41 protein-coding genes (1 of these 41 running past the window's edge) are annotated in these 57,671 nt (G+C 63.2%); 26 read left to right on the top strand and 15 right to left on the bottom strand.

Going from position 1 to position 57,671, the window contains the following annotated elements:
* The first annotated feature begins 154 nt into the window (after nucleotides 1-154).
* Nucleotides 155-757 (top strand): hypothetical protein, encoded by a 603-nt coding sequence (locus HB724_RS01915; protein ID WP_256731254.1) that lies wholly within the window; start codon nucleotides 155-157, stop codon nucleotides 755-757.
* 36 nt (nucleotides 758-793) lie between these two features.
* The gene (locus HB724_RS01920) at nucleotides 794-1,003 is read left to right on the top strand and encodes a hypothetical protein (RefSeq protein ID WP_213979219.1); all 210 of its coding nucleotides are present in this window, start codon (nucleotides 794-796) and stop codon (nucleotides 1,001-1,003) included.
* 217 nt (nucleotides 1,004-1,220) lie between these two features.
* Here the strand turns inward: HB724_RS01920 and HB724_RS01925 are convergent, their stop codons facing one another.
* Nucleotides 1,221-1,961 (bottom strand): A24 family peptidase, encoded by a 741-nt coding sequence (locus tag HB724_RS01925; protein WP_213979220.1) that lies wholly within the window; start codon nucleotides 1,959-1,961, stop codon nucleotides 1,221-1,223.
* A gap of 528 nt (nucleotides 1,962-2,489) precedes the next feature.
* Here HB724_RS01925 and HB724_RS01930 point away from each other — a divergent pair.
* From HB724_RS01930 to HB724_RS01940, 3 genes are read left to right on the top strand one after another with little or no spacing between them, the layout of a single operon-like run.
* Complete coding sequence (locus tag HB724_RS01930; protein WP_213979221.1) at nucleotides 2,490-3,479, top strand: hypothetical protein; 990 nt, start codon at nucleotides 2,490-2,492, stop codon at nucleotides 3,477-3,479.
* A 16-nt stretch (nucleotides 3,480-3,495) separates the two neighbouring features.
* Entirely contained in the window at nucleotides 3,496-4,356 is an 861-nt protein-coding gene (locus HB724_RS01935) for a hypothetical protein (RefSeq protein WP_213979222.1), read from the top strand.
* Nucleotides 4,353-6,710, top strand: coding sequence for a hypothetical protein (locus tag HB724_RS01940; RefSeq protein ID WP_213979223.1), 2,358 nt, complete (start codon nucleotides 4,353-4,355; stop codon nucleotides 6,708-6,710). The genes HB724_RS01935 and HB724_RS01940 overlap by 4 nt, the downstream gene beginning before the upstream one ends.
* Nucleotides 6,711-6,887: 177 nt before the next feature.
* On the opposite strand, the gene HB724_RS01945 is transcribed toward HB724_RS01940, so the two are convergent.
* The 5 genes from HB724_RS01945 to HB724_RS01965 form a co-directional block, all read right to left on the bottom strand.
* Complete coding sequence (locus tag HB724_RS01945; protein WP_213979224.1) at nucleotides 6,888-7,484, bottom strand: plasmid pRiA4b ORF-3 family protein; 597 nt, start codon at nucleotides 7,482-7,484, stop codon at nucleotides 6,888-6,890.
* Entirely contained in the window at nucleotides 7,481-8,971 is a 1,491-nt protein-coding gene (locus tag HB724_RS01950; protein WP_218625037.1) for an IS66 family transposase, read from the bottom strand. The genes HB724_RS01945 and HB724_RS01950 overlap by 4 nt, the downstream gene beginning before the upstream one ends.
* A 124-nt stretch (nucleotides 8,972-9,095) precedes the next feature.
* Nucleotides 9,096-9,443, bottom strand: coding sequence for an IS66 family insertion sequence element accessory protein TnpB (gene tnpB, locus HB724_RS01955; RefSeq protein ID WP_213979225.1), 348 nt, complete (start codon nucleotides 9,441-9,443; stop codon nucleotides 9,096-9,098).
* Complete coding sequence (locus HB724_RS01960; RefSeq protein ID WP_256731255.1) at nucleotides 9,440-9,874, bottom strand: transposase; 435 nt, start codon at nucleotides 9,872-9,874, stop codon at nucleotides 9,440-9,442. The genes tnpB and HB724_RS01960 overlap by 4 nt, the downstream gene beginning before the upstream one ends.
* A 289-nt stretch (nucleotides 9,875-10,163) precedes the next feature.
* Complete coding sequence (locus HB724_RS01965) at nucleotides 10,164-11,222, bottom strand: IS110 family transposase (protein WP_213979334.1); 1,059 nt, start codon at nucleotides 11,220-11,222, stop codon at nucleotides 10,164-10,166.
* A gap of 384 nt (nucleotides 11,223-11,606) precedes the next feature.
* Here HB724_RS01965 and HB724_RS01970 point away from each other — a divergent pair, with 384 nt between their 5' ends.
* The 10 genes from HB724_RS01970 (at nucleotide 11,607) to HB724_RS02015 (ending at nucleotide 23,327) form a co-directional block, all read left to right on the top strand.
* A complete protein-coding gene (locus tag HB724_RS01970) occupies nucleotides 11,607-12,410 on the top strand; it encodes an energy transducer TonB (protein WP_256731257.1) in 804 nt (267 codons plus the stop codon).
* 466 nt (nucleotides 12,411-12,876) lie between these two features.
* On the top strand, nucleotides 12,877-14,466 hold the full coding sequence (locus tag HB724_RS01975; protein WP_213979226.1) for a hypothetical protein: 1,590 nt from the start codon (nucleotides 12,877-12,879) through the stop codon (nucleotides 14,464-14,466).
* A gap of 389 nt (nucleotides 14,467-14,855) precedes the next feature.
* A complete protein-coding gene (locus HB724_RS01980; protein ID WP_256731258.1) occupies nucleotides 14,856-15,545 on the top strand; it encodes an energy transducer TonB in 690 nt (229 codons plus the stop codon).
* A 92-nt stretch (nucleotides 15,546-15,637) separates the two neighbouring features.
* Entirely contained in the window at nucleotides 15,638-16,150 is a 513-nt protein-coding gene (locus tag HB724_RS01985; protein ID WP_346344647.1) for an RNA polymerase sigma factor, read from the top strand.
* A 62-nt stretch (nucleotides 16,151-16,212) separates the two neighbouring features.
* Nucleotides 16,213-17,208: a FecR domain-containing protein gene (locus HB724_RS01990; protein ID WP_213979228.1), complete on the top strand. Its 996-nt coding sequence runs from the start codon at nucleotides 16,213-16,215 to the stop codon at nucleotides 17,206-17,208.
* A 117-nt stretch (nucleotides 17,209-17,325) separates the two neighbouring features.
* On the top strand, nucleotides 17,326-18,147 hold the full coding sequence (locus tag HB724_RS01995) for a LuxR C-terminal-related transcriptional regulator (protein ID WP_256731259.1): 822 nt from the start codon (nucleotides 17,326-17,328) through the stop codon (nucleotides 18,145-18,147).
* A 380-nt stretch (nucleotides 18,148-18,527) separates the two neighbouring features.
* A complete protein-coding gene (locus HB724_RS02000) occupies nucleotides 18,528-21,413 on the top strand; it encodes a hypothetical protein (protein WP_213979229.1) in 2,886 nt (961 codons plus the stop codon).
* Between the two features lie 170 nt (nucleotides 21,414-21,583).
* Nucleotides 21,584-21,868 carry an HU family DNA-binding protein gene (locus HB724_RS20675; RefSeq protein WP_346344651.1) on the top strand — a complete coding sequence of 95 codons (285 nt, stop codon included), beginning with the start codon at nucleotides 21,584-21,586 and terminating at the stop codon, nucleotides 21,866-21,868.
* Between the two features lie 84 nt (nucleotides 21,869-21,952).
* The gene (locus tag HB724_RS02010; RefSeq protein WP_213979230.1) at nucleotides 21,953-22,297 is read left to right on the top strand and encodes a hypothetical protein; all 345 of its coding nucleotides are present in this window, start codon (nucleotides 21,953-21,955) and stop codon (nucleotides 22,295-22,297) included.
* Nucleotides 22,298-22,625: 328 nt separating this feature from the next.
* Nucleotides 22,626-23,327: a hypothetical protein gene (locus HB724_RS02015; protein ID WP_213979231.1), complete on the top strand. Its 702-nt coding sequence runs from the start codon at nucleotides 22,626-22,628 to the stop codon at nucleotides 23,325-23,327.
* 317 nt (nucleotides 23,328-23,644) lie between these two features.
* On the opposite strand, the gene HB724_RS02020 is transcribed toward HB724_RS02015, so the two are convergent.
* From HB724_RS02020 to HB724_RS02055, 8 genes are all read right to left on the bottom strand, one after another.
* Nucleotides 23,645-24,901 (bottom strand): CHAT domain-containing protein, encoded by a 1,257-nt coding sequence (locus HB724_RS02020; protein WP_213979232.1) that lies wholly within the window; start codon nucleotides 24,899-24,901, stop codon nucleotides 23,645-23,647.
* 2 nt (nucleotides 24,902-24,903) lie between these two features.
* Nucleotides 24,904-25,848: a hypothetical protein gene (locus HB724_RS02025; RefSeq protein ID WP_213979233.1), complete on the bottom strand. Its 945-nt coding sequence runs from the start codon at nucleotides 25,846-25,848 to the stop codon at nucleotides 24,904-24,906.
* Between the two features lie 5 nt (nucleotides 25,849-25,853).
* Nucleotides 25,854-26,000, bottom strand: coding sequence for a hypothetical protein (locus tag HB724_RS02030; RefSeq protein ID WP_213979234.1), 147 nt, complete (start codon nucleotides 25,998-26,000; stop codon nucleotides 25,854-25,856).
* Nucleotides 25,994-26,263 (bottom strand): hypothetical protein, encoded by a 270-nt coding sequence (locus tag HB724_RS02035; RefSeq protein ID WP_213979235.1) that lies wholly within the window; start codon nucleotides 26,261-26,263, stop codon nucleotides 25,994-25,996. Before HB724_RS02035 ends, HB724_RS02030 begins: the two co-directional genes overlap by 7 nt.
* Before the next feature lie 244 nt (nucleotides 26,264-26,507).
* Nucleotides 26,508-27,362, bottom strand: coding sequence for a 3-deoxy-8-phosphooctulonate synthase (kdsA, locus tag HB724_RS02040; RefSeq protein ID WP_213979236.1), 855 nt, complete (start codon nucleotides 27,360-27,362; stop codon nucleotides 26,508-26,510).
* Between the two features lie 14 nt (nucleotides 27,363-27,376).
* Entirely contained in the window at nucleotides 27,377-28,210 is an 834-nt protein-coding gene (locus HB724_RS02045; RefSeq protein ID WP_213979237.1) for a 3-deoxy-manno-octulosonate cytidylyltransferase, read from the bottom strand.
* Complete coding sequence (locus HB724_RS02050) at nucleotides 28,210-29,199, bottom strand: KpsF/GutQ family sugar-phosphate isomerase (protein WP_256731261.1); 990 nt, start codon at nucleotides 29,197-29,199, stop codon at nucleotides 28,210-28,212. Before HB724_RS02050 ends, HB724_RS02045 begins: the two co-directional genes overlap by 1 nt.
* A gap of 124 nt (nucleotides 29,200-29,323) precedes the next feature.
* Entirely contained in the window at nucleotides 29,324-30,016 is a 693-nt protein-coding gene (locus HB724_RS02055) for a secretin and TonB N-terminal domain-containing protein (protein WP_213979238.1), read from the bottom strand.
* Nucleotides 30,017-30,458: 442 nt separating this feature from the next.
* On the opposite strand from HB724_RS02055, the gene HB724_RS02060 reads away from it, so the two are divergent.
* From HB724_RS02060 to HB724_RS02110, 11 genes are all read left to right on the top strand, one after another.
* Nucleotides 30,459-31,262 carry a LuxR C-terminal-related transcriptional regulator gene (locus tag HB724_RS02060; protein WP_213979239.1) on the top strand — a complete coding sequence of 268 codons (804 nt, stop codon included), beginning with the start codon at nucleotides 30,459-30,461 and terminating at the stop codon, nucleotides 31,260-31,262.
* A gap of 130 nt (nucleotides 31,263-31,392) precedes the next feature.
* A complete protein-coding gene (locus HB724_RS02065) occupies nucleotides 31,393-33,210 on the top strand; it encodes a ShlB/FhaC/HecB family hemolysin secretion/activation protein (RefSeq protein ID WP_256731262.1) in 1,818 nt (605 codons plus the stop codon).
* 26 nt (nucleotides 33,211-33,236) lie between these two features.
* A complete protein-coding gene (locus HB724_RS02070; protein ID WP_213979240.1) occupies nucleotides 33,237-35,009 on the top strand; it encodes a MotA/TolQ/ExbB proton channel family protein in 1,773 nt (590 codons plus the stop codon).
* Between the two features lie 22 nt (nucleotides 35,010-35,031).
* Complete coding sequence (locus tag HB724_RS02075) at nucleotides 35,032-35,442, top strand: biopolymer transporter ExbD (RefSeq protein WP_213979241.1); 411 nt, start codon at nucleotides 35,032-35,034, stop codon at nucleotides 35,440-35,442.
* Between the two features lies 1 nt (nucleotide 35,443).
* The gene (locus tag HB724_RS02080; protein WP_213979242.1) at nucleotides 35,444-35,641 is read left to right on the top strand and encodes a hypothetical protein; all 198 of its coding nucleotides are present in this window, start codon (nucleotides 35,444-35,446) and stop codon (nucleotides 35,639-35,641) included.
* Nucleotides 35,641-36,366 carry a TonB-dependent receptor gene (locus tag HB724_RS02085; protein WP_213979243.1) on the top strand — a complete coding sequence of 242 codons (726 nt, stop codon included), beginning with the start codon at nucleotides 35,641-35,643 and terminating at the stop codon, nucleotides 36,364-36,366. Before HB724_RS02080 ends, HB724_RS02085 begins: the two co-directional genes overlap by 1 nt.
* A 17-nt stretch (nucleotides 36,367-36,383) precedes the next feature.
* Complete coding sequence (locus tag HB724_RS02090) at nucleotides 36,384-36,977, top strand: hypothetical protein (protein WP_213979244.1); 594 nt, start codon at nucleotides 36,384-36,386, stop codon at nucleotides 36,975-36,977.
* Between the two features lie 26 nt (nucleotides 36,978-37,003).
* Nucleotides 37,004-38,818 carry a putative porin gene (locus tag HB724_RS02095; RefSeq protein WP_213979245.1) on the top strand — a complete coding sequence of 605 codons (1,815 nt, stop codon included), beginning with the start codon at nucleotides 37,004-37,006 and terminating at the stop codon, nucleotides 38,816-38,818.
* 181 nt (nucleotides 38,819-38,999) lie between these two features.
* Entirely contained in the window at nucleotides 39,000-52,223 is a 13,224-nt protein-coding gene (locus HB724_RS02100) for a filamentous haemagglutinin family protein (protein WP_213979246.1), read from the top strand.
* A 27-nt stretch (nucleotides 52,224-52,250) separates the two neighbouring features.
* Nucleotides 52,251-53,726 (top strand): Hint domain-containing protein, encoded by a 1,476-nt coding sequence (locus HB724_RS02105; RefSeq protein WP_213979247.1) that lies wholly within the window; start codon nucleotides 52,251-52,253, stop codon nucleotides 53,724-53,726.
* Nucleotides 53,727-53,789: 63 nt separating this feature from the next.
* On the top strand, nucleotides 53,790-55,631 hold the full coding sequence (locus tag HB724_RS02110) for a sulfotransferase (RefSeq protein WP_346344652.1): 1,842 nt from the start codon (nucleotides 53,790-53,792) through the stop codon (nucleotides 55,629-55,631).
* Nucleotides 55,632-55,918: 287 nt separating this feature from the next.
* Here HB724_RS02110 and HB724_RS02115 read toward each other — a convergent pair whose 3' ends face one another.
* On the bottom strand, nucleotides 55,919-57,671 hold the 3' portion of the coding sequence (locus HB724_RS02115) for a hypothetical protein (protein WP_213979249.1). The gene runs 293 nt beyond the window's last position; only the last 1,753 of its 2,046 coding nucleotides appear in the window; its start codon lies beyond the right edge, outside the window; the stop codon is at nucleotides 55,919-55,921.

Here is a 57,671-nt window from a genome sequence, read left to right on the forward strand (position 1 = left end):
CAGACCCTCAGCCACGAGATTATTTCGTCAAGATCGTGGTCGGCAATGACACGCTTCACTTCGACAAAGTGAGGCGCGATGAAAGCAAGGCCTACGGGGTCCAACTCGATGCCGGTTACACCTACTTCATTGATCGTATTGTGCCGCAGGCCCAATGATGCACGCCGATCAACTCCCTCGCGTGTTTCAGGCGAATGCCGACCGATTCTACCAGCGTGTGGTCCTCAAAACGCTCGGCGAACTCACCACCCATGACACGCTGGCAGTGGGGCCGACGGCCGACATCGCCGAGTTCCTAGACCGGTGCGCCGCTCAGGTAGACAACCACATTGCCAACGAAGCGGCGAAGGCCTTCGCGCTAACCCTGGATGGCATCTTTGAGCGCCAGCTCGCCCGTTGGACCGGCGTGCACGGCGTGAAGGCCCAGAAGCTCGAGGCAACGCTTGAGGCCGCCGATCGCATCACCGCCATCGATCTCGTGAGGGCCGGGATTGTCGGCGACCTCTCCGAATTGCACCTTGTCGCCAACGTGGCGCGCCACGGCGACGGAAGTTCATGCGACAAGCTGAAGGTCGCTGCGCCGCAGCTCTGGGACAGTCCCATGCTCGATTACTACGACCTTGCGCCCGATCCCGCTCCTGTCAGCGAAGAGCTGCGGGTCCGGCCCGATGATCTCAGGCGCTACGCACGCGCGATTGCGCGGTTCTGGGGCCATGTGGACCCGCTTCCGAATGCGGTGCGCGACCCGCTCTATTGATTGCTCTCGCGAACCGGGGACAACAAGCATGACGCGATGGGGCTGAAGCAAGATATTGACCTGCCCGTCCAGAAACTCGCCAAATTCCTGGAGATGAACCGTAGAGAGCTGATTTTAGACTACACCTGCGTCATAGTAGAAGCGGATGAAGTGCGTGCGTTACTTCAAGAAATAAGCGAAATCCATTCCGCAATTCCCTTTTGCGGCTCTGTTCGTCTTGGCGGTCGTCTTCTATTTGTCATATAGTCGGCCCGCGCCTACGCATGCCAAATGCTCCTCCACGCCCTGACTGCCCGGCTTCGTCCGGAGCGCGAACTTTCTTCGCGGTGGGGAATCTTCTGCGAGGCGCGAGAACAGTGGCTCGATGTGCACTTCGGGTCAAAGACCGAGGCTGAGTCCGCGATCGAGATTATCGCGAAAGCCCAGCAGCGGCATCAAAGATGAGGTAACTTCCCGCCGAGGTCTAGCGCCATGCGGAAGCAACGGAAGAAGAGGCCCCCCAAGCCAGGAAGCCGGCAGCTGCCAGAGCGGCCCCAAAGGGCAACCGATGATCGCCCGCTAATCTGTTTCCGCGCATGCGCTCAATCAACACGTAGCCGAGCCCCAACAGGCTCGCCCCAAGCAGCACTTGGGGCAGTGCGCGCCACCCCAGCCAGCACCCAATTGCTCCCAGAAGCTTAGGGTCGCCGGCTCCCAGGCCCTCCCTCCCGCGCAATGCGCGATAGAGCCCCTTCACGCCCCAGAGCACGACGAAACCGGCCAAACCCCCTATCAGCCGTTCTGAAAGCTGTGGCGTGAGACCGAGCCCGAGACCCGTGAGCGCGAGAGCCGCCGTCAGGGCATTTGGAAGCAGCAACGCGGTCAAATCTATAGCCGCGAGCGCTAGCAGGAGCCAACCGAAGACCGCGCCGGCGATTGCCTGAAAAAGAGGCGCGGAAATGCCGGCCAGCACTCCAATGACAGCGGCTGCGGTCTCAATCTGCCAATGAATCGACGGAATTCGCGCCGAACAGCTTCGACATCGATGCCGCTGCACCGCAGCACTCACGATCGGAATCAACTCGGCGGGCGAAAGCGTCCGGCCGCAACTGTCGCAGCAGGATCGGCCGAAGACACTGCCGCGGCCCTGTGGCCAGCGAATTACCAGGACCGCAATGAAACTGCCGACGATGAAGCCCAGAAAACCGAGCAGCAATACCAGCATTTTGGCTTCCCCGGCGGTTGTCGATCATGGTCCGACGCATCACGTGCCCCCGTGATCGACACGATCCAGTGCCGATCGGAGCGAGGCAAGGTTACGACGAACTGATGGATGTTGCCTCGCGCAAAGCAAAGTGAGATATTTTTTCTCAGTTCTTGCCAAATTGAGGCGCGCCAAGTGTCTATTGATATGCGGCGACTGTGAAATTGGAGTGACAAGCTCTCAGTTGCAGTACACGATCGCAATGATCTGGTCGGGGGGACCGCGCGCACGTGCCGAAACCGGGTTCGACAAGCCAGCCAAATCCTTCCTGCGCCAATAGTCGCGGGAGCCATTCCCGCTTTCGCCCAAGAACGATCGCGACACCCCGAACACGCGAGAGTTGGCGAAGGGCCGGTGCGGGCCGGTCTCCTTGAAAACCACAGCTTTGAGGCGGCAATGATCCGTCCAAAGCGCGGCACTCGAGAAGATGCACAAGCTTCCCGAGGAGCGTTGCCAGGGAATACGGTTGGCTAGGGGGCTACTTGAACAATGAGGAAGTTGCTGGAGGAGTTGAAACATACCGAAGGCGGCCGTCGGTTCCTTGTCAATCTGTTCGACGGAATGTGGCCCCTAGAAGACCTCCCGAGCGCCATCGCCCGTCAATTCCTGACTGATGTCGGCGACCTCGCTACCCATCCGTCGGGTCCGAAGTGGCATCGCTGGCAACCGCATTTTCTCTCGATCGCTTTCGGCACGCCGGAGACCTTTCAATATAAGGGGCCTGAACCCCTGACCACGGAAGGCCAATGGATGACGGTAAAGTCTGCTGCGGATATTGGGGAACTTATCCGGTCATCGCCGTGGATCGACCCAGTTGCAGCGGACCGGCGCTTCTCACCATACGATCTCAAGGCGATTCCGAACACGCTTCGCGATGCGGACTACGAGCAGTTAGCCGCGAACATCAACGATCCGCTGTCCCCGCTGCGGTTCCGACTTGCCAGGGCCTTCCGTCGAACGCCCCGCGCGCGCCCACGACCGGCGCCGGTCTGGGCGTCGCGCTGGGGTGAATTCGCGATGGCCAATCCTGGCCTGCCGTTCCCATCGACACAATCTGCCGGCCGCGTCCGAGATTGGCTGGGGCTACCCTATGACGATGGGACAGCGCTGTTCCTCATTCGAGCCAGGGCGATCTTCAACGCGAAGCGGCATATGATCCGCCGCCCGACTATCCTTGACGGCATAGCCAACCCGCTCTTCAAGCATCGCGTCGACGCACTTCGGCAAAAAGAAGGGTGCGGGAGCACCGCCGATCTCTATCGGCTCCGTTCCGCCCCGAGCACGCCGGACATGCTCGATGGCGGTCCCGAGGTCGTTGCGCGCAGGATGTGGTTTCATCCTCTGCGATTTGAATGCGTCTATATCGGCAAGGCGCCAGCGATCGACTACGATATTTTCGGCGACCATCTTCACGTTCGTCTGCTGGATGCGCGCGATCTATCGGCAATGGTAGATCACCTCGAGGTGGCGCTTACATGAGTTGGGAGACCTGGGCTTGTATAGTCTGAGCGGCATTCAGGAGCTCGAAATGCAATCATTGCGATGGGACGAGCGAGATTACATTGATTGGCTCCGCTCAAGCTTCGAAAGGCTCGAGGCTGAGGCGGGGACTCCCAACGAGCACCTCGCCTTCTATCCGCTGCGCTTGAATCTTGAACTCTCCGCGCGCGGGCAACTCTTCGGGGTGTTTCAAACGCTTCGGGGCCGGCACCCGAGACTCGCGGAGGCACTGCGGCACGCGATCGAGACGCAAATACGCGAGTGGGATCAGGTAGGATTGGACACCGACGAACTGGCTCTCGCCATAGAATTTTGGCGCAGCTTGCCGCCCCTTTGTCCGCCGGGCGATCTGGTGGCGCAGGTCCGCCTCTTTCTTCGCGCGCTGGGAAAACATGACTTGCCGAACACCGAGGAACTCGTTCGCGTGCTCGTTCAGGCGGTGAGCACGACACCCGTGAACCAAATGCACCTCAGCTTCTTTGAGGAACTCTTCGACGGAGGTGAATATTGGCAGGACGAGTTCATGCGCCTTCTCGTCGATCGCTATCTCTCCTGGCGGGAAGACGACTTATCTGGGGCCTGGTTTGAGTTGCGCATGCAGTTCTCCCAAGCTCTAGAGCGTGCCGCATCACCGACCGAGCCCGGTGGTCGGGCATTCATCTCCAACCTGGCGCGACGCTTGCTGCCTGAGGAACCGAAGGCGACGGTGCCGACTTCGGTAGAACAATGGGGAAATATCTGGGAAAGGCTGACATCGAGCGAATTCGAACTTGAAGAAGCGGATACCGTCTACGTGGTATTTCCGCCCGCCAAGAGTGTGGCCGAGTTCCCCAAGCTGGCACAACTTCTGTCATGAATTCCCCGTCACCGGCCTTTGACCAGTATCTGCAAGCTGCAGAGCACGTGCGAGAAGCGATCAGGCAGAACCGTGCCGATCAGATCGATGGAGAAGCTCAAGAGATCGTCTATATCTTCGACACAAACGTCATCGAACATTTTCTCCAGATTGGTGAAGGCGGCGGGTTAGGCGGCCTCACATTCGGAGAACTGCTAAGGGACTCCGTGGCGGTACGTGTGGGGCATCGCCTGACGACTGAGTATCTGCTCTCTGGAGGGCTGCCCGGCCAAAATAACGGGAAAAGCAAAGGCAACGGATATATCAGTCCGTTCCACTGGAACGAGACCCTTGCGCGTGTCGGTAAGCTTGAACGCCAAGTTGTCCGAACTGCGGAGGCGATCAAGATTGATCCGCTCGATGACCTCCAGGCGATCGAAGATCCACGCGAACTGCTCAAGAAAGCGTCGCTCGTGGTTCCTCGCGAGATCCTCGCGGTCCTCAAACGCGCGACTTCGGTCGAACGGCGCTTGGATCGGTGTTTCGGGCAGAGGCGAGCGATTGTTCCCTTTCAGGGAATGACATTTTGGGCGAACGCCGAAAGCAAAGTTCTTCATCGCGATCTAGCGAGATGGAGAACGAGCCTGCTTTTGCATCGGCGTAAGCTAGATGCGAACCGCAAGCGGCATGCGCCGATTTCAAATCGAAGCGAACAGGATCTGCGCCACCGTATCGAGCATGACGCGGCGACCCTCGCGGGGATAGAGGCGCTGTATCGATGCAATCCCGAAGCGTGCGGGGAGTCGAGGCGACTGCAGTTCCTGTTTATCACGGCGGACCAAGCAATCTTGGACGCTGTCTCGGAGCGACGCGATGCCCTCGAGGAACAAGGCATTCCGTTGTTCATACGTCATCCGCGGGTCTACTCGCCGCTGCTCAATTTCTCGAACATGCTCAGCACGCTCCAAGGGGTGGAGATCGAGGACGACGTTCGAACCGTGTTCCTAGCCGTCGAGCGAGCGGTGGAGCAGTTGTTTGAGCTGGACCAGGCGCCGTCGCCGTCAGCGGTGGAAGATGGGAGCGAAAAGCCCAAGGAATCTACGGGGCCGTTGTTCTCGCAGTGGGCAGAGGCTGCTCGACGCCTAGTCACCGTTAATTCGCGATATTTTTCCGAAGACAGCGAGTCCATTCAGCGGGTTGCCGAACGCCTGACGCAGCCGGACGCGTTGAAGACCGCCAGTCAGATGCTGGGCGAAACTCTCTCGCGAATCCGGGGACACCATTCGCGCATTCTTTCGATGCAGGCACTCGACCAACTCAGTCGCAATCTGACCGACTTAGCGGAAGGACGGGCTCAAAAGGGCCTTCGCCGCGCGCCAATGATCTATCTTGGCCCGCATCTGACTCCGAGCCGCTCCAACCTGGAGGCGAGCAGAGGCATCGACCAACTTCTTGACCGCCTTGTCACCGACGGCGGATTGCCAGAAATTCGAGAAGTCATCGAACAGCTGGGGCCACTGATTCAAGGCGCATGGACGAAGCCCGAGGGCCAGCTGCTCGCTGCCTGTATCTTCCTGGCTGTCGGAGCGTGGACCTCTGCTCTCGAATGCGCGCAGCGCTGCATCGAGCAATCAACGGGACGCGCCCACGCTGTCTTCGTTCGCGAGGCGAATTACACCAAAGCGCTCGCGCTGCGATTTGCCATTCGATCACGCTCCGACTTCGACGACGCGAAGGAGGTTCTCTCCGCCAATATTGTCCAGTGGGGCTTTCGACGCGATCACGCTGCTCCTCTTTCATCTCTTCGTGACACGGTTGAACTGGCTGCACTCTATCAGTCGGTCGCGGTACTTCAGGCGATCGAGAACAGCACACCGTATTCGGCATTCGGCCCTGGGGAGGTGCCACTGGACATCCTCCAAGCGGATGAGATCATCTCCTATTTCGACAAGGGCGTTTCGATGATGGAAAGCGCTCTCGAGACCCTTGATCTGAATTTCTCAGGTGACAGCGCGCACGGCTATGCGGCCGGTCAAATCGATCGTCAGCTTTCTGTGAATCTGGTGGGCGCGTATGTCTTCAAGAAGCTGTTCGGCCCGCTCATCTCGGCGGACGCCTATTCGGACAATGGGCTCGACGCGATGATGAAAAGGGTCTTGGAATTGATGAGCGATGAGCTCAGAACGGTGCCTCCCATCGCCCGCGTCTATGCCAATTGTGGTCGTGTTTTGATGTCGCCGAATGTCGAGGAGGCTCAGACTACGATATCGCTGGTCGATAGCGTGCTGGCCGATCTTCAGCTTCCCTATGCCGACCAGGTTGAGCTGAGATACCTTCGCGATTTCATGCTGGTCCCCATGTCCAGTGACACCTAACGAGATCGCGATCGACGTACGGACCTTTCGCCCTTGGTGAGATCCGCGAGAAGGGCTGCGCTTTCAAGAGCACGCTTCAGAAGGCAATGTTTTTGCTGCGCTGGCCGAACGTCCGCGCCGTTGACGATTTCCATTTCTTGGGGAAGCGTAAGCGTGGTCTGACGGCCGCCTTGACTATCAGGCTTTTGTGCTGGCGCGGGCGGCTTTGCCGGAAGCACGTTTGGCGAGCGTTGCCATTCGCGCGTTGATTTCGTTCGAGCTGATGTCGTTTGGATCAAAGACGCGCCCATACCATTCGAGCACGGATTTGTGCTCTGGATGGCGTGGCCTGGCCATGGCATCGAGAAATTCCTCGAACCCCGGTGGACCGCCGACGTCCTCGGGCGGCGCGCGACGGTCGCCATCGACGAACCGGGGATAAGCGGTCGTTGGATCGGCGGGCAGAACCTCTTCGATCACGATGCCGTGCCGCCAGTCATCGCCGAAATCATAGGTGTAGGCAAAGGCTGTGACGCCGCGTTCGATGAGCTTTGCAAGGCGGATGTTGCCTGCGTCGCGGGTCGGCGGGTCCATATAGTCGTCGTCGAAGCAGATTCCGTAGCTGGCCTCGTCAACATCGAAGCGGAACAGATGGTAGTTCTCGAACAGCATGACTGCCTGGATCGCGAGGTGCAGGGTCTTGAGGCTGTTGGAGAGCGGCAGTTCGACCCGCCGCCAGATGGCAGGCTCGATGTCGTCGAGTGTGATGCGAATCCGCGCGATCTGGTCGGTCATGCTGCCATGCTGACCGGGGCTTGGTCGGCTGTCCAGTTCCAGGGCATGAGCTCATCCCAACGCGATGCGGGCCAGTCGCCGGCGATCTTGGCGATGACGTCGGCGATGTACGCCTGCGGCTCGACAGTGTTGAGCTTGCAGGTCTCGATGACGGTGTAGATCGCGGCGGCGCGCTCGCCGCCGGCCTTGGATCCGGCGAACAGCCAGTTCTTCCGGCCGATCGCGATGCTGCGGATGGCTCGCTCGGCAATGTTGTTGTCGATCTCGAGCCGACTGTCCTCGACGAACCGGGTGAGCGCAATCCAGTGCTTGCGGCCATAGGCGATGGCCTTGGCGACTTCGGACTTTGGCGAGAGGCGTCGCAGCGCATCGTCGAGGGCGATGCAAAGCGCCTCGATCACGGGCGTTGCGCGCTCCAGGCGGGTTCTTCGTCGGACATCTGGTGGCGCCCCGCGGATCTCATCCTCGATTTTATAGAGGCTGGCGATCCGGGTCAGCAGGTCGGTGGTGAGCGGCGTCGGGCTGGTGGTGTGGATGTCGAAGATCTTGCGCCGGAAGTGCGCCCAGCAGGCGACTTCGGTGATGCGGTTGGTGGTGTAGAGCTGATCGTAGCCGGCATAGCCGTCGGCCTGAAGAAAGCCGGTGAAGCGGCCGAGCTGGGCTCTGGGATGGGCGCCGGTGCGATCCTGGGTGAAGTGATACCAGACCAGCGGTGGACTGGCGGCGCCGGAGCCGCGATCATCGACGACATAGGCCCATAGCCTGCCGGTCGCGGTCTTGCCGCGGCCCGGGTCGAGCATCGGCACCGGCGTGTCGTCGGTGTGGATCTTGGCGGCACCCAGCCCGACCTCGCGGATGCGGCTGACGATCGGATCGAGCAGCGCCGATGCCTGGCCGGCCCAGCCGGCGAGCGTCGAGCGATCCAGCTCGATGCCCTGCGCCGCCATCATCTCTGCCTGGCGATAGAGCGGCAGATGATGATCGAACTTGGCGACGACGACATGGGCCAGCGTTGCGAACGTCGCCTTGCCGCGCGCGATCGCCTTCACCGGGGCGGTGGCCTGCACGACCTTGTCGCAAACCCGGCAGCTATACTTGGGGCGGATGGTGCGCACGACGCGCCACTGGACGGGCACGGCGTCGAGCATCTCGTCGCTGTCCTGACCCAGCGGACGCAAGGCCCCACCGCACTCGGGGCAGGTGCAACTGCCTTGCTCTGGCTCGATCCGCAGCTCCTCGCGCGGTAGGTGTGCCGGGAGCGCGCGGATGGGCGTTGGTCGCTCTGCGCTGACGGGATCGGCGCGCTGTGTGCTGGCCGCGACGGCCTCGGCCTCAAGCTCCTCGAGTGCCAGCTCCAGTTGTGCGATCTCCTGGGACAGCTTCTCGGAGGAGGCGCCGAACTGCATCCGCCTGAGACGCGCGATCTGCACGCGCAGCGTGTCGATGAGGATGTCGCGCGCGGAAATATCGGCGCGAGCCGACGCCAATGCGGCTTCGATCTCGGCGATGCGAGCGTCTTTGTCAGGGAGGGAAAAGCCTGCGTCCGACACCGCGATTACATAACAGATCGGGCATCTTTGGGCCAGGAAAACCGCCTGAATCCGGGGGCTTTTAACCCGCCAGCGAAGGCGTGAAAGTGCGTTCCGGGCGTCGCCAATCGATACCTTCGAGGAGCATCGAAAGCTGGGCCGCGGTCATGGCGACCGAGCCGGTCGCGGTTGATGGCCAGACGAACCGGCCGCGGTCCAACCGCTTGGAGAACAGGCACAGTCCCTGGCCGTCGTACCAGAGCAGCTTGACCAGATCGCCGCGCTTGCCGCGAAACGCGAACAAAGCGCCGGAATGCGGGCTCTGCTGCAAGGCCTGCTGCACCAGCACCGCCAGGCCGTCGAACCCCTTGCGCATATCGGTCGCGCCGCATGCCAGGAATATCCGCGTCAAAGGGGGAAGCGGGATCATCGCGCCAGAACGCCGATCACTCGAGATAGCGCGTCGGCATCGACCGATGCATCAACAGTCAGCCGCACGCCGGTCGGCAGCTCGATCCTGATCCGGCCGAGGCCAGGCTGCGCGACGGCTGGCGCCGGCAAGGTCGTTGCAGGCCCGGCAATCTGCACCTCGGCGAAGCTTGGTTGCGACGGCACAGTCACGCCCGTCAGTGCGCCCGACATCGCCTGCCGACGCCAGGTATAGATCGCGCCGCTGCCGGCCTCGTGGCGCTCGACCGCCGCGCGAACCGACCCCTCGGGCCCGAATGCGTCGCGCAGGATCGCCAGCTTCTGCTCCACGGTCCAGTGCCGCCGACCTGAAACGCGCCCGACGATCTGGATCCGACCGCTCATACGACCACTCGCTCGTTCGCCCGCTGGCTCCACGATCTCGTCTGACATCAATGCTCCGCCCAAAGAGCGGCAATCAGCCCGCTGGCCAGCCATCCGGCAAGGCGGCCTTCAGGCCACGCTTACGGGGAAGCGGCGGCCCGCCAGCTCGCGCCGACGGACCACCGCATTGCAGAACGCAAGGCTCTCTGAGCACCTGATCGGGCGCAGAATCCAGTGCAACATCGAGTGCTAGTAGGTCCAACGCATGCGGATCCCTATCTTTTGCCGGGGCTTCGAGAGCCAAGAAATTTTCCAGGCTGATCCGCATTATTTCCCGGCCGGTTTGCTTTGTGGGCTGCTAGCAGGGGGCCGCAACATCGTTGGCAGCGCGGCGCGCTCTCTTCACGCTATACTCTGGATCGTAAGTGCCGCCGCGGGTCATCAGGGCCCAAGCAATGCGGGCGTTGCGATTGGCGGCGGCGACCGTCACCACCTTCACCGGCCGTCGCCTCAGCATCTCGACCGTGCGCGGATCTCCTTCGGCCGGCTTGCTGATCGCATAGCGCACCTTGGGGAGCGCGCTGGTCACGAGCAGCCTGCGGAGATAGCCATTCCCGCGCCGAGATATTCTCCCCATGCGGACATTGGGCCCGCTCGAGTTTTGGGATGGCGCGAGGCCTAGCCAAGACGCAAAGTGACGGCCGGTGGCAAACCGTGCCGGGTCTATGGTGAGAGCTGCGAGCGCGCTCGCCGTGATCAAGCCGACACCCGGGATTGTCGCCAGGCGCCGGGAGACGTCATCCTGCTTGTGCCAGCGATCAAGAGCTTCCTCAAGGATTTCGACCTGCTGTGCCAGCACCTTGTATTGATCGAGCAACACCAGTCCCACCATTCGCGCATGCGACGGGATGAAGGCAAGCTCGCTTGAACCAAGCTGTTCGGCCACGCGCACGACGTGCACGACTCCGACCTTGGTGACGACGCCGTACTCGGCGAAGAGAGATCGCAGCGTGTTCACGATCTGAGTCCGTTGCTTGATCAGCAGCACCCGCGACGAATGCAGGGCGACCACGCCCTGGTGGTCGGTGGACTTGGTCGGAATGAACCGCATCTGGGGGCGAACCAGGGCCTCGCAGATGGCCTTGGCATCGTTGGAATCGGTTTTCTCCCCGGTGCGGAACGGCTTCACGAACATGGCGGGCATGAGGCGTGCGTCGTGACCGAGCTTCGTAATTTCCCGAGCCCAATGATGGGCCGCTGGTCCCGTCTCCATTCCAACAAGGCAGGGCGGCAGATCGGCGAAAAATGGCAAAAGCTGTTCTCGTGCGAGCCGCTTCACCATGACGAGCGCACCGTTCGCATCATTGGCGTGAACTTGGAAGACGGACTTGCTGATATCGAGACCTATCGCCTTGATCTTCGCGAATTCTGCATTGCGGCTGGAGCGGCCCTTCCGCGCTCGCTTGTCCTCGGTTTGTGCGCTCAAGATGGGGACTCTCTTTGGAGACGACAGCCGGAGCCGTTCATGGCTCCGAAGCTGGAGCCACGAACGGCGCAAGCCGCTGCCGCGTGCGGTTGATGACCGAATGAGCCTGCGAGCAGGTCGGGCGTCCCGTGGGACGACCGCTGCGATGTTGCGGCCCGCACGCTGTCCCTATGTGCAGCGTGCCCTGTTCTCAACCATGCCGGTTTTCGCGCGGCACGCAAGTACCTACCTGCTACTCGGTCATTCGATCCAAAGGCGGCGAGTGAATTCCGGTAGAGGCGCCGCCCATCCGCAAAGCGCACCCTGTCTCCGGCCATGTCGGATGTGGAACGAGATGGATCGCCGCGCCGCTATGTGCAAACAGTCGAAGGCCCTGCGGGCGTTCAAATCCTGTCTTACACCGGTCACTGTGCCAAGCTACTAGCCGGCAGCGCCCGTCAGCGAGTCGCCATGTTAGGATCGAGCAAGATCAATGTCGTCGCCATGCTCTTGTCTTGCGGGGGCAACGCGCTGATTCTTGGCGGTATTATCTGGGGCCTCTCCGTATATCCGCAGCGTCGTGAACTTGGTTCGGCATCCCAGCCGCTCGTTATCGAACTACTGCCCCTGAAGGGTGAGGATCTGGAAAAGCGAAAGGCCGCTGCCGCCTATGCTGTGCGCGCCGCCGAGATTCCAGGCCCGAGTCCCGCGGCCCCGTCCAGCCTTGCGGACATTGCGCCGAAGCGCGCGGCGGCGGCAGTCCATGAGGAGTTGGCGTCGGCCACGGCCGCAGAAACGGGCGTCGAGACATACGCCGACGGCGCGCCCGACACCGAACTGTTAAGCGACTATCAGCGGCGCCTGAACGATCTTATCGCCCGCAATGCGCGCTATCCTGCCGAAGCCCGCGCGCTGCGGGTCGCGGGCGTGACGCGTCTTGCATTCAGTCTCGATCGCAGCGGCCAGGTGGTAGAGAGCTGGATCCAAAAAAGCTCGGGGTCGAGCGCATTGGACGTCGCCGCACTCGAGGCCCTCGAACGCGCACAGCCGCTGCCGCCAATGCCGGCGGGACTTCCCGCGCGATTACAGTTCGTGGTCGAGATTGATTCATCCGCCGCAACCGTTCTCGCTGTTCGGTAGATCGTGCTCGGCCGGGGGGACGGCGATCGGCCGCCGCTTCAAGCCAAGCTTCGACCGCCCCGCGAGCCCCGGGGCCCCTCTGCATTGACCTGCGAAAGGTTCCTCGCGCGCCAGCGTTCGGCGCGAGCAGGGCGGATCGCGATGTTTTCAGCATGAGCGCGCAGTTCTGCAACGGCTGCCGGATCTCCCGTTGAACCGACCCCTCTGGTCCGGCCAGAGCCATTTTTGTCAATAATCGCGACAAAATTATTAGCTGCACCGTAAGATTCGGCCTGAGACCTTGAAGAACCCGGAATCAACGTGTGCTTGATTCTGCTGTGATCTCATGGTCGAAATGTAGTAGATCACAGGCCGCCGGTCGCGGACTTGAAGTTCCTTCGAGCCAGCGTGTCCGTCGACATTGGCTGCACACCTTCGATCGCGATGAATGCGCGCTCATCTCAACAGCCGACACCCCGGGGGGCAAATGCGGTGGTTCATCAGGATTAGACCAGCACTCGCTGCGCTGATTGCCGGGATTTCGCTGCTCAGCCCGAGCGCGTTCGCTCAGACCAACGTCACGGTCACACCCGGCATAGATAACAAGACCGCGGAGGACGCGGTCGCGCCGACACCGTCGATCTCGTACGTGTATGTCATCGCCAACAATGGGCCAACGCTGGCGACGCTCTTCGTCGTAGCCCGCGCGGTTCAGCGCTCGAACAAATCAGAATGCAACCGACCCGAGGTCGATGACTGCAAGCTCAGCTGGTGGCTGGACGACAAAGAACTCACCGCTGAGGAGCCGGAGAAAGTCGAGATCGGCGCGCACCGATCCAAACGGCTGACCTTCAAGGGCAAGGCATCGACCCTCGACGTCTATGAAACCGAGGTGGCGGTCGATGAACTGGATTCGACCAGCGGAAAGAATACATCCCATGTCGTGCGTCTGCGTGTGACTCGGAAGCTCCTTGACCTCGGCGCTTCGCCGATTGCAGCGATCGAAGGCGGCCGCTTCGAAGTTGGTGGCGGCCACAAAATACCTGTCACGGTGACGAACCGGGGTCCGCGTAGCGTCACATTGAAGGGCCCTCCGTCAGCCGCGATCATGCAAGACGAAGGCGGAGGCAAGTTCGCGATCACGCGAGATCAAAAGGCGGCGTGCCCGTTGCCCGCGCCAAAGTCCTTAGCCCCCGGACAGAACTTCAAATGCGATCTTGCCGTCCCTGACTTGCCGAATGGCAGGTTCCGCGCCGACATAACCATCGAGCAGGACGATCTGACACCGCCCACAGCCAGCGCTGAATTCGCGGTCCGCAGACCGGTCGGCGTCGCCATATTTTGGCTCGTTCTCGGCGCGCTGGCGGGCGCGGTCGCCTTCTTCTGGCAGGATAGCAAGCGCACCAGGACGGTCCAGCAGATCAACGCTCTGAGCGTCCGCGATGAATATCTCGAATTGCGCGGCACGCTCGCCGCCGCGCAATCGGAGAGCAGATCGGTCTGCGAACAAGCCATCGAGGAACTGACCAAGCTAGCCGCAGGGCTCGAGAACAAAGCGAATGCAGATGCCGCAACGCGCATCGACTTGCTGAAATCCATGCTGCCCGCGCTCCGGAACTTCGCGAAGCTGGAAAGCAAGTTTCATGACCTGAAGGATCCACCTACCGCAAGGAACGCGCTGCGCGACGCGCGGCAGGCGATCCAGGGGACAAGCGCGGACGCCGCGTGGCAAGCGGTCAATGCGTTCGAGGACGCGCTCGATAACACGACTTCAAGCGCTCGCTCCTTTGCTCGGGTCGACCACACCACCACGCGCGTCCGGTGGGCGCCCCACGAGCTGACGTTGGGTAGTCTTCGTTTAAGGCTGCATCTGATCGACGCATTGAATTTGCTGATCAGCGTCGCGCTCACGACAGCGATCGGGGTGGGGGCTCTTTGGGTGCCAAATGCGACCTGGGGCGGATTCGGCGATGTGATGATCGCATTGCTGGCGGGGTTGGGCGGGACGATCACCGGCACGGTGACCCTCTCGACGATCGCGGCACCGTACAAGGTGCAGTTGCACGCGCCGGCATGACCCAGTCCTGATCGAAGGAGGCGAAGCGGCTCGACGATTGCCTGTCTCCATGAGCATGACGACGGTCGTATCCGGCCGTGCACTCCCTGGGTGCCGAGGTTGCAACTTTTGTAGGTCGACCAGGACAGCCAGGAAAAGCAGCCAATCTGGTTTCATTCCAGAGCCGACGAGGCAGGTCCGACGCTCGAAAGGAGAGGGCAGCACCCGGCTTTCAATGACTTGACGTTTGGAGCGCCCCGCCAAGAACCACGGTATTGCGCGCTTCTCGGCCCGGACCGACCTTCATTTTGCTCGATACTGGGGGATTCCCTAGCTAGGCGAATCACCGGTTGGGGCATGTCACACGAACGTCCTCAACCAGTGATCTAAAACGAGCGATATCCCGACTCATGAGAGTGTTCATGCCTGGTCCCAACAGGATCAACTTCCTGAGCCTCTTTTGCTCATGTGTCGGCCATGCCGCCATATTGGGCGGCATCATGTATGGTCTGTCGGATTTTCGTAAGGAGCGGGTGGGTCTTAAGCCCTCGCAACACCCCCTCGTCATAGAGTTGATCCCCCTTGATCAGATTAACGCGACCAGCGGCGCTGCGGCTGCGAACCATGATGATGCGCCCTCGACCATCGCCCGCAAGGGAGCCGAGCGAGCCGCCAAGACGGCAAATCCCCCGCCGCCGGCCGTCAGGCTGGTGGCAAAGCCTGGCGATACCGCGGGAACCATGCTCGCCGCGGAAGGGGCGGGCGATCAGGGATCGACGACCGCATCAGACTTCAGCGACTATCAACGCCGCCTCTACGAGGCGCTTGCGCGCGGCAGCCGCTATCCAGCTGAAGCGCGGCGAATGCATCTGGCTGGCGTCACGCAACTTGCCTTCAGGGTCGACCGGGCGGGTGCTGTCCTGGAGAGCTGGATTCAGGAAAGCTCCGGCTCGGAACTGCTCGACGATGCGGCGCTCGAGGCCCTGACCAGAGCGCAACCGCTGCCGCCGATCCCGGCCGGCCTCCCATCCCGGATGGACTTCGTGATCGAAATAGATTTGTCGGTCATGCAGCAATTTGCCATGCAGACGGCCGGGTAGGGGCCCGCCATTTTCACGCGCAAGTCCCTTGTCGGCCCAATTGGGGCGAGGTCGTGAGCGCGTCTTCACGAGATATATTGATTGGCCTTCTTGTGTCGGAATATCCCGATCTCAAGCGGCGCCTGGCGGGACGGCTGGGTTCCGCAGACGCGGCGAACGAGGCGCTCCAGGACACCTATGTCCGCCTCCAGCGCACCGAGATTCAGGACGAGATCCGCAATCCGCGATCCTACCTCATCAGCATGGCGATCAACATCGCCAGCAACCGCATCCGGTCGGAGGCGCGGCACTTGTCCGCCACGGACATCGAGGAACTTGTCGAACTTCCTGACGAAAGCCCGAACCAGGAACGCGTGGCCGAAGCGCGCTCGGATTTGCAAGCGGTCGAACGCGCTCTCGAGGGTCTGCCAGGGCGCCGGCGCGCAATGTTTCGGCGCTTCTGGGTGAACAACATCGAGTACAGGGATATCGCATTGGAATTCAACGTTTCTGAAAGGACAGTCCGCCACGAATTGCTCCTTGCGACGCGCTACCTGCAGGAAGCCACGGAAGAAATTTTCATTCCCGCCTTGCAAAAACGTCTCTCCGAAGTGTCCTCTCAGTAAGGGAGCAGAGCAGTGACCGATCTTGGTACGCTCCCTCAGGGACCAGTGGACGGCTATTCAGCATGACGCAGAGGAGTGGCTGGACAGATTCTGACCTCTCGCGCTTGCGCCTGGAGGGTTTGGATCATCTCAATCGTCTCCACTCGGGGGAGGCGACCGACCGGGATGCTGCAGCGTTCATCGCGTGGCGCAATCAGAGCCGCGCGCATGAGGAGGCCTTTCGCGCTGCAGTGCGGCTGCGCGACCTCGTACGGATGGTGGAAGCCGAGGCAGAAGCCAGAGAAGGCGCCGCCGACAATGTCGTCCCGTTCAAGGCGCCGCCGCGAGCGCCGCATCTCTCGCGCAGGCAAATGCTTGGCGGAGCTCTTGCAGCATCCATTGCAGGCGGCGCGATCGTTACCGGGCGTATGCTCAATCTCGTTCCGAGCCCGGCAGAAGCGATGGCAGACTTTCGCACGGGCCCCGGCGAACGGCGCGTGATCAAACTCGCCGATGGCGCGAGCGTGGACCTGAACACGCGCACAAGCATCGATATGCACACCGGGCTCGCGATACCTGCCATCGAGCTGATCTCCGGGGAGGCGGTTTTGACCAGCGGTCCAACGCAGCCGGCAGCGCTCGTGGCTGGGTCGGGCACGAGCGTCGTTCGAGCTGGACGTTTCAATGCGCGCCGCGACGGTGACGATGTTTGCATCACCTGTCTTGCGGGCGGCGTCGAGGTCGCCTGGAACCAAGAGAAGCGCATTCTTCGGCCCGCGGACGCGGTGCGATACAACGGCGCTGCGATAGGAGCGGTGGAGCCAGGCACCGATCCTACCGTTCTGACCGCATGGCAATCCGGCACTCTCATCTTCCGCAACATGCCGATGCGGGAGGTAGTGAACGAAATAAACCGCTATCGCTCGGGTAAGGTCTTCCTCGCGAATTCGGGATTGGCTTCGCGGCCGCTCAGTGGAACGTATTACGTAGACAGAATTGATGACTTTTTTAGTCAGGCGGAACTAGCGCTTGGTGTCAAAGTGTCACGCCTTCCGGGTAACGTGGTCATCCTGAGCTAGCAGTCTCTCCGCCGTTATTACAACGGCCGATTCTGTCACTAAAGTGTAACAAAAATTTCCTGCCAAAAATCGCGCTTCTACGTGTCTTCTCTTTGGGATCACTTCGGGGGAGCGCAAATGCTTGGCAGCCAGGCAGCGCACGACGATCGTGTGCAGGGTCATACCGAGACGGGACTCGGACACACGGTGCACGCCCCGGATCCGCTGGGTGCGAGCGCCAATATGCCGGACCTGAGCGAATGCCTGTCCGCCCTGGACCTCCGCAATTGGCTGCTCAAATTCTCGCGTAGCCTTGGCTTCTACGGCGGACGCTACATCCAACTCGCCCGGCCTTGCTGGGGCCTGGACGAAAGCGAGCCCGGCTTCCCCATCCGGCATCTCACCACCTCGAGCCAGGCCGAGCGCGAGGACGAACACTGGATTGCCAGCGACCCCTCGATTGCCTTGATCCGAGGCACCTATGCGCCATTCTCGTGGTCGACACGCCATACCGTGGAAGTGGCCCCGAAGCAGCGTGCCTGGCTCGACGGCGAGCGGAGTCGCGGGATCGACGCGGGCCTCGCCATCCCGGTCCAGGACAGCGCGGGATGCCCGGCCTATCTCAGTCTGTTCGGCTATGACGAAGTGTCCATCAAGCTTCTCATCGACAAGAAGGCGCCGGAACTGGCGTTTCTCGCCGGACAGTTCCACGCGCTCGCCAAGACCCTCGTCCCGATCGCCAACTGGGTCGGACGCGGCCCACGCCTGTCGAACAGAGAGCTCGAGTGCCTGCGGCTTGCGGCCCTCGGACAGACCGTCGACGAAAGCGGCCATACGCTAGGCATCTCCGGTCGCACGGTCGAATTTCACCTGCGCAACGCGCTCGACAAACTCGGCGCGCCGACCAAGCTCCGCGCCGTTGTTCTCGCCTTCGGCGCGGGCGCGGCGGCCGGCCTCTAGGGTTGAACTGGCGGTCGGGCGCATGTGCGGGAATTGCCTGGCCGTTAGTGAACGTCGAAATCCGGCTTTGCATTTGCCCGAGCAGGCGCGCCCGGTCTTGGACAGACGATGCCAAACGCTTGATTGAAAATTGCGTACACCCTGCCGGTTTCATTGGCGGCGTAAGAAATGCTTCCGCCATGGGATATCGATAACTGCATTTTTCTTCTGAGAGAATGTTCAAAACAAAATGAACTCATATTGACACAAGATCATTCAAGACAAATGATGCCAGTTCAGCTGGGCAGTATTTAGGGACGGCAGATCGCGTGCGAACGCCGACCTGCGGGGTATACTGATTGGGGGGGGGCATTATGGGACATTGGCGCAGGGCATCTGCCATGCTGGGGACGTCGGTCATGCTGGCGGGCTGCACCACACCTTTCGCTGGATCGACGGGCATCAACTGGTACGGCAAGCCGGCCGCGGGGACCATCACGGTGTCCGACCCGAAAATGTACCGCCGCGAAGCGCTGATCAATGAGCGCAACAAGGATATTGCCTGGCTGGACGGACTGATCAACGACAGCGCGACTGTGGTGTTCAAGCCGGAAATCGCCCGCGAGATCGAGCAGATATCGGCTCTCTCCGCGGCGCTCGGCCTGAGCTTCGATCCGGCCAGCGGGCTCAACTATCGACGCGCAAAGGAAACGGGTGACCTTCAGCAGCAGATCGACGTGGTGCAGTTGCAGCTACAGCTCGATCAGCTCAAGCGGGACGCGGATCTCGTTCGCAAGACGTTCGATGCGCAAGCCCAGCCCGTCAATGTCGATCCGAACAAGCTCGCGGATGGCAGTCCGGGGACCGCGACATCGGGCACTCCCGCGGCGGCAGCCGACCAGCTCACCGCGGCGATCGACAAGCTGACCGCCGCGCTTGGCGACCGCCTGGGTGCCGATGCCAAAGGCGCCGCTGTGCCGGCCAATGTGGGTGCCAATCCGGCCGACCTGTTCAGGGATCGCGCCGCCTATCGTGACTTGCTGAAAACGGCGCGAAATGCGGCGAGCCTGGACGAACTTCACGACGCTGGCGGCGACGCGCTGATCCGGCTCAATTTTCAAGCGACCGTGCTTCCGGACCGGCGCCACTCCGATGTCCCCGGCGTGATCCAGATGAAAGTCGTCGCGCCGGTCATGTCCGAGCCCGAAAAGACCCGATTCTATCGCGGCTGGCTCAGCTACATCAACGCTGGCCTCAATATCGAAAATGGTCTGATCTGGAAGCCGAACGCGTCCTTTCTCGCCTATGGCGTCGCCGACAATTTCGATCTCGTCTATTTCAGCTTTGCTCCGCCCAAGGCGCCGCCAGCGGTGCCAGCGGCAGCGCCCGCGAAGACGGCCAAGCCAGCCCAGGCAAAGGGTGGAAAGAAACCCACGCCCGTTGCCGCGCCGGTTCCCGCGTCCGCGGCGGCCGTCTGTAGAGGTCTCATTCTTGACCCACAGGTGACGGACGAAGCCGGCTGCGAGACCCTGACATTCGCCGTGCCCAAGTTCCTCGGAACCTCGCCACAGGAGGGCCCCTATTCCGACCTCAAGGACTATCTCGCCGCATTCCAGCTGGCGTCGAACGACGCCATAGAGCAGCAGGAGTTCCAGGCCGCTCGGAGCGATCTCGTCGATCATCCGGATCGCTTCGTATCCAATTGCGTGCTCGCGCGTCCGACGGACCTGAGCCAGCCCGGCAGGCCAGATACCCTGTATTCCCAGCTCGATACGACCTCTCGCCGGCTTCTGAGGGAGCGCGTGCGTGCCGCAGGCGGCGCTGTTCTCTCCAACATCGATCGGCTTGCCAGAGCCATGCTCGAGGCGCGGGGGATCAAGCCACCTGCCGACAGCAGGATGGATCTCGTGGCAACGCGTGCGGCGCGCGCTGAAATCCTGCTCAGAACCCTTGAGCGGTTCACCTATCCCGCCGAATGCACGCCCAGCCAGCGAGGCGCGTTCCGCGAAGGCGGTGGATCCGTTTATGTCCCGCCGCGCTTCGAGGAAGCGATCACGCGGGAAGCCGATCGGATCGCCGTATACGATATCGGCCCGAGGGAGCAGGTCCAGCAGGTATCGACCATCGCCCGCGCGGCGAACAGCCTGTCGCTGGCCCTTTCGGTCGCTGCGTCGGATCCGACGTCGGGTGCCGCGGCCAACGCGGCTGCCGGCTATTCGCGCCAGGCGATAGGCCGTGCCGAGACGCTCGAGCGCTTGCCGGCCGTCGTCGGCTATTCCGTCATTGCCCGCAAGACGTTCGGTTGGGTGATCGGCCCACGCGCGCTGGTCAATCCAAAAGGGGATATCAAGCTCGACCAGAACCTGCGCACCTACGACCTGACGGTCGATCTCTCCGTGCCCAGCTGGTGGCCCTCTTTCTGTCTCGAGACCGTGACAGGCTGGGCGCCAAAGCCGAGGCAGATTGCCGACGCCGGCGCCGATTTCGAGCTTGCAAGCGAAGATGTGACTGCGGGCTCGATCGGAACCTGCAACACCATCGCGTCGGGCGCCGGGACGGAGACGGGGAAGACGGTCCGATATGTGAAGGCTGCCAAGGTCAGCCTCTCGCCCAACGACGCCGACTATGCGCAGCTCACCACCTACCTCTCGCTTGGCGGTATCGAGGAGCGCCGACGGGTTGCGCTTGAGGACTCGCGCCTCTCGGGGCAGGCCGTCAGCGCGTGCCGCCCGACGTCGCTCATCGTCCGCGGCGACAGCGTGTGGCGAACCTCGGAAGTCATCATCGGCGGGGCGAAACTCGGCGCGGCCGCGATCACCGTCGCGCCCGATATGGCCGGCGTCATCGTCGACGTCCCGGCGCTCGATGAAAAGGTCGGGGCGATCCCGACCGCCAAGATACCGTTCAGGCTGCTGACGCCCTACGGCGTGGCCCCCGGCGAGGTCGACTATGCCCCAAAGCCCGCGGAAGGCTGCAAGCCGCAGGAAAAGAAGGGCGAGGATGGCGCGAGCGTGACCTCGTTCACTCCGACCGCGTTCAGCGTTCCGAGCCTTCAGGTTTTCAATTTCACCGGTGCCAAGCTCGATCAGATCGATGCCGCCACCCTCAACGGCCAGCCTGGAAAGGTCGACAAGGTGGCCGGCGGCAAAGCTCTCAAGGTCACGTTCACCCGTGATCAAACCGAGGGGCTGCCGGTCTCGCGCACGGTTCCCCTCGTGCTGTTCAAGGGCACCGAGCAGGCCGTGGTGAAGACCGTCGAGGTTACCGCGAACAATGGAGACCAGTGATGCGCTACGGCACCGCAAACATCACGTCGGGGTATTGCTGGATCGACGAACCGGGCGTCAGCGAGCCCGCCGAGTTCCAGCAGGAGGACTATCCGGATGTGAAGAAAGGCTCGCATGTCAGCTTCGAACGTGATCTCGCCGACTTCAAGAAGGCGATCGACATCCTGGTCATCGGGAGCCTGACGAACCGCGAACTCGCCAATCGCGTCGCCGACGAACACGGGCTCGCCAAAGCCGACGCCCGCAAGCTGGTCGACGCCGTCGTCGCAGCAATCGCCGAGTCCGCCTCGAGCGGGCGGGATGTCTCCCTGTCAGGTCTGGGCAAATTCAAGTTGAAGCACAGCGCTGCGCGGAAGGGGCGGAACCCCGGTACCGGCGAGGCGATCGATATCGCCGCATCGAAACGGCTCACCTTCACGCCGGCGAAAGCCGTGAAAGACAAGCTCGAAGGCTGAACCATTCCGGTTGAATGGTGTGGAAATGGATGGTTGCAGGGAGAACGATCGGTCTTGGCCTGACAGCTGGCCTCAGGGGGGAAGATGGATTGGAATGCCGAGGTAATCAAGGCGGCGGCGGGGAGCCCCCTCGGCGTGCTTGCGCTCATGGTGATGGGGCTCTCGGGCCTTGCGTTGACATTCTTCAGGAGCGCGGACGCCCGCACGAAGTTGATCGTCTTCGTCTTGCTGCTCGCGGGCGTCGCGGCGTTTGCGATTGCCGTGATGATGCAACCTCGCGAACCACGTCCGGAGCCTGCTCCCAGCGCGACGGCGCCGCTCCCTTTGCCGAGCGCGTCGAGTTCAGTGCAACCCGCATCCTGCCGGGCGAGGGATAATGGCCTCGAGCGCTGGGGCAAGACCGAGCCGATCACCGTCGACAGCGGCTAGCGGGGCGGCGGATCCTCCCCGACCGAGTTCTGCGGCGGCAAGCTGAAGGAGCAGCAACTCCTGGTTGGCGATGACGGCGAAGTGGTGCTCGCCAACCAATCGGAGGACAGCAGGGACGAGAAGCCGCCTTTCAACGTCCGCCGCTACATCTACACTTGCAGCTTCATCAAACGAACCGACCCGATCTAAAGGCTCGCGCCCAACCCGGCGTGCCGTCAGGCGGGTCACGCTCCGGACAACGGCATGAACGTCACAGCGATCGGTAATCACGCGACCGCCATCGGTGCGCTCAATGGCAACTACGACAATCGTTAGGGGGAAACAGGTAATGAAGTGCTCGCAGGTCATTCTCTTCGCGACGTTCGCGGTCGCGATTGCGCCGACCAACGCGCAGGCTCAGCGACAGGTGACTGCGACGGGCACCCGCAGCACCGCGATCGGCATAGTTAATGGCAATGTCGTCGTCCAAGGCCCGAGCAACGCGACGATCAACAGCATTATCCAGCGTTTGAACGCGATCAAGGCGCGCGGCGGCCTGTCGGAAAATGAACTCAAGCTCATCGTCGATCTGCTGAATCAGACGATCATCCCGCAGCTGGATTCGATCAAGGGAGACACGAGCGCAATTCGACAGCAGCTCGACGCTCTGAATGAGCGTCTCGCTATCGCAGCCGATCACCCGGACACCGCGCGCGATGTCTTGCGCCCGTTCCTCAAGCCGGCATTCGATCTTTCGAACTCGAGCTTTCCTGTCAGCACCTTCCTCGATGTGAATGGCACCAAGGAGTACAAGCTGATCTTCTCGCTCACGGGCGACTGCGAACTCTATATCGATCCCCCGCGCGGCGCCGGCTTCACCGTCGCCTATGGCATCCTTTCCGACCATGGAACTCGGATCTTCTCGACATTGGGCGGCACCCAGCCACATTATCCTCCGCTGCATCTCCCGGGCGGCGTCTATCAATTTGTCATGCTCGCGAAGCGCAATGCGGGTCAGTATAACGCGACAATTAGCGCACGTTGCTCGTAAGCCTGGCGCAGGCGTCTGGCGCTTCGCTAGCCCGTCCGCGGAGAACGATCGGTCAATGCGATCTGGACTATTCAGCACGCTTTCGATCGCAACTCCGACGAACGCGATCACGAAGCGGGCAGGACATCGTCTGGTCGCCAAGCGTACCCGCGTCGACGAGGAGCTCGACCACGGCTCCGCCCTTCGGAGCCCCACGATCAGAATGTCTGCGATGACTGATCGGGCGGATGTTTTGGGGGAGATCAGCGCGGAAAAGCGCAGGGTCGAGTGCGATCTCGGAGGACGCTGTCGACCGAGGAGTTCGCTCCTCCAGACGCCTAAATCGCAGGCTCCTTGAGCCTCAGGCCCGGCAAGGCGTAGGCGCTGTAGATCGCCCCGATCGGATTCCCCACACGCATCAGCGCCGCCCGGGCCTCGTAGATCGCCTCGCCCAGCGTCTTGCCCGCCAGGAACTCGGTATAGAACAGGCGTGCGAACTCGGCAGCGGCCATGTCGGGCACGGCGACTTCGGTCCCGATAACCGCGTCGCCACCCCATTCCAGAAGCATGCCGGGAAAGGACATCACGCCTTCCGGCGTAACGTCTGACGATGCGCAGGCGTTGAGAAAAACCAACGGCCGGCGAGTTCCCTTTCCGGCACGAACGGTGCCGTTCGGCAGCAGCTCCCTCAGCGCGGCGCTATACTGGCTGACGACTGACCAGGCGCCGCCCAGCAGCTGGACTCGACGCCCGAGCTGAACGGTGTGGTCACGCGAGAGCGCCGCCGTGGTGTCGTAGTGGCACACGAAATGCTGCACGTCGTCGGGCCGGGGATAGGCCGGCTCCCCCGGACAAGCGGCATCCCAGATCTGCTGCGACAGCCTTTCGAGAAAATCCGGCTTGGACATCTTCACATCCGGCCAGGGGCCGCGAAGGCATGCGCCCAGCTGCCGGAAAAACGCATGCTCGACGGCCACGCCGTCGAGATCCTCGTTGACGAACAGGCGGACGAGCGGCGGCGACTGATTGTCGATTATCGTCTTCGCCGCGCTCGCCTGGTCGTGGATCGTCTTCTCCTTGCGGACCGCGCTCATCGGGCTGCGGCAGAAGATCGTCGAAAAGACGGGAAAGCGCCGCGCGATCGCAGCGATTTCTCCCGGATCGTTAAAATCGGGATCGGCGGTATTGAACAGCGGCACGAACTCGAGCGGCAGCGGATATTCGAGCGTGCCGTCGAGATAGACCCTGGGCGGCGCATTCCCGTCCCTGTTCCAGCCGGGAACATAGGCCTGGAAGCTCTGGCTGATGCTGTCGTAGAGACAGCCGAAGATGTCGATGCCGATTTCCGATCCGACGGCATAGAGCTGCCGTAGCGCATCCAGGGAAATCTCGGACGACTTCTCGACCTCCTTGTCCTGCAGGATCTTCGCCATGTCGAGCAGACACGTGCTGAGAACCTTACGCAGTTCAGGAAGTCTTCCCGGTGTGACGCTGAGCGGAATGTCCAGGTGCGGTTGCTGTGGAACGACGATCCGAAGCCGCAACAGGCCGTTTGCGGCATAGACCGCCATGTTGATGTCGGAGTCGGGATCCATTCTCAGTCCAGCGTCGCCACCTCGCCCCGAAGCGCCAGCACGGCGGCGAGCCTGTCCTTCTGCGTCACGCGCAGCCACAGCGTCATCGCCCCCGGCTCCGTCGGCGTTACGAAGGCGAAGCTGATCCGACCTGATGGCTTCTTTGCTTTGAAGGTGCAGACCTGCCTGCCGGGATCGAAGCCGATCGCGGCGCTGCTGTCGACCGAGACTGCGAAGCTGACCGTCTCGACGTCGTTGCCGCCGCTGATCGAGATCGTTTCGCCGAGCCCCTCGCTGCCGGGGCCGGGCTCGAACCAAATGAGCAGCGTATAAGGCTTGCTGGGCAGGAGTCTGAACCGGCCGCCCTCCGAACTGGCGATCTCCTCCGATGCGGAACTGCCGCTGGTCTGAAGCTGGGCGCGGATGCGGCCCTGATAATTGTCGAGCGTCGTTGCGCCGACCGCGCTCGCGATCTGGTTGAGGCGCACGCCGAGCGGGCCTGAATCAAGGAACGCCGATTTCGCAAGCAGGTCAGGAACCAACGCGTCAATCAGCACGCCCAGCAGGAGACCCAGCACAAGCACGCCGAAAGGACTGAACTGCGTCACCGGCGTGGTTGGCAGGACGATGTTGCTCCGGACCACAAGATAGCCGATAGCCGCTCCCTGCATCGCGATGAAAACGCGGAGGATGGTATCAGCCGCCTTATCCCGCGCACTAAGGGCTTGCCTGTCAGGCTCCGTCAAAAGCCTCCGCGTGTATTTGTAGCCATAACCCAATGCTCCTCCGATCGCCGCAAGCAAGGCGAAGCGTACTTCGTTGGACATTGTGCCCAGCCAGCTCGGCTCGCTGCCACCATTCGGCCAAATGACCAGCAGGAGCGCGACTCCGATGATGGCTGAGAGCGTTGCATAGACAAATCCGAATGGATTGATTTTCGGTGGATTGCTCTCCTCGGGAGCTTCCATCAGCGCTACTCGCCCTTGTAGAAGATGGGTATGACGAACGTCCACAACAGGACGGCGAGCGAACCGATATAGGGCACATAGAGCCCGAACTGCTCGAACGGCCCGCCCTGGCTGTAGATCCAGACGACAAACGCCCCAGCGGCGATCAGCACGGGCAGAGGTTGAGCGGGCTTCTTTTTGTCCGGGTCTCTTGTTCCGTAAATCCGGACCAGAAAGACCAATCCCAGACGGCCCAAATCGCCGAGACGACCCGCTCGGTCTGGGGAATGATCCCCGCACCGATCATATATACGCCGACCACCTCCGCCGGGATCATCTTGAGGAGGCGGCCAAGATAGTCCTTGAACTCTTCGTTGACCGTCGCCGGTGTGCTGCGAAGTTTGTCTTGGTTTTCGATACGAAAAGGCGCGGTCATTCAGTCCCCCCATCCGTAGATATCTTCGCAGAGTAGCATGAGAGCATACCTTCAAAAAGGGCCTCCCGCAGTTGTCCGTCAATATTGGTGCAGCTTCCGCTGTCGCGACGTGCGGCATGATTTGGGTGCAGCGCGCTGGTCAAAAACGTCGAGCACCAGGGCCCGCAGCCCCGTCTCGCGTCTGCAATCAGCCAGACAGCCGTTGTCGGGCAACACACGCACCTCGATGTTTCGGATTTACAGCCTAGATGAAATAGGGATCGTCCAGCCGCCTCGTCTTGACCGTAGCATCGAGACCCTGAAGCCGCTCCAGGAGCGCCGGCAGCCCGCTCAACGGAAAAGCGTTCGGCCCGTCCGACAGCGCGCGATCCGGGTCCGGATGTGTTTCGAGGAAAAGCCCCGCGACACCGACGGCGACCGCGGCGCGGCTGAGCAATGGGACGAACCGCCTGTCGCCACCTGAGCGGTTCCCCGCGCTTCCAGGCAACTGCACCGAATGGGTCGCATCGAAGACGATCGGGGCACCCGTCTCGGCCATAACGGCGAGACCACGCATGTCGTTGACGAGGTTCTGATACCCGAAGCTCGTGCCCCGCTCGCAGAGGAGGAAGCGATCGGACGACTGTCCCGCGCTCTGGGCGGCACGCACAGCCTTGTCGAGAACCTGCCCCATGTCGCCGGGCGCCATGAACTGAGCCTTCTTGATGTTCACCGGCCGGCGGGTCCGTGCAACCGCTTCAATGAGATCGGTCTGGCGCGCGAGAAAGGCTGGCGTCTGCAGCATGTCCGCCACTTCAGCGACCGGGTCCACCTGCCAAGTCTCATGCACGTCGGTGAGCACCGGCAGCCCCGTTTCCGCGCGGACTTTCGCGAGCATCGACAGTCCGGCGTCCAGCCCAGGTCCACGGAAGGATGAGGTCGATGTGCGATTGGCCTTGTCGAACGAGGCCTTGAAGATGACGAGCAGATCGAGGCGCCGTGCGATTGCCGCCAGCTCCTCCGCGATCTCGAGCGCAAGGGCTTCTGACTCGAGCACGCACGGCCCTGCAATAAGGAACAGCGGCCGGCTGTTCCCGACCTCGCGACCAAAGAGCTCCATGCAATCTGGCTCCATTAGACCAGGTGACGCTCAGCGAGCGCGGCCTCGACGAGGACGATATCCGAGGGATGGTTGATCTCCCACATGCCCCCGGGTGGATCCGGAATCTCGACCATCCGAATGGGCACGCCCTGGTGCAGGAAGCGGAGCTGTTCCAGTCCTTCGACAACTTCGAGCGTCGAGGGGCGCGCTTCCGCATACATCTCGAGCGCCTCGCGCCGATATGCATAGACGCCGAGATGGAAATAGACCGGCACGTCATAGGTGCGCTCGGGCAGGTACGGCAGAACGCGCTTCGAAAAATAGAGCGCGTCCGCCGCGCCATCGAACACGACCGTCGTGCCGCCGACGCGTCCGTTGCGCGCGTCGGCGGTCAGGCGATCGAGCTGCAGCGGCGTGCAGAGGATCATCGGCGTGACGACATGCAGATGCGGCTCGGATCTCAGGGTGTCGATCATCAGCTCGATCGCCAGGGGCGGGGTGAGGGGTGAATCCCCCTGGAGATTGACGATGATATCGGCATCGATGCCCGCCTCGCGCACGGCCGCCCAGCAGCGCTCGGTGCCGTTGCGGCAATCGTGCGGCGTGACCACGACCTGCGCTCCGACGCGTCTGGCTTCATCTGCGATCCGCAAGTCGTCGGTCGCGATCCAGATTTCGGCGACGCCGCCTACCAGGCGTGCGGCTTCCCAGCTGCGATGGATGAGGCTCTTTGCCGCTCCGTTGGCACCTCGCAGCGGCGTCAGCGGCTTGCCGGGAAATCGCGATGAGGCAAAGCGCGCCGGGATGACGATCGCGACGCGTTCGGCCCGGGCAGCGACGCTCGTTCCGCCGACAACCTTGAGCATCACCCAATCCCGAGCCGGAGAAGATCATGGATGTGGACGAGGCCGCGCACGCGGCCTCCAAGACCATCCTGGATGACGAAAACGGATGTGATCCGGGCTTCCGACATGATGGTCAGGGCATCGCGCGCCATGGCGCCGATCTCGAGGATCCGCGGTCGCTTCGTCATGACCTGATTGGCGCGCATCGATCCCAGCGAGATCCCGCTTCTTCGAATGTCGCCGTCGGTGATCACGCCGGACAGCCTTTGCTGCGCATCGACCACGCCGGCAATGCCGAACCCTTTCTCGCTGATCACCTCAAGCACGTCCTCCATCGACATCTCGCCGCTCACCAACGGTAGTTCGTCGCCGCCGTGCATGAAGCTTTCGACGCGCACGAGATCGAGGCCGAGGCGACCGCCGGGATGCAGCTCCAGCAGGTCGGCGGCCTTGATTCCGCGCATCTGCATCAGCGTGATCGCCAACGCGTCCCCGAGCGCGAGCATCATGGTGGTCGACGTCGTTGGCGAACTGCCGAACGGACAAGCCTCCTCCCTCGGTGGCAGCAGCAGATTGACGGTGGCGCTGACCGCCACGGGCGAATCCGGACTTGAGGTGATCGCGATGATCGGAACCGCGAGGCTCAGCGCGCGCCGCATGATCACCCCGAATTCGCGCGTGTCGCCGGAGTTCGACAGAATGACCAGCGTATCGCCCGGCAGGAGAACGCCCAGCTCGCCATGAACCGCGTCGCCGGCGTGTAGGAAGCACGACGGCGTGCCGGTTGAGGCCAGGGTCGACGCGAACTTCTGCGCGATCTGGCCCGATTTGCCGAGCCCGCACGCGATCACCTTGCCCGTGGTTCGCCGCAGGACGGTTATCGCGTCCGCGAAATCCTGGCCCAGGTCGTGCGCGAGCGCCCAAAGCGCTTCCGCTTCGGTCGCGATGGTGCGTCGGCCCATCGCGACGATCGCACTCCCGTGCATTGCTCCGTCCGCGAGCGCGTCCATGGTATCGAGTCGAACTCCTTTGGCGGAATGCCACGGACTCGACGCTAGATGACCTGGCGACACCGCCGGCTGGGGAAAACCACAGGAATAGCCGCGTTGCGGAAAATCTTCGCCTGGGCTGGCCTCAATCGCCGTTCCTGTGCCGCCCCTTCAAGGACACGAGCAACGGCTGGACGATCCCGTCGGGCGGCGGGGATACAGTTCGCCCGATAAGGACTTCGGTCAGCAGCCGATCCTTCTTCGCGTCGCCGCTTCCGCGGTCGACGCGAATCTCGGTCACCTCGCCGGTGTCGGCGATCCTGATCGAGACCTGGACGGTGAAGACGAGTTGCTGGGTCCGCTTGTCGCCGCGCAGATAGCCCTGGAGTTCGCTCTCCAGTCGTCCATAGAATGCCATGCGCTCGACCGGACTGAGGCGCGTCACCACGATTTTCTCGCGCACGACGACACGGCCCAGCGGCACGAGCGGCATGGCATCCTCGTTCTCGGGCGTGGTGATGACCGCAGCGCTTGCCCGGCTGTACCGGGCAATCAGTCCGGTTCCCCGCAGCAAGAGCTGCAGCGCTTCGCGCGGGGCATAGGTGCCCTGCACCGCGCTCGAGCGCCGACCGGCGGTCAGCTTGCTGTCGTAAAGCAGCTGCACGCCCGTCGCCCGGAAATACTGGGTCAACGCGGCATCGAGCGGCTGCGCTGGGATGTCGAACGCGACGCGCTGGTCGGCGCCAGCTTCCTGCGCGGGCGCGGAGGCGGCTGCCATGACGCTCACGCCGATCGCGACCAGCAGCGCGCAACTCGGGAGGGGGCGAAAGAAAGTCACGGCTGCCATCTGCGCGTAGGATAGTGCGGCCAATCTCCCGTGGCGAGTTGCCCGACATGGTGCATTGCAACACTGGGACGGAAAGAGCGTGAAGCAAGGATAGCACAAATCGCAAAGTCGATTTCGTTGCTCACAACCCTATGGGGAAATGCGAGGCTATTCGCGATCCGATATGGTCCCCGCCTGAGATAGACGGACGATTATAGTTCCAAACATTACGAGAATATGAAGAAGTTGTGAAAAAAAATAATACTAATAATTTACTCCAAAGTGGGCGCTTCGGATCGACCTCGGGCGACAATCACGATAAGCTATTCCTACCTGTCAAGCGAATAGTCGCAACTCGGAAATTCTGTCACTATTCTGTAACAATTTTCTTTTGCCAAAATCGCGCTTTCGCCGTGTCCACTAAGCAGGAGCTAGTTCCCGGGGGTGTGACCAGATGTTCGCGAGCGGCGCGTTTTCGCGCCATGTCAGTCCTGATGCGCGGGGCGATGCAACGCCTGCCGAGCGGGCGGGACTCATGGCCGCCGGCTCGCTTGCGGCGTTGGTCGGCGATCTGTCGGCCTGCGATACCGCGGAAATGCTGCGCGAATGGCTCTTGCGCTTCGCGCATGGCCACGGGTTCCTCGGCGGCCGCTATCTCCATTTAGGCCACTTTCACTCCGGCCAACGCGCTCCCCACTGGAAGCTCCTCCGTTTTCTTTCGACCCATGACGACCGGGCTGATCTGTGGGTGACGGAGGAGATCGGCGCCGGGACGATGCTGTTCACCTTCCTGCCGTTTGCCTGGTCGAACGGCGACGGGGAGGGGCTGACCCCGGCCCAGCGCGAATGGTACGCGGTGACCACGCTCACCGAGCTACCGGCAGGCGTCACGGTCCCGGTCCAGGATCATGCGGCGGGTCCGGCCTGCCTGATTCTGTTCGGTGGTTCCGAGCAGGATGCGCTCGATCTCATCGAACTCGAGACGCCGTCGTTGGCGGTCACCGCGCTCGCCTTCCACCTTCTCGCCAAGCTGATCGTTCCCGGTAGCAACGCATTGGGTCCCGCGCTGTCCGATCGCGAGATCGCCTGCCTGCGCCTCGCCGCGCTCGGGGACACGCTCGCCGACACCGCCGCCCAACTCGGGGTCTCGGTCCGGACCGTCGAGCTCCATGTCGGTCGGGCAAGCAAGAAGCTGAACGCCGCGAACAAAGTCCACGCCGTCGCGATCGCGATCGGCGCCGGTCTGATCCAGGTCTGAAATGCACGAGCCTCACAAACATATGCGTTCCACCGTCGCGCGCCGAAAAGCCGGCCAAGTCTCCGCGTCCTCTGATCGGCAGCCTGCGATCGACGCGAGGATAGGCCGGACCCTGCGCTATGCCCTCCTGTTGGCGAGCGGGGCGGCCGCCCTGCCGATGGCGGCGATGGCGCAGGACGGGACGAGCGTGACCCTGGGCCAACTGCCGTCCGCCCAGATTCCGCAAGTGCCGCCGGCGGTGGTGCCGGACTCCCATCCCCCGATCGACCGTGCGCCGCAACCGCGCATCGAAGTTCCTCAGGAGGCGCTTCCAGCGCGCCCGCAGACCCGCGAGCAGCAGGATGCCGGACCGGCCGCGCCTCGCGAGGCGCCCGCGAAGTTCATGATCGCGGCGATCGACGTTTCCGGCGTGAGCAAGCTCGACAATGCCGAAATCGAAAAGCTCATCTACCCGTATCTCGGACCGGATCGGACCAACGAGGACGTGATCGCGGCGCAGAAAGCGCTGCAGGACGCCTATGCCAGGAAGGGCTTCGAGGCGGTCGAGGTCGAGATCCCCGTCCAGCCCAACGACACCTTCGCCCAGGGCATCGTCCAGCTGGTTGTCCATGAAACGCCGCTTGGGAAGGTCCAGGTGGTCGACGCGAAGCACCATTCCCCCGAAGTCGCCCGGGCGCAGGTTCCCTCACTCGTCGAGGGGCAACCCATCAACATCGCCTCGCTCCAGAGCGACATCGCCGAAGCCAATCGCTTCCCCGACCGGCAGATCAGTCCCAAGTTCAAGCCCGGCGCGACGCCGGGCACCGTCGACGTCGACCTGCAGGTCGAGGACCAGAGCCCGGTCCATGCGAGCGTCGAGCTCAACAACGACAACAGCCCCAACACCGAGCCGCTCAGGCTGAGCGGCACGGTTCGCTACAGCAATCTTTGGGGGGCGGGCCATACACTCTCGGTCACCAGCTCGCTGGCGCCGCAGGACACCAAGCAGAGCGCGGTGGTCTCGGCATCCTACAATGCGCCGCTGTTCGGCACCCCCTGGTCGTTCCTGGTCTATGGCTACAAGTCGAACAGCAACGTGGCCGCGCTCGGCGGCACCAACGTGCTCGGCAACGGCTATCAGATCGGCCTGCGCGCGACCTACCGGCTTCCGGGCGACAAGGTCTTCCAGCAGATCAGCTTCGGCCCGGACTTCAAGTCGTTCAAAGAGAATATCTCGCTGGATGGTCGGCCGCTTCAGCCCACCAAGATCAACTATCTGCCGCTGGTCGCCGAATATGCGCTCAGCGGCGCGGACGACGAATCGACATTCGGCCTGACCCTTGGCGCGACGGCCGGCCTTCGCGTGATCAAACGCGACGCCTGTTTCGAGAACCCGTTCGACGGCCCGCCGCCGCCGGGCGTCCTCACCTGCCAGCTCGGCAGCGACGTCGGCGTGATCGCGGACCAGTTCACCGGCCGCGCGATCAACGCGAGCGAGAATTTCGTCCATTTCAACCTGGACCTCAACTACACGCGCACGCTCGACAAGGACTTCCAGGTCGCGCTGCGCTTCTCCGGCCAGCTTGCGGACTCCAGCCTCGTCACCAACGAGCAGTTCTCGATCGGCGGCATGTCGAACGTGCGCGGCTACTATGTCTCGGAGGCGGTCGGCGACGACGGCTTCAGTTCCTCGATCGAGCTGCGCACGCCGGACTGGGGGCCGTCGATCGGCTCGATCGTCGACTCCTTCCGCCTCTTCACCTTCCTCGACGCCGGCTACGCCCGGGTGCGCGCGCCCGCGACCGGCCAGCAGGACGAGTTCCGCCTCGCCGGTGCCGGCGGCGGCTTGCGCCTGCAACTCTTCAAGCTGGTCACGGGCGAGTTCGTGATCGGCGTGCCGCTTCGCCGCGGCCCGATCACCGACCGCGGCGACCCAAGATACAGTTTTTCGCTGAAAGGCGAGTTTTGACGATGGACAGGAACAGGGGGTCTAAAGTGGGCCGAACGATCATTGCATGGCTGATCGCGTTCTTCGCGATCACCTCACCGGCCTTTGCCCAGACGAGCAGCGGCTGGTGGAACAAGGAGTGGCCGTACCGGCGCGCCGTGACGGTCGACACCTCGCCGACCGGCGCCAATCTGAGCGGTGCGATCGGTCGCACGGTTCTTCTGGTGCGGCTGCACAACGGCAATTTCACGTTCAGCGACGCCCTGGAGAACGGGGCGGACCTGCGCATGGTCGATACCGACGGCAAGACCCCGCTTCCCTTCCATATCGAACGCTATGATGCCGCAAACGGCATCGCGACGCTGTGGGTCTCCGTTCCCAATCTGGCCGGGGGCGAGAAGCGTCGGATCTGGGTCTATTTCGGCAACAAGAATGCGCCCGCGGGCAGCGACATCGCCGGCACCTATGACCCGGACACGGTCGCGGTCTATCACTTCAGCGAAGCAGGCGGGAAGGCGGCCGCAGATGTGACGGCCAACGCCAACAACGCCCAGAATGCCGCGCCCGCCATCGACGAGAACGGCGTGATCGCGCGTGCCGCGAAATTCGCGGGCAGCGGCGAGCTGATCATTCCCGCTTCGGCGTCCCTTGCCTCGCCCGCCGGCGGCCCGCTGACGATCGAAAGCTGGGTCAAGTCCGATCAGCCGAACGGCGAGCAGGCCGTGTTCACGCACGGTCCGCTGATCCTTGGACTTGCGAACGGCGTTCCCTTCGCCCTGGTTGGCGAGCAGCGCGTCCAGGCGAGCGCGGCGGTGAAGACCGGCGAATGGACCCATCTCGGCTTCGTCGCCGATGACCAGGGCTTCCGCTTCTATGTGAACGGCGTCGAGGCGGCGGCGGGCACCGGTCCGCTGCCGGCGCTCGACGGACCGATCACGCTGGGCGGCGGCAACGGTCGTCCGTTCACCGGCGAGCTCGACGAGGTACGCCTGTCGAAGACCGCTCGCCCGGCGGCGATGATCCTCGCCAACGCGCAGTCCGAGGGCCCGGGCAACAAGATCGTGGCGGTGTCCGACCAGGCCGAGCGCCAGAGCGCGGGTGGCGGCAACTTCTTCTACGTCCTCGCAAAGATCGAGATCATCGACGCGGTGATTATCGGCCTTTGCATGGTGATCCTCCTCCTCGCGATCGTCGTGATGATCACCAAGGCGCGCTACATCAACCGCGCCGTCCGGGCCAACAAGGTGTTCCTCAAGCGCTTCCGCGCGCTCCATGAGCACCTCATCAGCATGAAGCAGGTCGAAGGCATCGGCCCGCGCGAACTGGCCGTCATCGAGCAGGCGCCGCTCGCGCGCCTCTATGAAACGGGCGTCGAGGAACTGGAGGTTCGGCGCGGCACCAAGGGTGCACGGCGCGCACTGTCCGGCGAGGCGGTCGAAGCGATGCGCGCGGCGGTGGATGCCGAGGTGGTCGCGGAGAACCAGAAGTTCGACCGCTGGCTCGTGCTGCTGACCATCGCCATCTCGGGCGGGCCGTTCATCGGCCTGCTCGGCACCGTGCTGGGCGTGATGAACACCTTCGCCGGCGTGGCGCAGGCCGGCGACGTCAACGTCAATGCGATCGCACCGGGCATCGCGGCGGCGCTGATGGCGACGATCGCGGGCCTCGCCTGCGCGATCCCGTCGCTGTTCGGGTACAACTATCTGAACAGCCGGATCTCCGAGATCTCCGACGAGATGCGCGTGTTCGTCGATCGGCTGATCACCCGCCTCGCCGAAATGCAAAGCGACGGCGCGCCGTCGCTGCAGGCGGCGGAATAGGGCAGGCGCGGGGAGAACAGCCATGCAGATCAACAAGGGCCGGAAGGCCTATGACGACATCAACATCACGCCGATGGTCGACCTGTGCCTCGTGCTGCTGGTGATCTTCATCCTCATGGCGACAGCCAGCGTGCAAGGGATCAAGGTCGACCTGCCCAAGGCGAGCGCGGCGCAGAGCCTGGTGCAGCCCAAGACGATCGCGATCACGGTGACCACCGATGGCCAGATCTTCATGGACGCGTTCCCGGTGACGCTGGCCGATCTGGAGGTGCGCCTGCGCAATGCCAAGGCCTCCAATCCCGATGTACCGATCGTGCTCAAGGGCGACCGTGTCGCCCAATATGGCAAGATCACGGACGTCCTCGACCTTTGCCGCCAGCTCGACCTGAACAAGGTCGGCCTGGTCACCGGCAAGCCCGGCCCGACCGCCTGACATGCCCGGCATCAGAGATCAGGCGACATCGACGCGCCGGACCGGGATTTCCTGGTCCGACCTGAACCGGCGCGCGCGGCTCTGTGGCCTCGATCTGGGTGGCTGGAATTCGGACTATGAAGGCGCGCGCATCTTTCTGGGCGCGCTGGGAACCGACCGGGAGCGGTCGATGATCTTCGAAGCGGGGGAGTGCGCCTGATGGCTGCGCATTCGCTCGAACCGTTCGAGCTGGAAGATCGCAATCCGATCCTGGCCGCATGGCCGTGGGTGATCGTCGCCGCGCTGGTCGCCGCCCTTGTCTGGTTCGTCTACTCGCAGCTGACCGCGGTGCGCGGCATCAAGGTCGAAGCACCCTCGCCGCAGGTGGTGAGCATGCTCCCGCCGCCTCCACCGCCCCCGCCGCCGCCGCCCGAGATCAAAGAGAAGCCGCCGGAGCCGACCGAGCAGCCGCAGCCCAGTCCCGCCGAGGCGCCCAAGGCACCGCAGCCGCAAGCCGCCCCCGTCACCGTCGCGGCACCCGCGCAAGCGGGCACCGACGCCTACGGTGTCAAGGCCGGGCCCGGCGGCGGCACAGGCGCGCCGAGCAGCACCGGCACCTGCCTCGGCACCAATTGCGGCGCCGCGCCGAGCGGCAACGGCATGACCGAGGGCCTCTATCGCCAATATCTCAGCTCGGCGCTCGAGGAACGCGTGCGGGGTGACGACAAGCTCAGCCGGCTCGTCTTCTCGGCCGACCTGGCGCTGACCGTGACCGCCGACGGCCGCGTGACCGGCGTCCGCCTGCTCGGCGCGCGCGGACGCAATGACGATGCCACCATGGAAAAGCTGGCTTCGCTGCTGGGCTCGGTCCGCGGCCTCAATGCGCCGCCGCCCTCGATGGTGTTTCCACAGCGCGTGACCGTGCGCGGCCGGCGGGGGATCTGATCATGGTCTTTCAGCCCATGACCGATCTGGCACCGCACCCGGATCGATATTTCCCGAATACGATGTTCCGGTGCGTCGGCCGTGCCCTGGCCTCAACCATCGCTATCGCCGCGTCGCTCGGTCCGATCGCTTGTCTGGCACAGGACGGTCCAGTGGGGGCGCCCGCAGCGGATGCCCCCAATACCATGAGCGGTGGCATTGGAGCGTCGCAGCCGGCGTGCCGCGGCACCGATTGCGCGCGCAACGCGGGAGCGATCAGCCAGAATATGTACCGCCGCTACCTCGGTAATGCGCTGCGGGAACGGATCGAAACCGACGCCGCCTTCGCCGAGGCGCCGTTCGGCGCGCGGATCTCAATAGTGGTTACGCCGGCGGGTGACATCGCTGAGGCGCGGTTGCTTGAATCCTCAGGCGACGCGGATCGGGATGCGCGTCTCCTTGCCACGATCGGCGGCCTCAAGGCGCTCGAGGCGCCGCCGCCGTCGATGGTCTTTCCGCAAGCGATTGCGGTTCGTGGGAGCGGCGCGCCGCGAAGCGCGCCCGACGAGAATATCCAAAGCCGCGATCCCCGGAACGCCGGCGCGTCGGAAGGTACAAAAGGGGTTAAATGATGTCATCTCGATTCAAACACCGGCCCTTGGGTCGCACCTTGGCCGGCGGCGTCGCGGCGATCACCTTGCTCTGGGCGGTACCGTCCTTTGCGCAGCAGGCCGCCGCCCCGCCGTCCGGGCCATCGGACAGTGCAATGGTCAACCTGGTGCAGGCGCTGGTCGAGCAGGGGGTGCTGACGCCCGAGAAGGGCAAGGCGCTGATCGACAAGGCGCTGGCCGAGGCCGCGCAGGTCCGCGCCGCACAGGCGCAGCCGGCGCCGGCTCCCAATGCGCAGGTGGCGTCGGGCGAACTGACGCCCCCGCCGGCCGGCACGGTGCGCGTGCCCTATGTGCCCGAGACGGTGCGCGCGCAGATCCGCGACGAGATCCGCAACGATGTGCTGGCCCAGGCCAAGGCGGAGGGTTGGGCCGCGCCCGACAAGGCCGCGCCCGACTGGGTGAGCAATATCAAGATCCACGGCGACCTCAGGTTCCGCTCGGCCTCGTCCTTCTACGGGCGCGACAACGCCACCGGCTTCTATACCGACGTGACGGCCTTCAACACGACCGGGCCCTATGACGTGAGCGGCAACGGCAGCCAACTGCTGCCCTACCTCAATACCACCCGCGACAAGCGCAACAACATGCAGATCCGCGCGCGGCTCGGCGTCGAGGCCAAGGTCGCGGGCTTCGTCGATCTCGGCTTCCAGCTTGCGACAGGCGACGATCCGGGGCCGATCTCGACCAATGCCAACCTCACCGGCGGCTTCCAGAAGCGCGACGTCTGGATCCAGAACGCCTATGCCAGGGCCGAGTTCGTGCCCGGCCTTACCGCCATGGTCGGGCGGTTCGACAACCCGTTCCGCACCACCGACCTCATGTTCGATCCCGACCTGGCGCTCGACGGCGTCTATGGCGAGGCCGACCTGACGAAGCTGTTCGGCGAGAAGGGGTTCACCTTCGCCGTGCGCGGCGGCGCGTTCCCGATCGAGTTCGAGGACGAGAACTTCCCGCTGACCTCGCCAGACAAGCGCAACTGGCGCGACCGCTACATGTTCTCAGGGCAGGTCGAGCTCGCCAAGGAGTTCGCCGGCGGGATCAAGGCCGATCTCTCGGCCGCCTATCACGACTTTACTTATCTGCGCGGGCATCTCTCCGAACCGTGCGACGTGTTCTCGGCTTCCAACATCGAGTGCTCGACCGATGCGCTGCGGCCCTTGTGGGCGAGCAAGGGCAACACGCTCATGTTCCTGCGCCAGATCGACTTCCAGCGCGCCGACGATCCCGCCAACGCCATCCAGCCGCAATATCTCGGCCTCAAGTTCGCCTACCGGGTGCTCGACGTGAACGGCTCGGTGAGCGTGCCGATCAGCGATCGCGTGCAGGCCAAGCTCACCGGCTCCTATCTCTACAACTTCGGATTCGACCCGCAGAACATCTGCAAGGAAGGACCGCAGGCGGCGCCGATCACCAACGTGCTGGTCACCGATCCGACCAACACCCTCCAGGGCGCCTGCGACGCGACCAACCCGGCGACGTTCCAAGGCGGCAACCAGGGCTACGGCGCCTATTTCTCGATCGGCGATCCTGCGCTGTTCAGCATCAACCCGCGCCGAGCCCGCAAGGGCGCCTGGGCGGTCAACCTCGCCTACAAATATCTTGAGAGCGATGCGGTCCCCGACAGCTTCACCGACTCCGACTTCCATCTCGGCGGTACCAACGCCAAGGGCTATATCATCGGCGGCGCCTTCGCGCCGTTCGACGGCATCACCATCGGCGGTCGCTGGCTCAGCGCCAACAACATCGTCGACGCTCCGCTCAAGATCGACGTTCTCCAGCTCGATCTCGGGTTCGCCTTCTGATGCAGCCTGCCTTCTCTCCCGAGCGCCGCTTGTTCACGCGCGTCCTTCCTGGCGACGGGCCGGGCCGGGAGAGAGGCGGCGTTGCCGACCAGCCCACCTCCGGCGACGCCGTCACTGGCCACGGGGGCACGGCCGCGATCGATTTCCTTTCCCCCGATTCCGCCAAGTCCGGAGCGTTCCAATGATCCCGCGTGCCCTGTCCCCGCTCAAGCTGCCGCGCCGCGGTCTCCAGTTCGGTGCGAGCCTCGCCGCGCTCGCCATCGGGCTGGTTGCGACGCCGTCTGCCGCCCAGACGCTCGGCGCGACACTCGGGGCACAGGCAAGCCGGCCGCGCCCGCCGGTTCAACAGCCCGCCACCACGCCACGCCGTTCAGGCACGATGCAGGCCGCGCTCGCCCGCCAGCAGTCGACCCAATCGCGCATCGCCCAGATCCGGGCCTATGCCACCCAGCTGCGCCAGGCGGTCAATCGCTCAGGCGCGACCGACGGGCTCTCCGAGAACGGGCTGGACCCGACCCAGGCGATCAACGACGCCCTGGCCGCGCTAAAGGCCGGCGACACCGACCGCGCCACCCAGCTGCTGGTGAGCGCCGGCGCGGCGAACGACCCGACCGGGCTCGCGACGTGGGAAGGTGCCGGGCTTCCGAACCAGTCCACCGGCGCAGACGGCAAGGTCACGGTCACGATCGATCAGACCCAGGAGCGCGCGCTCCTCTCGTGGAACAAGTTCAACATCGGCGCGAACACGACGCTCCAGTTCAACCAGAAGTCGAACGGCACGGCTCAGCCCGGCTGGGTCGCGGTCAACCGCGTCACCAATGCGACTGACCCCAGCCTGATCCTCGGCAATCTCAAGGCCGACGGCACCGTCGTCGTGCTCAATCGTGCCGGGATCATCTTCGGCTCGGGCAGCCAGGTGAATACGCATTCGTTGCTCGCAAGCACCCTCGAGCTGGGGAATGCCGCGACATTGGGGCAAGCTGGCCAGGGCTTGGTGGCGTCAACGATCAAGAACCGCAACGACTACTATCTCGAGAACGGCTTGTTTGCCCCGGCCAACGGCACAGCGGGAGTTACGAGCGACAGTCGCGGGGCGGCCCTGCTCGTTTCCGGTCTCACGGAGCAGAACGGCGCCAACGTAAGGTTCACCCAGGATCCCGAAGGGGCGGTCATCGTCGACAGCGGCGCCCGGCTGAGTTCCGACACGGGCGGCTTCCTGATCCTGGCAGCGCCGACGATCGATAGCGCCGGAACGCTGAGCGCGGTCGAGGGGCAGGTCAGCCTTCAGGCCGGACGCGCGGTCAGCTTCATTCAGTCCACGGGTTCGGACACGGATGCAGATCCCTATGTGCGCGGCTACAAGCTCAATAGCTTCGACTATGGATTGAGCGACAGCAATCAGCTGCCACGCGATCCGACACCCGGCGACGGCACCATCTTCGTCGATGGTCTCATCGAGTCCAAGCGCGGTTACCTATCGCTGGGGACCAATGCCTGGGGCTCGATCGAGGTCAACGGCCTCCTTTCGACCACCACCAGCGTCTCGCGCAACGGCAAGATTTCGATCACCGGCGGCAACATCCTGCTCGCTGGAAGCAGCGATCCGGCCCGCGCGAGCGGGATCGAGATGATCGCCGACGACAATGGCGAGACGATCCCGCAGGGATCGGCCAACGAGCCCGCCACCTTCAAGGCTTCGCAGCTCGAGATCGGCACGCAGGTCCAGATCCTCGGCACGCCTGTCGGCGCGCTGGTGCCGACAGATCTCACCATGGGGCAGAACGCCCTGATCTATGCCCCCGGCGCAAATGTCTCGATCGGTGCGACAACGGTACCCGAAGCCATCGCCGGGAATTTCCTGGCCCTCGCACCTGGCCATATCGACATCGGCAGCGGCGCGACGATCGACGTCAGCGGCTACAAGGACGTCCAGCTCGACGCATCGCGCAACGCGATCGCTATCACGCCGGTCAAGCGCAACGAGCTCCGGGACACCCCCAACTATCGCGAAGTCGCGCTCGACGGCAATTTCACGCTGAACGGTGCGACCCTCTATGTCGATCCGCGGCTTTCGGGCGTGCGCGCTGACGGCGTCGCCTGGGTGGGCTCGCCGCTTATCGAGGCGGGGAGCCTCGCAAGCCAGATTCCAGTGACCGCGCAGGAGTTCATGACCAAGGGCGGGACGGTCAGCCTGCTCACTTCGACGCCGGTCGTTTTCAACAACTTCACCCTGGCCAATTCGCCGAGCATCCACATCGCCCGCGATGCGACCATCGATTTCTCGGGTGGCTGGGTCAACTATGCCGCCGGCACGGTGAAGACGAGCAAGCTGATCACCAATGATGGCCGCATCGTCGACATCAGCAAGGCCGATCCGAACGACGTCTATGTCGGGGTGGTCAATGGCTACACCGATGTGCAGCCGCGCTTCGGCGTGCTCACCACCTATCTGAACTCCACCAGCCAGGGCGCACGCTCCGACGCTTCGTACGACGAAGGACGCGACGCAGGCGCGCTCACGATCAACGCGCCGGCAGTCGCGATCGACGGCACCTTCTATGGCAATGCCTTTGCCGGCTCGCGCCAGGTGCTCGACGGCAAGCGCCCCAGCCTCGCCAGCACGATCCTCGGCGACGGCCGCCTGCTCCAGCGCACGCAGTACGAGCTGCCGTCGGGCGGCGGCGTCACGATCAAGTCGCTAGGCGATGTGCTCGTCTATCATGGGGTGCGCGGGGCGGCGGAATCGAACTGGTCCGAACTTCTGCTCAATGACGGGATGCTGAGCGATGCCGGCCTGTCGTCGCTGTCGCTGACGGCAACGGGGTCGGTCACGTTCGCGGGCTCCAATCCGTTCACGCTGCAATCCTCCGATGCCTTGCAGATCACCGGAGCCTCCAGCCTCACCCTCGCGCCAGGCGGCGCGCTCTCCGTCGACGCCGGCCGCACAATCCGCTTCGAAGGCATCGTAACCGCGGCCTCCGGTTCGATCGATGCGAAGACCGATCTGTTCGGGTCGGGGCTCGGCGTGGTCGGCATTCCGAATGGTTCGGCATTTCGCGTTGGTCTCTATGGTGATGGGAACGGCGACGACGTCAGCTTCCTCTATGGAAGCGATCCCGGCGAGCTTCGGCCCTTCGATGTGGTCGTCACCGGAACGCTCTCGACCGCCGGCCTCTGGGTGAACGATTTCACTGAAGGCGCTCTGCTGCAGGGCGGCGCGTTCCGGAACGGCGGAAGTATCAGCCTGGCTTCCGCGCCCAATTTCTTCGCTGCAATCGGAACCAGCCTCAATACGGCGACGGAAGCGGTCGACCTGAGCGGCAGCATTCGCGTCGATGGCACGCTAAATGTGATGGCGGGCGGCTACGTTTCGTCGACCGGTAGCTTAACCCTCGATGCCAAGGGCGGTGACGTCTCGCTCATCAATCGCACCACCTATGCTTCGACCTCGCTCACCGACAGCGGTCGCTTGACATCGGGAACCACGGGAACATCTGATATTCCGCTTGGCGGCTCTAGCCAGTCGGTCGAGTTTACACCGCTTCCATCGGGCGCACCGTTCGGCAAGGCGGTCCTGCCAAATCTGGTGCCCGATCCGCGTTCGACCGTGGACATCTCGAATGCCTCGATTCTAGGATTCGGCTTTGCCGGCGGAGGAACCTTCGCTCTGGTTGCCCCAGATGTCAGCTTCGGTTCGGACGACCACGCCGGCAGCACGCATATCGGATTGGACTTCTTCAAGAACAGCGGTTTCGGCACCCTCGACGTCAGCACCAGCCGGTCACGAATCGTCGATGATCTCTTCGCCAACGGAAGTGCACGCAAATCAGCCTTCCTCGAAACGACGCGGTTCACGATCGGCGCGGGCGAGACGCTTGACCTCACCCAGTGGCTGCTTCCATCGATCCTGACCGCCGACCAGTCCCGGGCGCTCCGGTCGCTCGGATCCGGCGCGAACCTGCTCGACCAGGCTTTCCTGTCACCAACGAAAATGGATGCGGCGTGGGATCAGAAGGCCGCGAAGCTGGTGCTGGGCGGCCTGACCGAGCTCGACGTGCTAGCCGGGGGAAGCATCATCGGGGCTCCGCAGGCGAGCCTCACGGTCTCCAAGCTCTACAATGCTGGCAGCATCGTCCTGCACGGAGGCACGATCGAGCAGCGGAACGACCTCCCGGACAGTCTGGTCGTCGGCGGGCTCGGCGTGCGCGATGCTGATCTCGGCGGGAGCGGCCTTGCGGATGCGTTCGGCGGCGCAACCGACGGGCAGGGTCGTTTCGACGAGAACGCCCTTAATTCCGCCGGTGTCACGGATCCGACGACCTCCGGGCGCATACTGACCAACCGCGAACTCGTCTCGCGCGACGGCGCGGATCGACTGGTCTACTTCCTCGGCCGGCTCGATTCGAGCGAGGGCATCCTGCTCGACAATGGCAGCGTGACGGATCTTTCAGGCACTGCCGTGCTCAATCCCCGAGCGCCCATCTTGACGAATGGCTCCCAGATCCGAACGGGTTACGTGCTCGACGGCGGGAGCATCCGTTTGCGTTCGGGCCAGATCGCATCCCGCCAAACCGGTTCGGGCCAGTCGGTGACCGTACTGGACGCCAGCACCCTCGTACGCCTGGACGGGGCGTCGCTCGATATCGGCGGTACGAGCACCTATCTCGATCGGTCGACCGGGCTGGGCGCCTACGCGCCATATCTCGAATGGAGCGCCGCGGGCACGATATCCGCCCTCGGCGGGGGCTCGCTCGGCACGACCCATATCAATGCTCGCGGTGGGAACGTCCAGGCCGAGGGCGGCACCCTCGAATGGCTTCGCCCGACCATCGGCTCGGACGAGGATGGCGGTCTCGACTATCTCAATGCCGGCATGATTGCCGACAGCGGCTTCGACAGCTTCGTCGCCCGTAACACGCTGACCCTGGACGGAGACTTCTCGCTGTTCCTGCGCAAGGCGCTCATGGTCGTTTCGCAAGACCCGACGCAATCGAACACACCGCTTGGCGCGGATGCCAATGTCTATGTATCGGCCACCACGGGGACGAATGCGACCTTGGGCGCGAACTATGTTCGGTTCGCAAGCCGTCTCGGCACGGTTCAGCTTCCTACCAGCGGCGCCAATGGTGACGCGAGCGTTCGCTTTGCTGCTGGCGCGCAGGGCGTCGATCTTGTTGGTGGCATAGGCTTCGATCGGTCGATCGCGTCCGTCGGCTTTTTGAGCCCGGGCGATGTCCGCCTGACCGGAGTTAATGACCGTCCCATCGGGCAGGTCGCGTACAACGGCCAACTCGTCGCCAACGGCGATCTTCTGATCGATGCGCGCCGAACCTATGCGACGACCGGCACGGGCAATCTTCAGGCCCTTCTCGAGGGTAGTGCCGCGACGTTGACGGTACCCTATGTGATTGCGGCGACCGGCGATCACAGCATCACCTTTGGGAATAGCTATCTCGACGCGAATGCGCCCGCACCGCTTTCCGCCGGGACGCACGTGCGCGTGCTCGCGGCGCGGATTCAGCAGAACGGCTATCTCGCGGCGCCGCTTGGGCTCCTGGAGCTCGGATCGACCACCACTTCCCTGTTTTCGGGCGCGAGCACGATGCCGACTCAATCCGTGACCTTCGGGTCAGGGAGCGTCACGACGGTCTCGGGAGCCGGGCTCAACATCCCCTACGGCACCACCACCGATCTGATCGAATATTACTATCCCACCATTCTTACGCCGATCACGAAGCTCCCCACCGGACAGCTGAACCTTGCGGCCAATTCGATTGTGGAAGAATCCGGCGCCCTGATCGACGGGCGTGGCGGCGGCGACACATTCGCCTATGAGTTCCAATCAGGTGTGGGCGGCTCGCGCGACGTTCTGGATCGGATCAACCGCGATCCGTTCAGCGCCAATGATTTCAATCCTCTAACCGGCAGCGGGTATCAATTCGCCGACCACCGTCAGGTGTTCGCGCTGGTGCCGGTCAGCCAGGCAAACCGGATCGCGCCCTACGACCCCGTCTATTCCGCGGACTACGGCAGTGCCGGTCCGGCCGACCTCTACGGGGCGCAAGCCGGTCTCACCGTGACGCTGGACGCAGCGCCCGGTGTGCCGGGGGGCGAGTATCTTCTCGTCCCGGCGAAATATGCGATGGCGATTCCCGGAGCGCTCAGGCTGGTCGAGAACGCTGGCACGTCCGCGCCGGTGCCGGGCCAGAGCACGACCTTGCTCGACGGCACCGTCGTGGTGGGTGGCACCTTCGGCTACACCGGCACCGGCATCGCTGAGTCGACGCGGCGCTCGTTCACGGTCCAGTCGAAGGACACGTTCCTCAAATATTCGACCATCAAGACCACCGGGGGCTCGGACTATCTCACCGGTATCGCCGACAAGAACGGCACGGCGCGACCGCGGCTGCCGCTTGATGCGGCGCGTGTGATCCTCGCGCCCCTGACCGAACTCAAGATCGCCGGCGCGTTCGACACGCGCGCGGCTGAGGGCGGACAGGGCGGCCAGTTCGACCTGCTGGGATCGAACATCATCATCGCCGCGGACGACGAGACCCAGACGCCGGGTGCGCTGACCATCAGCGCCAAGACCCTCGCGGGACTCGACGCGACCAGCCTGCTGATCGGCGGCCAGCGCGCCGACAATGCCGACGGCACCACTGCGGTCAACGCGACCGCGCGTTCGATCACCGTCAGGGGCGGCGCTAGCCTCGACGCGCCCGAGCTGCTGCTCGCGGTCGGCGGCGTCGGCTCGACGTTGACAATCGAGGATGGCGCCACGCTCAAGGCGACCGGTGATGCCGGCACATTGCTCACCAGCGACTATGCCGCGTCGACGGCGGGCTCGATCCTGCGGCTGTCGAGTGGCGGCGAGCGGCTGGTCAACCGCACCGGAACCGGCGCCTCCACCATCCAGGTCGGTGCCGCCAATATCATCGGCGGGTCGCTCGGGCTCGACACCTCGGGAACGTTCGCGGTTGCCGACAGCGCCAACCTCGCGGCGAAAAAGGTGGCGATCAGCGGCGGCGCGATTCTGTTCGACGGCAGCGCTGACCTGGCCGGCCAGGCGGGCGTGATCGGCTCCAGCCTCGAGGCCAAGCTCGCGGCAGCCGATCAGCTGACCGTACGCTCGTCGGGCGCGATCCGTTTCTCAGCCGGCGAACACCGATTCAATGACCTCGTGCTCGACACAGCCACGCTGGCCGCCAGCGCGGGCAACGCTCCGACCGATTCCATCACGCTCGACGCGGGCAACGTGCGGCTGGTGAACTCCCTGGCAGCCGCGGACGGATGCGTGGTCGCTGGCTTCTGCGGGCAGGGCGGCGCGCTCACGCTCAACTCCGCAACCCTCAGCTTCGGCGCCAATGACGTGCGCGCCTCAGGCTTCTCCGATGCGGTCACGCTGGCCGCGAGCGGCGGCATGTATGTCGAGGGCAAGGGCAGCTTCTCCAGCGGCGCAACCGCGCTCACTCTAAACACGCCGTTCCTGGCAGACCGTTCGGTTCAGGCCGATCCGCGCGACCAGAAGGTCCGCCCGGAATACAGCTTCCTGACCACCGCCGGGTTCACGGTCACCGCGGTCGGGACCGACGCATCGGCGAAGCCGACCGGCAACGGCGCGCCAGGCACGCGCATCAACATCGGCTCGAAGGATGCGCCGGTGCTGTCGGCCACGATCGTCGGCAGCCTGATCCAGGCGACCGCAGGTATTATCGATGTCGAGTCCAGCGGTGACATCGCACTCTCCGGCGCGACGCTTTCGGTGCCTGGCTATGAGAAGACCTTCGGCGACGACGTCGACCCGGTCACGGTCTCGGCTGGTGGCGGAACGATCAACCTGCTGAGCAAGTCCGGCAGCCTGATCCTCGACGGCGCCAGCACGCTGATCGTCGACACCGGCACCGGCGCGGCCGGTACGCTGAACCTGCTCGCGGGCAATGGCGCGATCACTCTGGATGCGGCGATCAACCCGAACGTCTCGGGCAACAGGCAGGGCAGCTTCGCGTTCGACAGCGGCCTGTCGAGCTTCGACTTCGCGAACTTCGTGACGCGCTACGGGACGCTCTTCGGTGGCGACGTGACGGTGCGCAGCGGGGCAGGGGATCTCGGCCTTGAAGCCGGCCAGAGCCTCAAGGCGAAGAGCGTCAGCCTCACCGCCGACGGCGGCAGCATCGCCATTGCCGGCACGATCGACACCTCGGGCGTGAACGTCGCCGGGATGGACGCGGACGACGCGCGCAACGCGGACGTGAACGGCGGCGATATCGCGCTGTGGGGCCGCAACGGGGTAACGCTGGCGTCCACAGCGAAGCTCGACACGCACACCAGCGGTTACGCCGACACCGACAGCCGCGTCGCCTCAACGGGCAACGTTACCATCGGCATCGAGAACCAGTCTGCAGCGATCACCATTGCGAGCGGCGCGGTCATCGACGTCGGCGCTCGGCGCACCCAGGCCGCGCTCGCGGCGGGCGAGAGCGGCGGTCGCCTGGTCCCTCAGGTGATCACCGATCCAGTCACCGGCAATCCAACAACCGTCTATCGCTATGCGGCGCCGGACACCGGCGGTGACGTCAGTTTCCGTGCGCCGGTGCTGGGCGCCGACGAAGACAAGGTGAACGTCAGCCTCAAGGGCTCGATCCTGGGTGCCGACAATGTCCAACTCGAAGCATTCAAACGCTACGATCTCGATAGCATCGCGGAGAGCGGCCTCTACTCGGGCATCACCCGCGATACCGACGGTACGCTGCTCCTGAATTTCGCCGACAGCAGCGCGGGCGGCGGCAAGTACAACCCGTTCACGGAGAGCTTCCAACTCGCCGATGGCGGTTCCTCGGTCGTCAAGTTCATCCAGGGGTTCGACGTCTCGACCGTCGACGGTTCGAGCCTCGACGGCGTGCGCCTGCGCCCGGGGGTCGAGCTTGCCTCGGGCGGAAGCATCGAGACCACCACCGAGTGGAATCTGGCTGCCGCAAGCTTCTCGCCCGAGCAGCTTCAGGCTGCGGTAGATGCCGGCGTGCTCCAGGTCATCCCCGAGCTCTCGACGGGCGGACAGACCCAGTTTCGCGTGGTGCCCGGCCAGGAAGGCGCGCTGCTCGATAAGTTCGCGACCTTCCTCTATCGCACCGATGGCGGCTCGGCCCGCGGCGAAGCGCCCGTGGTCACTCTGCGCGCCGGCGGCGATCTCATCGTCAACCGCAGCATCTCCGACGGATTCTTCTCGTTCCACGACAAGTCCGATCCGAACTATATCAATTGGCAGCTCGGCGGCGGCAACCGCGCCTACTCGCCGGCGATCCAGTTCACTTGCGGCACCGCCACAGGCTCGTGCGCCAACATCCCGAGCTACGGCAACGGCGCCAATCCGGGGACGAACGCCACGCTGGTGATCGGCCTGGGCAGCCAGGCCGGGCAGGGGGATCTTACCAACGGCAATCCTTTTGTGAACTCGCCGTTAGCGCTGAACGGCAACGGTGCGGCGGGAGGCGGCGACGGGCAGGACTCACTCGGGTTCGCCGAGCTGTTCCCGCTCCTAGACGGCGATGTTGCCATGCATTCGTCGGACCTGCGCCTGATAGCAGGCGCCGATGGGCTTCTCTCTGCCAATCCGCTGCATGTCGATCGCGCATCCGACGCCGACATGATCGTCTCGGGCGAGTACAACTACCGCGTTACCGCCTCGGGGAGCGTCACCTATAACGGTCCGCTGCAGTTCCGGCTCGTGCGTAGCGGGACCTCGCCGTCGGTGAATTTCGACGTTGGCGACACGCTCGATCTCAGCGATCCGCTCGGCGGGCTCGATCAGCTCAAGGACGACGCCTACACCCAGCTCAACTGGGGAAGTACGGCTGGCCTCGGCGCCGACGCGCGCGCCGCCGCGCTCGCCTACTTCGCAGGGAAGGGCTATACGTTCGTGGGCTCCGCCTCGGCGCCGACCGGCGTCATCGCGCCCCTCAACGAGGTTGTCGCATTCCTCCAGACGTTCGAGCCGACCTATCAGGCTGGCCTTGCGAGCAACCGCACCGGCTACACCGCCAATCGCACCGTCCCGCTGATCAGCTATGGCAACGCGAACCAGCAGACCAATCCAGCGACAGCGAACAAGGCCTATGTCCGCTCCTATATCCGGACGGGCGACGGATCGATCGAGGTCGCCGCGTCGCGCGATATCGACATCCGGGGCGGAACCCAGACCTATCGTCAGGAGAACGGGACGGCGACAGCGACGGCCAATTACGCGACCAACGCAAACGCATCGGTCGATTTCTCGGCGGCCGCGATCTACACCGCCGGCGTCCGGGTCGCCCAGGCACAAATCAGCGCGGAACTTCCGAGCGGCGATCTCGTAACGATCATGCCTGACAGCCCCTATTTCAATCCGACTCCCGAGGCAGTGAATTTTGTTCCGTCACCGAAGGCTCTGTCGGACACAGCGCCGGTCCTGGCATATAGTGGGGGCGATATTTCACTCGACGCCGGTCGTGATGTCCTAGGCAGCCGCGATGTGTGGAGCGAGCGGTTCCTTGGCTCTGGCGCTAGTTACATGACCAGTGCAGGGAATGGTACTAGTACGTCTGCTACAAGCGTAGTCGGCCAAGCCAGCCAGCGGTGGCGTGTCGGAAGCATCGATATCGATACCGAAATCGCCATTGCGCCGCGCTACTTCACCGCCGGCGTCGGAGCGCTTGCGGGTGGCGACGTCGACATTCGTGCCGGGCGCGACGTCACCAATCTCACCGTCGCGCTCACCAACAGCGTTACAACAGCGCCCGTCGGAGATAGCGCGGCCATGTTGTCGTTCGGCAATGGCGACCTCTCGCTCTCCGCTGGCAGGGACATTCTCGCGGGGCGGTTCGACGTTGCCTCCGGCGCGGCCGCCATCCACGCAGGCGCCAACATCACTTCGTTCGGCCGCGAGCCAGTCACTGCCGTGCAGCCACAATATGCACGCATCCGCTTGGCGGACGCCGTCGTCGATGTATCCGCCGGTGGATCGATTGCGCTCGCCAGCGTCTCCGCGCTGGGCGTCGACACGTCCGCACAGCAGAGCCAGAATTCGGCTGGCTTCTTCAGCGCTGCCGCAGCGGTCTCATTGTCCGGGAATGAAGACGTCCAAATCTTGCCTGCGCCGACAGGTAGCCTCAGCGCCTGGGATTACGGGCAGCAGCCGACCTTGCTCAGCGGTACGACCACGAACAGCTTCATTCAAGTTTTGCCGCCGAGCTTCGCGATGGCGTCGCTGCTCGGGCGAACGATCCTGCCCGCTGGAGCGTCGCAACTGCTCTATCCCTCACCGATCGGGCAGCTTCACCTTTTGAGCGTGGGCGACATCGCCAACCTGGTGATCGGCATGAGCGACGCCGACCCCGGATTGCTTGGCGGAGCATTCGTTTCCAGACGATTGCTGGTCCCCACTGCGTATCAGCTTCCCGCCGTGCTCGGAAATACCACCGATGCGCAACTGCGCGCGCAGCATAACCGCTTCGCCACGCACGTCGGCGATGACGAGCCCGTGCGAATCTACAGCGACGGTGACATCGGTTCGACGGCGATCTTCCTGCCGAAACAGACGCGAATCACAGCGGGCGGCAACATCACCGACATGTTCTTCAACGGTCAGAATGTCGGGTCAGATGACGTCACCCGAATTCGCGCAGGTGGTGACATCACCGGCACGATCGGTTCGACGGGCGTGCTTCCTTATGTCCGCTCGAACGATTTCATCCTGGGTGGCCCGGGCACCCTTGTTCTGGAGGCGGGTGGCGACATCGGGCCCTTCGTCACCTCGGCGAACATTTCCTTCGGCGGCAAAAGCTACAGCTTCGCCGGTGGCATCCGCACCGTCGGCAACGATTACAATCCGTGGCTGCCCGAGCAGGGCGCGGATCTCCAGGTCCGCTTCGGGGTCGCGGCGGGTGCCGACTATGCATCCTTGCGCGACACGTATCTCGACCCCGACAATTTCGCAATGCTCGACGGCGACCTGTTTGTGCAGGTCGCCGACACTTTCGGGAATCAGCGGCCAGATCGCAGCAAGCCAATCTATGCGCCGATCCTGGCGGCCTGGCTGCGCGACCATTTCCCGGACCTGTTCGCTGAGGTGTTCGGCGGCCAGACATTCGCCAATGACGCTGCGCTGGCCGACTCCGCTTATGGCAACATGGCGGAACTTTACACGGCGTTCGGCAAGCTCGACCTGCTCCACCAGCAGAACTTCCTGATCAACGATCTCTATTTTAACGAGCTCGGCTCGATTGGCGACAAGAGTGGACCCTCGTTCAGCCAATATATCCGCGGCTATCGGGCGGTGCAGACCCTGTTCCCGACCAACCTTGGCTACACCGACAACCTCGAACCCTACACGCTCGACCCCGCGACCGTCACGCCGGACCATCCGCTGGGCGAGCCGGTTCGCAACATCGTCGATGGCCAGCCGCAACAAGCGAAGCGCATCCTGACCGGCAATCTCGATCTTCGCCTCGCCACGATCCAGACCGCGCGTGGTGGCGGGGTCACTATCCTGGGACCCGGCGGAGATTTGATCGCCGGATCGGTGGTGCGAACGGCGGACCAAGCCACTCGCCGCGCCACGACCTTCAACCCCATCTTTTTGTCGTCTCCCAACCCTCTGGGAGCGTTCGAGGCCGGCTCGCTCTTCTACAGTGGGACCAACTTCGATTCAGTTCCGCTCGGCTACGAGGGGCTGCTGACACTGCGTGGCGGCGACATCCGCTCGTTCACCGACGGCAACTTCATTCTCAACCAGAGCCGCGCCTTCACGCAGCAGGGCGGCGATATCGTGATGTGGTCGTCCAACGGAGACCTGAACGCCGGTCAAGGGCCGAAGAGCGCCTCGAACTTCCCACCGGTAACCTTGCGCTTCGACGAGGATGGCTTCTCCGAAATCGATAGTGCCGGCAGCGTCGCGGGTGCTGGCATAGGCACCCTCCAGCGGTTCCCGGACGACCCGCCCTCCGATGTAATTTTGATCGCGCCGGTCGGAGAGGTCGACGCAGGAGACGCAGGTGTCCGCGCATCGGGCAATGTCGTGGTTGCAGCGGCACGCGTGGCCAACGCCGACAACTTCAAGGCGGCGGGCAATATCACTGGCGTACCAAGCCAAGCCGCGAGCAATATCGCGGTTACGTCCAACGGCGCCAATGAAACCCAGGCCCAGTTGAAGGAAGCAACTCGGGCAGCCCAACCGCCCGCCGACCGCCGCTCGATCATCTCGGTGGATGTGTTGGGTCCCGCTGGCGACGGGCGTTGCGATGATCGCAACCGTAGCGACGATCCGGATTGCTCACGCTCTACCACAGAGCAAGATGAGCGGGCGGGCGCAACTATAGCGCCTGGTTCCGAAAGCACTACCGGCGCTCGACGAAGAGAAGATAGAAATCTCTAAATTACAATTCTTACAAGGAGAACCGCCATGCCCGTAGATCCGAGTAACCCTTTCACCGATCTTTCTCTGCTCAACGGAGTAACATTCGATCAGCACGACCTGGCCCGCGCTAGCGCTGCTCAAGTCACACGTGTCAATTTTGACGTCAGGGTTTCCACCGTAACTAAGACAGGGGCGACAACAGAATATCTCCAAGTTCCGGGGCAAGTGCATATAGAAAGCTACTACTATATCCCACCGGATGGGACCACTGCAAGCATATACTATAAGCCGCCCGTATTCGGTGTCATATCCTTTAGCAACATATTCGAGTCAGACGGTGTCACACCTAGACAATTCGCAATTCGGGGCTTCTCGCCTGACGGCTTGTTGCTTTCCCAAGTTTATTACGGAAATGTTCAATCATCTATCGGCGATTTGGATACTCTCGGCGGTGTCAGGATTCTAAGTGACGACGGCTTCGGCGCGGGGGCGTTCTCGTTTCCGGTGACATTCGGCTACGATCCGCAAGTTTACGCTGTGCCGGTCTGCTTTGCGGAGGGGACACAGATTGTAACGGCGTCGGGCCTTGCCAAGATCGAGGATCTTTCCATCGGCGACGAAGTAGTGACGGTCGGAGGAAAGAGGCGGTCCATCAAGTGGATCGGCTGGACAATCGCGCAACCACCTCGCCATGCGTGCCCCTGGGAAGTCAACCCGGTTCGAGTCAAGGCTCACGCCATCGCCCCCAACGTGCCCGAACGCGACGTGCGGCTCTCGCCCGGTCACGCGATCCACATCGGTGGCGTGCTCGTGCCTGTTGGGCATCTCATCAATGGAGCAACCATTGTCCAGGACGAGGTGGAAACGATACGCTATTTCCACATCGAATTGGAGACACATGACCTGCTACTCGCGGAGGGTTTGCCCTGCGAAAGCTATTTTGACGATGGCAATCGTAGGAGCTTCGCGAATTCTTCAGAAATTGTCGAGTTGCATGGCCGACTCGATCCGAAGAGCTGGGACGATGCTTGCGCGCCCGTGGTCGCGGCGGGCCCCCAGCTGACCGACATTCAGCAGCGGCTGAATGCGCGTGCGGAGGAACTTGGCTGGGCTCGCTCTGAGGAGCCCGATCTTTCCATCCTCGCCGATGGCGTTGAAATTTTGCCGCAGTCCGTCGCCGATAACCGCTATCAGTTCGCCTTGCCCGCCACGGACGAGGCGACGCTTCGCTCAAATCATGGAGTGCTCGCGCACGTAATGCCCGGCCTGGCTGACCACCGCCGGCTTGGCGTGGCGGTTTCGCGCTTTTGGATAGATGGCATCGCGATCGACTTGGACGACGCGATGTTCGACGCCGGATTCTGTCCCGCGGAGGTGCACGAGGGGCGCGGCTGGCGCTGGACCAACGGCGAGGCGACGCTGAAACTCGGACGAACCAAGGCTGCGATGATTGAGATCGAGTTGGCGATGGTCGCGCCCAGCTGGACCCGTGCGGCACAGCCACTTCGGGCCGTGGCATAAAGCGTCGAAGGCCCGGGCTCACGGTTCGGGCCTTCCACTCAAAGGAGCGCTTCATTGATCGACGTGATCGAGGATCGGAACACTGAGCCGGCAGCCAGTGCGGTTTGTCCGTGTGGGTCTGGACTTACCATCAGGAATTGCTGCGAGCTCGATCCGCGACACGTCGAGATTATGCCCGCAGAGCGGCACGCTAAGCAACTGACAGCGTTGACCCGCGCCTATCACGCCGGAGATCATGATGCCGCGCGCGACCTTGCCATAGAAGTACTGGAGGTTTCGCCCGCTCAGCGCGATGCGCTCGGCGCGCTGTTCAATCTTTTGCGCGATTCCGGAAACATGCGGGCAGCCGCTTCGGCCGTTAATCGGCTCGCACATTTTTATCCGAACGAACCTATCGTGCGATCAGTTGCCGCGAGTTTCTTCCTCCAGCATCATGAAATGCCGCGTGCTCAGCTTCACGGTAGGATGCTTGTGCGGCTCGCTCCGGAAGAAGCCGTGGCGCACTTCCTGATGGGCCGCGTTTTCCTTGCGAGCCACAACGCTCCGGCTGCCGAGTTCCACCTTCGCTTGGCTGAGCAACTTTCTGATCCCACGAAGCGGTCGGCGCACGATCTACAGGCGGCGCTCGCCGTATCCTTGCGCGAACAGGGTAAGTTCGACGAAGCTCGATCCACGTTTGAGCGGATTTCCGTAGCGGGAGGGTTGACGGCCGATATGTTGCTGGACTGGGCCGCGCTTGAGCAATCGGTCCGCGATTTCGCTTCTGCCCTTGCGCTCCTCGATCGTGCGGACGCGGTGCAGCCTAACCATCCGCCCATTTCGGTGATGCGAGCCGAGATTCACCGCCAAGCCAACGCGCCTAAGCGGGCCCTCGAGGCTATCGGCGGACAAACCAAGGATGCCTCCGGTACCTTTGAGGCTTTGCTAACGAAGGGACAAATCCTCGATTCTCTGGGTCGCTATGACGAGGCATTTGCCTGCTTCGAAGTATATAAGGCGCGCGTGCGAGAAGCGGGCCGCCAACGCTATCTAGCAGATGAAGCGAATGCGCTGGTAAAGTCGCTCAAAGACTTCTTCACTAAGGGACGGACGCGGTTGTTGCCTCGTGCGACGGTTCGCGAGGAGTGTTCGCAGCCCGTCTTCATTGTTGGGTTTCCTCGTTCCGGCACCACACTAGTGGAACAGACGTTAAGCTTACACTCGGAGATCTCTGCTGGCGACGAATTGCCGATCGTCAATTCCCTCGCGGATCGCGTTCAATTCCTACTGGGCAGTCCCGGTGCCTACCCGGTTGCGCTCAGCGAATTATGGCTGGGTGATCGACGGGGGCATGTCGACACGCTACGCGACCTATATCTCAACGAAGCCAACGAGATGGGTGTGATCATCCCCGGAAAGCGATGGTTCACCGATAAGATGCCTTTAAACGAAACTCATCTCGGGCTTATCAGCCTGCTATTTCCTCGTTCTCCTATCATCCATCTTATTCGGCATCCCCTTGATGTTGTTTTGTCGGTCTTTTCCAATGCGCTCACTCATGGTTTCTACTGCGCTAGCGAACTCGAAACCGCGGCGCACCATTACGCCCTGATTGCCGACTTGATCGATCACTACCGATCCGTGTTGCCGTTAAACTATCACGCGGTACGATATGAAAATCTGGTTACTGACCAGGAGCGTGAAGTTCGCGCCATGCTAAACTTCATCGGTGTTCCGTTCGATGCGACGACGCTCTCATTTCACAAAAATACCAGGCACGCTCGCACCGCCAGTTATGCTCAAGTGACCGAGAAGCTCTACACTCGCTCGCGCTATCGCTATCGCAACTATCTAAAGCAACTAGAACCGATTGTTCCTATCCTTGAGCCGACGATCGAACGGCTCGGCTATTCAATAGAGAGCTAACCTTGGGTAAGAAAATGTCGGGCGCTAGGACGTGCAATGTTCGTCACTTCTCAAGTGATAATAGTTACAATCCAATTGCGAATTGCGGCATTTGATCGTTTGGAACGCCATGTATTCAGGCGTTGTGCCGAATTGACTGTTAGGATTGGTGGTGTCGACGGCGCGGTGCTTCTGTCTGTCTCTTGGATTCGCAAGGGTTTGGCAAACGAACTTTCCGCCGATTGCCCATAAGAAAGATGGCCCCGGAAAATCCCGGGGCCATCCATTCTACGATCTTCTAACCACCTTCAGACGCCGGGGCGCAGATGGCAGGTGGAGTTGCTGGTGCTGCCACTTCCGTCCGTCTCGTCGATCCACAGGTTGAGGGCACCGAGTGCGCCAGAGCCCTCCGCAGAGTTGACCGTCAGGAACGACTGCCGGATCGCATGCATCCAGTCCGGCGACAGAGCGCCGATGTTCGACCTGGCGAGCAGCCCGGAGCTGTTGAAGGTACCCCCCACGATGGTGAAGACACCGACATTTCCGTCCTGCTCGACATCCTGATCCTGATCCGTATTGTTGAGCAGGAAGTTCTGGATTGCCGCGCCGTTCGACCCGCTGTTGTCCTTCTTGTAGCAGGTGTAGCCCAGGAACTGGGTCGTGCCAGTGATGGGATAACCGACCGAAGGATCTGCCAGCGACGTTCCGGCATAGAGCACGTCGTACCATGCGAACGGGTTGTTACGCGTCGCATTGCCGAGCGTGCCGCCCACACCGCCGTTCATGTACGCCGGAATGCGAACCTGACGGGTGTCGGTGGCGTTGAACGAGCCATCGCCGGTGCCGACCGCCTGCGGCGGATCGATCGTGCCGAAAGCATTGGTCGCGGCCTGGGCACTCGGCATCACGTAGGCGCCCGTCGCATCGTTCTCGAGCGCAGCGGCCTTCAGTCCGCCGGGGGCGGAAGGCGAGCCGTCGATGAAATCGGCGCCGATATAGCCGATCTTGCCGTTTAGCGCGACACTGGGCGCGGACGGCGAGGCGAAATCGATCCCGGCGCCCGTCGCCTTGATCGCGCCGGCGACGCGGCCGCTGCCGTCGGCAACCAGGAACCGACCCGCCTCATACAGCGGGTTGCCCGGCTGCGAGCTCACCTTGCCCGTGTTGGTCGACGGGGTCACGATGCTGGTGCCGTCGAAATATTCCGCGCCGACGCTGACGTAGCCGGTCGGGGTCACTGTGTTATTGCCCGCCTCGAGCTGGGTGCTGCCGGGGCTGCTCTGGAGGCCCGTATCGGCGCGGACAGTCTGGAACACCGGGCGGGTCGAGGCAGACACGCTTCGATCGTAGGGCAGCGTCTCGGCATTGATCTTGTAGTTGTTGGTGAGCGCCACGGTGTGGACGACGACGCCGGTGCACTGCGCGACGAGGGCGCGGGTGAAGATGTCGGTCGTGCCCGAACGGTCGAGACGGCCGACGAGGCGAACCGGCACGCCATCGGCAGCCCAGCGGCCCGGGGCCTCGGTCGCCTCGAGCGGGTCCATCAGGCTGGTGCCGCCATTGTCGGCGGTGAAGTTGGGGTCATTGAAGTTGACGATCGCGCTGCCGGCCGTCTGGTTGGCGAGGCTGGCATTGAACACGCCGCACAGGGTCTCACGGCTCAGGCGGAGGCCGCCGGCCGCGTTCCCCAGGATGTTCTGCGGGAACTGAATGTTGAACGAATAGTCATGCCCCGTGCTGCTGTTGTGGCCATAGACCGGAGCATAGGCGACCGCGACCGGGAGCACGAACTTCGGGAACATGATCGGCGCGCCGCCGGCAGCGTAGGATGCGCCGGTAAGGCTCGGACCGCCCGTGTAGGCCGTGAGATCGGCGTCGGAAGCTGACGAGTCCGCGAAGGCGTACTGCACCTTCGTCCAGGTGCCGAACGGATTGGAAATGCCCGGGAACGCCGCGCTGAGATTGCCGACGCTGGACCAAGCGGTGCGACCCGCGCCCGAACCCGAACCGACATAGCGCGCCTTGAAGCCCGGTTCGAGCTCGGTCGTCGCGCAGTTGAAG

It is taken from the genome of Sphingomonas sp. dw_22 (genome assembly GCF_018449795.1).
Lineage (GTDB): Bacteria > Pseudomonadota > Alphaproteobacteria > Sphingomonadales > Sphingomonadaceae > Sphingomonas.

Bases quoted from the DNA above. Each gene is read 5' to 3' on its own strand.
- HB724_RS01915 (WP_256731254.1), top strand. From the start codon at position 155: ATGATGCACGCCGATCAACTCCCTCGCGTGTTTCAGGCGAATGCCGAC.
- HB724_RS01920 (WP_213979219.1), top strand. From the start codon at position 794: ATGGGGCTGAAGCAAGATATTGACCTGCCCGTCCAGAAACTCGCCAAA.
- HB724_RS01925 (WP_213979220.1), bottom strand. From the start codon at position 1,961: ATGCTGGTATTGCTGCTCGGTTTTCTGGGCTTCATCGTCGGCAGTTTC.
- HB724_RS01930 (WP_213979221.1), top strand. From the start codon at position 2,490: ATGAGGAAGTTGCTGGAGGAGTTGAAACATACCGAAGGCGGCCGTCGG.
- HB724_RS01940 (WP_213979223.1), top strand. From the start codon at position 4,353: ATGAATTCCCCGTCACCGGCCTTTGACCAGTATCTGCAAGCTGCAGAG.
- HB724_RS01945 (WP_213979224.1), bottom strand. From the start codon at position 7,484: ATGACCGACCAGATCGCGCGGATTCGCATCACACTCGACGACATCGAG.
- tnpB (WP_213979225.1), bottom strand. From the start codon at position 9,443: ATGATCCCGCTTCCCCCTTTGACGCGGATATTCCTGGCATGCGGCGCG.
- HB724_RS01960 (WP_256731255.1), bottom strand. From the start codon at position 9,874: ATGTCAGACGAGATCGTGGAGCCAGCGGGCGAACGAGCGAGTGGTCGT.
- HB724_RS01970 (WP_256731257.1), top strand. From the start codon at position 11,607: ATGTCGGATGTGGAACGAGATGGATCGCCGCGCCGCTATGTGCAAACA.
- HB724_RS01975 (WP_213979226.1), top strand. From the start codon at position 12,877: ATGCGGTGGTTCATCAGGATTAGACCAGCACTCGCTGCGCTGATTGCC.
- HB724_RS01980 (WP_256731258.1), top strand. From the start codon at position 14,856: ATGAGAGTGTTCATGCCTGGTCCCAACAGGATCAACTTCCTGAGCCTC.
- HB724_RS01990 (WP_213979228.1), top strand. From the start codon at position 16,213: ATGACGCAGAGGAGTGGCTGGACAGATTCTGACCTCTCGCGCTTGCGC.
- HB724_RS01995 (WP_256731259.1), top strand. From the start codon at position 17,326: ATGCTTGGCAGCCAGGCAGCGCACGACGATCGTGTGCAGGGTCATACC.
- HB724_RS02000 (WP_213979229.1), top strand. From the start codon at position 18,528: ATGCTGGGGACGTCGGTCATGCTGGCGGGCTGCACCACACCTTTCGCT.
- HB724_RS02010 (WP_213979230.1), top strand. From the start codon at position 21,953: ATGGATTGGAATGCCGAGGTAATCAAGGCGGCGGCGGGGAGCCCCCTC.
- HB724_RS02015 (WP_213979231.1), top strand. From the start codon at position 22,626: ATGAAGTGCTCGCAGGTCATTCTCTTCGCGACGTTCGCGGTCGCGATT.
- HB724_RS02020 (WP_213979232.1), bottom strand. From the start codon at position 24,901: ATGGATCCCGACTCCGACATCAACATGGCGGTCTATGCCGCAAACGGC.
- HB724_RS02025 (WP_213979233.1), bottom strand. From the start codon at position 25,848: ATGGAAGCTCCCGAGGAGAGCAATCCACCGAAAATCAATCCATTCGGA.
- HB724_RS02035 (WP_213979235.1), bottom strand. From the start codon at position 26,263: ATGACCGCGCCTTTTCGTATCGAAAACCAAGACAAACTTCGCAGCACA.
- kdsA (WP_213979236.1), bottom strand. From the start codon at position 27,362: ATGGAGCTCTTTGGTCGCGAGGTCGGGAACAGCCGGCCGCTGTTCCTT.
- HB724_RS02045 (WP_213979237.1), bottom strand. From the start codon at position 28,210: ATGCTCAAGGTTGTCGGCGGAACGAGCGTCGCTGCCCGGGCCGAACGC.
- HB724_RS02050 (WP_256731261.1), bottom strand. From the start codon at position 29,199: ATGGACGCGCTCGCGGACGGAGCAATGCACGGGAGTGCGATCGTCGCG.
- HB724_RS02060 (WP_213979239.1), top strand. From the start codon at position 30,459: ATGTTCGCGAGCGGCGCGTTTTCGCGCCATGTCAGTCCTGATGCGCGG.
- HB724_RS02075 (WP_213979241.1), top strand. From the start codon at position 35,032: ATGCAGATCAACAAGGGCCGGAAGGCCTATGACGACATCAACATCACG.
- HB724_RS02080 (WP_213979242.1), top strand. From the start codon at position 35,444: ATGCCCGGCATCAGAGATCAGGCGACATCGACGCGCCGGACCGGGATT.
- HB724_RS02085 (WP_213979243.1), top strand. From the start codon at position 35,641: ATGGCTGCGCATTCGCTCGAACCGTTCGAGCTGGAAGATCGCAATCCG.
- HB724_RS02090 (WP_213979244.1), top strand. From the start codon at position 36,384: ATGACCGATCTGGCACCGCACCCGGATCGATATTTCCCGAATACGATG.
- HB724_RS02100 (WP_213979246.1), top strand. From the start codon at position 39,000: ATGATCCCGCGTGCCCTGTCCCCGCTCAAGCTGCCGCGCCGCGGTCTC.
- HB724_RS02105 (WP_213979247.1), top strand. From the start codon at position 52,251: ATGCCCGTAGATCCGAGTAACCCTTTCACCGATCTTTCTCTGCTCAAC.